Origin of the sequence: Solidesulfovibrio aerotolerans, from assembly GCF_009856865.1 — a bacterium.
GTDB classification, from domain to species: domain Bacteria; phylum Desulfobacterota; class Desulfovibrionia; order Desulfovibrionales; family Desulfovibrionaceae; genus Solidesulfovibrio; species Solidesulfovibrio aerotolerans.
Window position 1 is genome coordinate 114,761 of sequence record NZ_WVUD01000005.1, and the last position, 41,157, is coordinate 155,917.

General features: G+C 63.7%; 37 protein-coding genes (1 of these 37 running past the window's edge). 22 read left to right on the top strand and 15 right to left on the bottom strand.

The genetic code is table 11. From position 1 onward, the window contains the following. On the bottom strand, positions 1-2,020 hold the 5' portion of the coding sequence (locus GTA51_RS05030) for an ATP-binding protein (protein ID WP_160959220.1). The gene continues 713 nt to the left of window position 1, outside the view; the window shows 2,020 of its 2,733 coding nt (coding positions 1-2,020); it begins with the start codon at positions 2,018-2,020; its stop codon lies beyond the left edge, outside the window. 226 nt (positions 2,021-2,246) lie between these two features. Between GTA51_RS05030 and GTA51_RS20575 the strand changes: the two genes are divergently transcribed. Both GTA51_RS20575 and GTA51_RS05035 read left to right on the top strand, forming a co-directional pair. Continuing rightward, positions 2,247-2,411: a hypothetical protein gene (locus tag GTA51_RS20575; protein WP_170300323.1), complete on the top strand. Its 165-nt coding sequence runs from the start codon at positions 2,247-2,249 to the stop codon at positions 2,409-2,411. Between the two features lie 98 nt (positions 2,412-2,509). Continuing rightward, positions 2,510-2,878, top strand: a complete 369-nt coding sequence (locus GTA51_RS05035; RefSeq protein ID WP_211922438.1) for a hypothetical protein — start codon at positions 2,510-2,512, stop codon at positions 2,876-2,878. Here the strand turns inward: GTA51_RS05035 and GTA51_RS05040 are convergent. Beyond that, positions 2,826-4,574, bottom strand: coding sequence for a sensor histidine kinase (locus GTA51_RS05040; RefSeq protein WP_160959222.1), 1,749 nt, complete (start codon positions 4,572-4,574; stop codon positions 2,826-2,828). The genes GTA51_RS05035 and GTA51_RS05040 overlap by 53 nt on opposite strands. A gap of 137 nt (positions 4,575-4,711) precedes the next feature. On the opposite strand from GTA51_RS05040, the gene rlmD reads away from it, so the two are divergent. Beyond that, a complete protein-coding gene (gene rlmD, locus GTA51_RS05045) occupies positions 4,712-6,061 on the top strand; it encodes a 23S rRNA (uracil(1939)-C(5))-methyltransferase RlmD (RefSeq protein ID WP_160959224.1) in 1,350 nt (449 codons plus the stop codon). A gap of 3 nt (positions 6,062-6,064) precedes the next feature. Here rlmD and GTA51_RS05050 read toward each other — a convergent pair whose 3' ends face one another. Then, positions 6,065-7,378 carry an alginate O-acetyltransferase AlgX-related protein gene (locus tag GTA51_RS05050; protein ID WP_246197982.1) on the bottom strand — a complete coding sequence of 438 codons (1,314 nt, stop codon included), beginning with the start codon at positions 7,376-7,378 and terminating at the stop codon, positions 6,065-6,067. Positions 7,379-7,496: 118 nt separating this feature from the next. On the opposite strand from GTA51_RS05050, the gene GTA51_RS05055 reads away from it, so the two are divergent. Further along, positions 7,497-8,762, top strand: a complete 1,266-nt coding sequence (locus GTA51_RS05055) for a DUF362 domain-containing protein (RefSeq protein ID WP_160959225.1) — start codon at positions 7,497-7,499, stop codon at positions 8,760-8,762. 389 nt (positions 8,763-9,151) lie between these two features. Here GTA51_RS05055 and GTA51_RS05060 read toward each other — a convergent pair whose 3' ends face one another. From GTA51_RS05060 to GTA51_RS05070, 3 genes are all read right to left on the bottom strand, one after another. Beyond that, a complete protein-coding gene (locus GTA51_RS05060; RefSeq protein ID WP_160959227.1) occupies positions 9,152-11,182 on the bottom strand; it encodes a methyl-accepting chemotaxis protein in 2,031 nt (676 codons plus the stop codon). Between the two features lie 270 nt (positions 11,183-11,452). Next, positions 11,453-11,758 (bottom strand): SH3 domain-containing protein, encoded by a 306-nt coding sequence (locus tag GTA51_RS05065; protein WP_160959229.1) that lies wholly within the window; start codon positions 11,756-11,758, stop codon positions 11,453-11,455. A 380-nt stretch (positions 11,759-12,138) separates the two neighbouring features. After that, positions 12,139-12,486: a hypothetical protein gene (locus GTA51_RS05070; RefSeq protein ID WP_160959230.1), complete on the bottom strand. Its 348-nt coding sequence runs from the start codon at positions 12,484-12,486 to the stop codon at positions 12,139-12,141. 317 nt (positions 12,487-12,803) lie between these two features. Here GTA51_RS05070 and GTA51_RS05075 point away from each other — a divergent pair, with 317 nt between their 5' ends. Together GTA51_RS05075 and GTA51_RS05080 are read left to right on the top strand one after the other, a co-directional pair. Beyond that, positions 12,804-13,463 (top strand): peroxiredoxin, encoded by a 660-nt coding sequence (locus GTA51_RS05075; RefSeq protein ID WP_160959232.1) that lies wholly within the window; start codon positions 12,804-12,806, stop codon positions 13,461-13,463. Positions 13,464-13,607: 144 nt separating this feature from the next. After that, the gene (locus tag GTA51_RS05080; protein WP_160959234.1) at positions 13,608-15,734 is read left to right on the top strand and encodes a molybdopterin-containing oxidoreductase family protein; all 2,127 of its coding nucleotides are present in this window, start codon (positions 13,608-13,610) and stop codon (positions 15,732-15,734) included. Positions 15,735-15,871: 137 nt separating this feature from the next. Here GTA51_RS05080 and GTA51_RS05085 read toward each other — a convergent pair whose 3' ends face one another. Next, positions 15,872-16,768 carry a LysR family transcriptional regulator gene (locus GTA51_RS05085; protein ID WP_160959236.1) on the bottom strand — a complete coding sequence of 299 codons (897 nt, stop codon included), beginning with the start codon at positions 16,766-16,768 and terminating at the stop codon, positions 15,872-15,874. A gap of 94 nt (positions 16,769-16,862) precedes the next feature. On the opposite strand from GTA51_RS05085, the gene GTA51_RS05090 reads away from it, so the two are divergent. Both GTA51_RS05090 and GTA51_RS05095 read left to right on the top strand, forming a co-directional pair. Beyond that, positions 16,863-17,267, top strand: a complete 405-nt coding sequence (locus tag GTA51_RS05090; RefSeq protein WP_160959237.1) for a CidA/LrgA family protein — start codon at positions 16,863-16,865, stop codon at positions 17,265-17,267. Next, complete coding sequence (locus GTA51_RS05095) at positions 17,257-17,958, top strand: LrgB family protein (RefSeq protein WP_160959239.1); 702 nt, start codon at positions 17,257-17,259, stop codon at positions 17,956-17,958. Before GTA51_RS05090 ends, GTA51_RS05095 begins: the two co-directional genes overlap by 11 nt. 45 nt (positions 17,959-18,003) lie before the next feature. Here the strand turns inward: GTA51_RS05095 and GTA51_RS05100 are convergent, their stop codons facing one another. From GTA51_RS05100 to GTA51_RS05115, 4 genes are all read right to left on the bottom strand, one after another. After that, complete coding sequence (locus GTA51_RS05100; protein ID WP_160959241.1) at positions 18,004-20,145, bottom strand: MBL fold metallo-hydrolase; 2,142 nt, start codon at positions 20,143-20,145, stop codon at positions 18,004-18,006. Between the two features lie 63 nt (positions 20,146-20,208). After that, positions 20,209-20,799, bottom strand: a complete 591-nt coding sequence (locus GTA51_RS05105; RefSeq protein WP_160959242.1) for a GDSL-type esterase/lipase family protein — start codon at positions 20,797-20,799, stop codon at positions 20,209-20,211. A gap of 200 nt (positions 20,800-20,999) precedes the next feature. Continuing rightward, positions 21,000-21,473, bottom strand: a complete 474-nt coding sequence (locus GTA51_RS05110) for a pyridoxamine 5'-phosphate oxidase family protein (RefSeq protein ID WP_160959244.1) — start codon at positions 21,471-21,473, stop codon at positions 21,000-21,002. A 39-nt stretch (positions 21,474-21,512) separates the two neighbouring features. Further along, complete coding sequence (locus tag GTA51_RS05115; protein ID WP_160959245.1) at positions 21,513-22,208, bottom strand: type 1 glutamine amidotransferase; 696 nt, start codon at positions 22,206-22,208, stop codon at positions 21,513-21,515. Positions 22,209-22,414: 206 nt separating this feature from the next. On the opposite strand from GTA51_RS05115, the gene GTA51_RS05120 reads away from it, so the two are divergent. After that, a complete protein-coding gene (locus GTA51_RS05120; RefSeq protein ID WP_160959247.1) occupies positions 22,415-23,722 on the top strand; it encodes an O-acetylhomoserine aminocarboxypropyltransferase/cysteine synthase family protein in 1,308 nt (435 codons plus the stop codon). Between the two features lie 110 nt (positions 23,723-23,832). Here GTA51_RS05120 and GTA51_RS05125 read toward each other — a convergent pair whose 3' ends face one another. Both GTA51_RS05125 and GTA51_RS05130 read right to left on the bottom strand, forming a co-directional pair. Continuing rightward, entirely contained in the window at positions 23,833-25,941 is a 2,109-nt protein-coding gene (locus GTA51_RS05125; protein WP_160959248.1) for a molybdopterin-containing oxidoreductase family protein, read from the bottom strand. Between the two features lie 121 nt (positions 25,942-26,062). Continuing rightward, positions 26,063-26,491, bottom strand: a complete 429-nt coding sequence (locus GTA51_RS05130) for an anthrone oxygenase family protein (RefSeq protein ID WP_160959250.1) — start codon at positions 26,489-26,491, stop codon at positions 26,063-26,065. A 192-nt stretch (positions 26,492-26,683) separates the two neighbouring features. Here GTA51_RS05130 and GTA51_RS05135 point away from each other — a divergent pair, with 192 nt between their 5' ends. From GTA51_RS05135 to GTA51_RS21380, 12 genes are all read left to right on the top strand, one after another. After that, entirely contained in the window at positions 26,684-27,418 is a 735-nt protein-coding gene (locus GTA51_RS05135) for a TIGR04283 family arsenosugar biosynthesis glycosyltransferase (protein ID WP_160959252.1), read from the top strand. Continuing rightward, the gene (locus tag GTA51_RS05140) at positions 27,415-28,089 is read left to right on the top strand and encodes a TIGR04282 family arsenosugar biosynthesis glycosyltransferase (RefSeq protein ID WP_160959253.1); all 675 of its coding nucleotides are present in this window, start codon (positions 27,415-27,417) and stop codon (positions 28,087-28,089) included. Before GTA51_RS05135 ends, GTA51_RS05140 begins: the two co-directional genes overlap by 4 nt. 45 nt (positions 28,090-28,134) lie before the next feature. Continuing rightward, positions 28,135-28,923 (top strand): PTS system mannose/fructose/sorbose family transporter subunit IID, encoded by a 789-nt coding sequence (locus tag GTA51_RS05145; RefSeq protein WP_246197983.1) that lies wholly within the window; start codon positions 28,135-28,137, stop codon positions 28,921-28,923. A 70-nt stretch (positions 28,924-28,993) separates the two neighbouring features. Beyond that, positions 28,994-29,302 (top strand): HPr family phosphocarrier protein, encoded by a 309-nt coding sequence (locus GTA51_RS05150; protein ID WP_246197984.1) that lies wholly within the window; start codon positions 28,994-28,996, stop codon positions 29,300-29,302. A gap of 184 nt (positions 29,303-29,486) precedes the next feature. After that, on the top strand, positions 29,487-31,268 hold the full coding sequence (gene ptsP / locus GTA51_RS05155; RefSeq protein ID WP_160959277.1) for a phosphoenolpyruvate--protein phosphotransferase: 1,782 nt from the start codon (positions 29,487-29,489) through the stop codon (positions 31,266-31,268). A gap of 138 nt (positions 31,269-31,406) precedes the next feature. Beyond that, positions 31,407-31,871, top strand: coding sequence for an SsrA-binding protein SmpB (gene smpB / locus GTA51_RS05160; RefSeq protein WP_160959256.1), 465 nt, complete (start codon positions 31,407-31,409; stop codon positions 31,869-31,871). Between the two features lie 60 nt (positions 31,872-31,931). Then, a complete protein-coding gene (locus GTA51_RS05165; protein WP_160959258.1) occupies positions 31,932-32,447 on the top strand; it encodes a hypothetical protein in 516 nt (171 codons plus the stop codon). Positions 32,448-32,451: 4 nt separating this feature from the next. After that, positions 32,452-33,840: an FAD-binding oxidoreductase gene (locus GTA51_RS05170; RefSeq protein ID WP_160959260.1), complete on the top strand. Its 1,389-nt coding sequence runs from the start codon at positions 32,452-32,454 to the stop codon at positions 33,838-33,840. Positions 33,841-33,842: 2 nt separating this feature from the next. Then, on the top strand, positions 33,843-35,030 hold the full coding sequence (locus GTA51_RS05175) for a (Fe-S)-binding protein (protein ID WP_160959261.1): 1,188 nt from the start codon (positions 33,843-33,845) through the stop codon (positions 35,028-35,030). Positions 35,031-35,105: 75 nt separating this feature from the next. After that, entirely contained in the window at positions 35,106-37,622 is a 2,517-nt protein-coding gene (gene secA / locus GTA51_RS05180; RefSeq protein WP_160959263.1) for a preprotein translocase subunit SecA, read from the top strand. A 178-nt stretch (positions 37,623-37,800) separates the two neighbouring features. Beyond that, positions 37,801-38,655, top strand: coding sequence for a flagellar motor stator protein MotA (gene motA / locus GTA51_RS05185; RefSeq protein WP_160959265.1), 855 nt, complete (start codon positions 37,801-37,803; stop codon positions 38,653-38,655). Further along, positions 38,642-39,430 carry an OmpA family protein gene (locus GTA51_RS21380; RefSeq protein ID WP_160959266.1) on the top strand — a complete coding sequence of 263 codons (789 nt, stop codon included), beginning with the start codon at positions 38,642-38,644 and terminating at the stop codon, positions 39,428-39,430. Before motA ends, GTA51_RS21380 begins: the two co-directional genes overlap by 14 nt. A 181-nt stretch (positions 39,431-39,611) precedes the next feature. Here the strand turns inward: GTA51_RS21380 and GTA51_RS05195 are convergent, their stop codons facing one another. After that, positions 39,612-39,923 (bottom strand): hypothetical protein, encoded by a 312-nt coding sequence (locus GTA51_RS05195; protein ID WP_160959268.1) that lies wholly within the window; start codon positions 39,921-39,923, stop codon positions 39,612-39,614. 111 nt (positions 39,924-40,034) lie between these two features. Beyond that, positions 40,035-40,547: a hypothetical protein gene (locus GTA51_RS05200; protein WP_160959270.1), complete on the bottom strand. Its 513-nt coding sequence runs from the start codon at positions 40,545-40,547 to the stop codon at positions 40,035-40,037. Between the two features lie 278 nt (positions 40,548-40,825). Here GTA51_RS05200 and GTA51_RS05205 point away from each other — a divergent pair. After that, positions 40,826-41,157, top strand: a 332-nt coding sequence (locus GTA51_RS05205) for a lysozyme inhibitor LprI family protein (RefSeq protein WP_343039471.1), incomplete at its 3' end; no start/stop codon positions are given.

A 41,157-nucleotide genomic window follows, 5' to 3' on the forward strand; every position in this document is an offset into this window, starting at 1 on the left:
CGTCCAGGGGAACGCCCGGGACCACGGCCGCTGTGGGGGAGGCTGCTGCGACGGTGACCTGGATGGCCCCGGCCTCGGTGTATTTGACGGCGTTGCCGACCAGATTAAGCAGAATCTGGCGCAGCCGGGCGTCGTCGCCCCGGACGGAGGCGGGCAGACTGCACGACAGCTCGAAGGTCAGTCCCAGGTGCTTCTGGCGGGCCATGGGGGCAAAAATATCCAGGACGGCCTGTTTGATGTCTTCAAGCCCAAACGTGGTTTCGCGCACAACCAGGGAACCGGATTCGATCTTGCTCAGATCAAGGATATCGCTCAACAGGCGGTTCAGGCGGCTGGTGCCCCGGGTGGCCATGGCGACATATTCCTGCTGTTCCGTATTCAAAGCGGTGGTTTGCAGCAGTTGGAGCATGCCCATGACGCCGTTTATGGGGGTACGGATTTCGTGGCTCATGTTGGCCAGAAATTCGCTTTTGGCCCGGCTGCCAGCGTCGGCCAACTCCTTGGCCCGCAGCAGTTCCTGTTCGTAGCGGTATTGCTCGGTGATGTCGCGATTGGAGCCGCGCCGCCCCAGCTCTTCGCCGCCAGGACCGGTCAGGCGGCTGCACACATGGCCGATGTGGACGATGCGCCCGTCGCTGTGGACGACGCGAAACGGCATTTCCTCGTGCGCCGGCAGGCCATCGGGATGCTCCAGAAAATGCGCGTCCCAACGCTCCTGGTCATCGGGATGCAGGACGTCGCGGATGGTCAGGCCCGACGGACCGAGAAAGGCCTGGGGCGGGCGCCCGGCAATGCGGGCGCAGGCCGGGGAAACCCAGCGGCATTGCCCGTCCGGGTCGTTCCAGAATTCCCAGTTGTGGGAGTTGTCCGCCACGATGCGAAAGATATGTTCACGTTCGGCCAGGCGGACTTCGGCTGCATGGCGGGCCGCATCGGCGTCCTGGCGCTCCTTGGCGCGCCGTGTCAGGAGAGCGGCGGCGCTGGTCAGCGCCCGGGCCAGGGCCTCGGTTTCGGCCAGATCGGAGCGGCCGGGCATAATGGGCCGGCCGGAACCCAGTTCCTCGGCAGGTTTGACCAGGACGGTGATGGAATGGGCGATGCGTCGCGCCAGGGACGTGGCCAGGGCAATGCCGCCCAGGGACAAAACCAGCGCCCCCCCGCCAGTCCACCACAGCCACTGGCGCACTTCGGCCAGCAGGATGGCCTGGGGAACGCTGACCACTGCGGACCAGCCCGAGTCCTCGGCCTGGGAAAAGGCGGCCAGGACCGCGACGCCGTCCAGATTGGTGGTCTCAAAGGCAACGTCAGCGGGGGTATCCGGTCCACGGCCGGGCAGGAGGTGGACCGCGGACTGTCCGACCCAGCGGTCGTTATCCCGGGAGCGGGCCACCACCACGCCTTTGGTGTCGAGGATGACCGCCGCCCAGCCCTGGGACAGCCGCTCGGCCAAAAGCATGCCGGTGAAGCGGGCCGCGGGCACGGTGATGGCGAGGTCGTAGCGCACGGTGCCGTCCTTATAGACGGGCATGTCCAGGCTGATAAGGGCCCGGCCGGTCACGGCACCACGAAAAACATTGCCGATGGCCGGTTTGCCCGTGGCAAAAACGCGCTGCACGATCTCAGGGACATTGCGTCTGGGCAGGGCGCTGCCCGGGGGCAAAAACGAGTTAAAAACCTGCTGCCCGTCCGCGTTGGCCACGATGACATCGGAATCGGGGTAGCCGGCGAGGAGCATCCTGACCTGGCGCCGCAGGGCCTCGAAATCGTCGTTTTGCAAGGCCGGGGAGGTGGCAAGGCCTTCAGCCACGGCCAGGACGACAGAGAGCTCGCGGTCGGCATCCAAGGCGAGATTCCTGGCGATTTCAAGCAAATGGCCCTGAATGAGGGCTTTTTTGCCGGTATAGACGGAGTGGACAAAATACCCGGCGCAGACCCACACCGGCAGCACGCACGCAACGACCAGGCCGGTGAGCCAAAGTCGTATGGTGCGCGGACGGTGCGCGGCGGCAGCGTTATGCATAAATGGATGGCCTCGGCGGGCAAGCGCCGGACAGGAACCGGCTCGCCCTTATTATCTTAGCCACTCATAAAAGCACAGGTGCAGGCGGCTGTCCACGAGAGAATAGCGCAACGGCGGATTATGGAAATCTTCGGCCGACTATTGACAATGATTTTCATTATCGATAGAAGCCTCTTCAGACACGTCGGCGATCCCGCCGGCCGCAGGAGCTGCCAGGAGGCAAGACATGCTGTCGCACACCTCGATTTCGTCCAAGAGCCGCACGACAGGCTGGGCCAAAAGTTTTCTGGGCGCGTCCCGCCGGGAGCCGGCCGCCGGGACCAGGCGGGAGAGCGTTACGAACGCTGACGCCGGAGCCAGCGCCCCGGCTGACAACGCCAGGATCAAATAAAACCCGGAACGGGACGACGCCGCTCCCCGGGAGCGGCCGGGAACTGTCCCGAGGGCGCGCCCCGCCGTCCCGGCCCGAGGCAGGAGGCACGGACAGCCATGACCAACATGGATTTTCCCTTTGGCAACCAAGCGGCACTGATCGACAGGATTTTGGCGGATTACGGCTACCGGCCGGTGGTGAACCACCGGGGCCAGTGGTACTACCAAACGACGCTGCGCTGGCACAACCGGCTGGTCCATTGCCGGCTGGGCCGTGTGGGGCTGGACCGGTTGCCCGACGACCGCAGCAGTCCGACGTGGTGCGGCTACTACGACGTCCACGAACCGGACTCCATGCTCGACGACGCTGTCCACCCCACCCTCTTCGCCTGCCTCGCCCACAACCACAAGGCCGACGCGGCGCGGCGGCTCCTTAGCGCAGCGGCAACTCCACAAAAAACGTCGTCCCGGCTGGCGAGGTTGTAAAGCGGATGTCGCCGTGGTGGTCCTCCACGATGCGCTGACACACCGCCAGCCCCAGGCCCGTGCCGGATTCCTTGGTGGTGCAAAAGGGATCAAACACCCGCCCCCGGACATCTTCGGGGATGCCGCCGCCGGTGTCGGCCACGGTCAGGCAGGCTTTGCCCCGGGCCACAGCCGTGGTCAGGGTGATCGTGCCGCCGCCTTCCATGGCCTCGGCTGCATTTTTGAGCAGGTTTAACAGCACTTGCTTGATGCGCGCCGCGTCATGGGGCACGGCTTCAAGGCCCGGCCCCAAATCCGTTGCCACCGTAATCCCGCGCGAGGCCATGGCATCGGTCATAATCGCCAACGACTCGCGCACCGTGGCCCCCAGGTCGTGGGGTGCTATCTGGGGCGGGGCCGGCCGGGTGAAATCGCGCACTTCCGTTAAAAGCGTTTCCAGGCGTTTGGCCTCGGATTCAATGATGCCGAGCTTTTCGGCGTCGGCCCCGTCGGCCGGCAGATGCCGCCGGACCTGATTGGCAAAGCCGCCCATGAGCATGAGCGGATTTTTGATCTCATGGGACAGCCGCGCCGCCGCTTCGCCGATGGCCGCGAACCGGGCCGAACGGATAAGCTTTTCCTGGGTGCCAAGCAGCTCCCGGCCGGTCTTGTCGCACTCCTGCTTAAGGGCCCGCGACCAGCGCAGGGCCAGATGGACAGCGGCGACGAACATGCCAAAGACCACCAGCTCAAACAGCCCGACAATGGCCCACTCCCGCACCAGCAGCCGGCCGATAAGCCCCTGCACCTCGTCCTCGGGCGCGGCCAGGGCCACGGCCCAGCGGTTGGCGGGGTCTTCGCTGCCGGCCAGGGGCGCCGGGCAAAAGGCCACGAATTTTTTCACCAACCCGATGCTGCCCCGGTGCCAGCCCGAAAAATACCAGTCCATGCCCCGCTGGCCGGTCAAGACCCGCTTTTCGATGAGCCATTCCAGCCGGCTCCAGTCGATGTTGGGATCGCGCTGGCGGCGCACGGCAAGCGATTCCCGGCCGATAAATTCCGCTTCATGATGGTCGAGAAACACCCCGGCATCGTCAAGCACCCAGGCATAGCCTGTTTCGCCCGAGCGCACGTTGTGAGCATAGCGCCCGGCCACGGCCCGGGCGTCTATCACCAGGACCAGCCCGCCCACCCGGCCCATATCGTCGGCCAGGGGCATGGTCATGACGATGAGCTGGCGACCGGCAAAGGGTCCGGTGGCCGGCGAAAACACCCGGCCAAGCGAGCTGTGTCCCAGGCGCGCCGGCTTGCTAAAGGCCTCGCGGCAGGCCTGGGGGCACAGCCCCTGGGCCGCTACGGTCTGCCCCGAGGCATCGGAAAAGACCGGCTCCCCCCCGCCCGGGGGCACAACGCCCAGGGCAGCCACGTTCCATTCGGCAAAGATGCTGTAATAGGCCGGCATGGCCAGCCACGGCCGGCCGTCGGAGGCGACCTGTTCGCGCCACATAAGGGACAGGCTTTCCAGGCAGGTGCGCAAAAAAGCAAAATGATCGCCGATGTTCTCGGCGATCATTTGGGCGAGCAGGAGTTGCTGCTGATTAAACTGGTCAGTGACCACGGCCTCGACGTCGGTCTTGGCCCGATACCCCATGCCGGCAATGGCCAGGGTCAGAGCCACGAACAACAGGAATGCGGCGATGATGTGTTTGCGCGTCATAGGCCTTCTCCAGCTTCCTTTTGGATACCTGTTTTTCCCCGTCCCTGCAATTGGTTACGAAACGGCACCGAACACGGTGCCCTTTTTTGCAAAGTTGGCCCCTTGCGCCAATCGCCGGCCACGCGCATAACCCCGCCATGGACATAACCGAGAAAATGGAAGTGGAACTGGCCGTAACCCGGCTGGCTCTTGGCGGCAAAGGCGTGGCCCGCCTCGACGGGCTGGTATTTTTCGTGGACGGCGGGCTCCCCGGAGCCACGGTGCTGGCCCGGGTGGAGAAGGTGAAAAAAGGCTTTGCCGAGGCCCGGGTGATTGAAACCCTGACCCCCTCGCCCCAGGCCGTCACACCGCAATGCCCCCATTTCGGGGTCTGCGGCGGCTGCGTCTGGCAGGATCTCGACTACGAGGCCCAACTTTTCTGGAAGCGCGAGCAGGTGGTCGAAAGCCTGGGCCGCCTGGGCGGCCTGCCCGACGTGCCCGTGGCCGCGACCATCCCCTCGCCGGCCCTGTACGGCTACCGCAACAAAATGGAATTCGCCTTTGCCGGCAAGCTGTATCTGGGGCTGCACGAACGCGCCCGGCCAAACCGGGTGCTCGATATCCAAACCTGTCCGCTCATGGACCCCTGGGCCGCCGAAATGGTGGGCTACCTGCGCCAGGCCTGCCTGGACACCGGCCTTGGTGCGTTTGACTCCCGCACCAGCAAAGGCGTGTGGCGCCATCTGGTGCTGCGCCAGTCGGCAGCCACCGGGGCGCGGCTGGTCCATCTGATCACCGGCCCGGCGCGCGGGGCCGGCGACGCCGTCCACGCCCTGGGCGAGACGCTCATGAAAAAGTTTCCCGCCGTGACGGGCTTTGTCCATTCGGTGCGCCGGGCCTCTGCGGCCGTGGCCGTGGGCGAGCGGCAGGTCTTTTCCCTGGGCCGCCCGCTGCTGGAAGAGCACGTGGGCCGGGTGCGGCTGCGGGTGTTGCCCGACGCCTTTGTCCAGACCAACACCGCAGCCACCGCGGCCCTGTATGACGTGGTGGCCCAGGCCGCCGGCAGCGATCCGACCGGCACGGCCTGGGATCTCTACAGCGGTTGCGGCGGCATCGCCCTGACCCTGGCCCCGCACTTTCAGACGGTCTATGGTCTGGACATCGACATCCGGGCCGTGGAAAGCGCCAAGGCCTCGGCCGAACTGTCCGAGATCGACAATTGCGTCTTTGCTGCCGGCGACGTGGAAGCGGCCCTGGACAACCTGTCCCACACCAAGCCGGTGGTGGCTGTGCTTGATCCGCCCCGGGCCGGAGCCAGCGCCGCCGTGCTGGCAGCGCTTTTACGTGCTGCGCCCAAACGCATCGTCTACGTGTCCTGCAACCCGGCCACCCTGGCCCGGGACGTCAAGATCCTTGGCGAGCTGTACAACGTAGAAGCCGTCACCCCCGTGGACCTGTTCCCGCACACGGCCCATATCGAGGCCGTGGCCGCGCTGGTCCTGCGCTAAAAGTCACTGCCCAGGGCCAAACGGCCCTGCTGCTCCCAGGCAGGCCACCACGTCCGCCCCGCTGTCCTCCGGCAGCGGGGCGGCATCCAGACAGGGATCAAGCCCGACAAAGGCGTCCGCCGCCTGACCAAGCCAGGTCTGGCCCGCAAACCGGGCAATGGCTTGGCCGGCCAGCCGATTGCCGGCCGCATTCCAATGAATTTCCCGGGCAGGATAGAGGCTGTCCCCACGGGCCGCAGCACAGGCCATGACCGGCGTCAGATCAAGAACGGCCACGTCCGGGGCCGCAGCAGCCAGCACAGCCCGGGCCATGCGTCCAGGCAACGACGGATCGAAACGCTTGGGGTCAACGCCTACCCGCTCGGCGGTTTCGCGCCACAGGCCAGGATTGATCGCCGCCTCGGCCGGCTCCAGCACCACAGCCGTTTGCACCCCCCGCTCGCGCCCAAGACGGGATAAATCACGCCCCAGATCGGCCAACGCCTTCCATCCCCTGGACAACTCGCCGCAGCGCCCCCCTTCTCCGGCGGCAGCCTGAAACAGAATCTGCTCCTGATATTTTTTCTCCGGCATCGGGCTGTAGAGGCTGTTAAAGGGTTCCGGGATGGTGCTTATCACGTATTCCCCGGTTGTTTCAATGTCGACAGCGGCGGCGGCATAGTCGAGCAGTCGCGAGCCGTGTATGCGAGGGGCCGCGGCGAAGCGTTTGCGGTTGGTGGTGATTTCCACATACGTGTCGCGCAACAGACCGTTTACAGGCTGATCGTCCGGCACAGCATTCCAGGCCACCTCGGTGCAGTCGTTGCCCAAAAACATGCCCACCAGCACGGCATCGGCCTCGACACGCCCGGTCCAGTGGGCCAGGGCCTTGCGATACTGGAAAAACGAGGTTCCAGGTTCGCCGAAATTGACCAGCCTGGCTTTGACCCCGGCCTGCTCCAGCACCCCGGCGGCAATGCTTTGGAAGGTGGCGTCCGTTTTCACCGTGCCGTAAACGTAGGAATCGCCAAAGGTCAGCAGCCGAAACTCGCCGGGAGTCTTTACAAGGGGGACCGGCGTGTCATTGTAGTTCAGCGCCGTCAGATCGGCGCTGTCGCCCAGAGGATACAGTGCGACCTGATCCAGAAGCGCGACCACAAGCCGGCTGGCGACTTCGCCGAACCCAACAAGCAGCAGCGTCGTGGCCAGGGTGAGCAGACATGTTTTCCCCAGGCGGCCGATGCGCTGCTTTGGGCCGGCACCCATACGGCGGTTGGAACGGGGACGCGGCGATTGCTCGCTGAATCTGGTGTGGCAGGCGGCTTCAATAGTATTCATGCCGGCGTGGTCGCTCTTAACCGCCCCAAGGTTTCACTTCCCCCGGCCCGGCCGGCCCGTTACTGTCCGGTCAGGCCCTGCCTCGCCGCCAACGCCAAGCCTTTAAAAGGGAAAAATCATGCCCGACGCCCCTTTTTGCCTCCATATCCGCCAAGCCGCCGACGCCGCAGCCGTGCGCCGCGCCCTGGATGAAACGCTGCCGGCCTATGCCCACGTCTTTCCAGCCGATACGGCCGCGCCCATCCTGGTCAAGCCCAATCTCAACGCCAACATGAACGCGCTTACCGGCAACACCACCGATCTGCGCCTGCTTTTCGCCCTGCTCGGCCATCTGCGCGACGCCGGCTATACCAACGTCACCGTTGGCGAAGGCACCAATTCGGGCTTTTATCGCAACAAGATCGGCGTCATCGAGCGGCTGCGGGTGGACCGGGTCGCCGCCCGGTTCGGCTGCCCGGCCATCGATCTCAACAACGCGCCGGGCGCGCCCGTGGCCTTTGAAGACGGCGTTACGGCCCTTGTCGCCCGGCCGGTCCTGGAGGCGGCCCTGGTCATCAATCTGCCCAAATTAAAAACCCATTTTGAGGCGGGCATGTCGGTGTGCCTTAAAAATATCATGGGCTGTCTGGTGGGCCAGGAAAACAAGAAAAAAACCCACCTGAGCCTGGCCGCCAACATCGTCAACCTCAACCAGGCCGTGCGCCCGGCCCTGCATATCGTGGACGCGCTTATCGCCATGGAAGGCCTCGGCCCCACGCGTGGCACGCCGCTGCGCCTGGATACCCTCGTTTTCGGCGAAAACCCGTTTTTGATCGATCTGGCCTGCGCCCGGCTGGCCGGCTTTCCCCACGAGCAGGTGCGCCCCCTGGCCAAGGCCCGGGAGCGCGGGTTGGTCACGCCGGCCATGGACGCCTTTCTCGACAGCTTAAGCCTGCCGCTCCTGGCCGGGCGGCCCTTTGCCCCACCCGTGGCCGGTGCCCTGGCCACGTTTATCCACAGCCCCAAACGCCAGAAATATTTCCTGGCCGTGCGCAACACGCCCTTTTTCACCTGGCTGGCCGGCACGGACTGGTTCGGCAAACTGCTCTTTGCCACCGGCCTTCGCCAGGACGTCTTTTGCCGCGAGGACATGCGCCTGGACAGCCTGACCCTGGACGCGGCAGCCTGCAACGACTGCGGGGCCTGCCGCCGCGCCTGCCCGGCCAGCCTGGACCCCGCCCACGTCGCGACCACAGGCGACCGGACAGGCTGCCTGGAATGCCTCTACTGCTATCTGATCTGCCCCGGCAACGCCCTGGTCTTTCACGGCGAACCCGGCTCTCTGGGCGAACAACAGCGCCAATACGACGCCCTTGTCCGCAAATTGGACGCGGGGGGACGGTAGGAGAAGAAGGCAAGAGGAGGAGGATGAGGCAGAAGAGTGCCTCCGGCGGCCGGGGGGATGATCCCCCCGGACCCCCCAACGGGAAAAGTTGTTTAAGGGGTGCGCGAGGGAACGGCGTTGCCGCAAGGGAGGAGGCAGAAGAGGCCTCCGGCGGCCAAAGGGAGTGACAGCCCTTTGGAATCCCACCTGGAAGGCAAGGGGTTCATGGGGAACGGCGTTGCCGCGACGGTGGCTGGGAGCGGGGTCGGTTATCGAGCTGGCAGCCGAAGGAATTGCCACCCAACGCCCAATACCCCTTAAAATATTTCTTCTATCAAGGGGGTCCGGGGGGGATTATCCCCCCCGGCCGCCGGAGGCCTCTTCGCCTCTTCGCTTCTTCCTATTTTATACTAGGCAGTGCGCAGTTTGCCGATGATTTGTTCCATGTCGCCGGATAAGTCGGCCAGGGCGTGTACGGCCTGGGCCGACTCCTGCATGCCATTGCTGGTGGTTTCCACCACGCCGCTGACTTCGTTCATGGCCCGGTTGATTTCCTCGGCAGCGGCGGATTGCTGTTCGGCGGCGGCGGCGATGCCGGCCACTTCGCGGGCGCTTGCCTCGGCCAGTTGCAAAATCTCGCGCAGCACTTCGCCGGATTTCCCGGCCAGCTTTGTGGCTTCGGACACGGCCTCGGCCGCCTTGTCCACGTTTTGGATGTTGCCTGACACCGACTGCTGGATGCTGACCACGGCCTGCCCCACTTCCTTGGTGGCGGTCATGGTTTTTTCGGCCAGCTTGCGCACCTCGTCGGCCACGACGGCAAAGCCGCGTCCGGCTTCGCCGGCCCGGGCGGCCTCGATGGCGGCGTTTAGGGCCAGCAGGTTGGTCTGGTCGGCAATATCGGAGATGACGGACATGACCCGGCCAATGGCTTGGGTCTGTTCGCCCAGGGCGCTCATGGCTCCCTTGAGATCGGCGGAGACGGCGTTGACCCGGTCGATGGAGCGCATGGAGTCGGCCACCACGGCCGCGCCGGAGGACGCCTTGGACTTGGTGTCGTCGGCGGACTGGGCGGCGCGGGAAGCGTTTTTGGCGACGTCAAGGACTGTGGAGGTCATCTGGGCGATGGCTTCGACAACTTCGCGCAGGCGGTCGCGCTGGTGGGCGGCACCTTGGCCCACCTGCTCCACCTGGGTTTCCAGCTCGCCCGAGGCGGCGATGATGCTTTCGACCACAAAGCCAAGGCTTTCGGCGACTTCCAGCATGCCTTCGCGCTTGGCCACTTCGGCCATGGCGCGGGCCTTCTCGGCCTCTTCCCGGGCTTCCCCGGCGCATTTGGCCTCTTCATTGGCCTCGCAGCTCATGGCTTCGGCCTCGGCGATCTTGGCTTTAAGGCTGGTCACCATCCGCTCGATAACGTTTTTAAGCTCTTCTATTTCGCCGGAAAAGCGGCCCTCGGCCACGGCGTCGAAATCGCCTCGCGACACCTTGCGGGCCAGTTCCATGACCCGGCGCAGGGGCGAGGTCATGCCCCGGGCGGTGAAAAAGCCCACGAGCATCACGACCAGGGCCACGATGCTGGAGGCGGTCAGGGTCGAATAGAGGATGGTGCGCTCGGTGGCGGCGATGGAAGCCCGGTCGCGGCCGATAAACAACATGCCGGCGATCTTGCCGTCGGCCCCCATGATCGGCCAGTAGGCGGTGGTGTAGTCCTTGCCGAGGATCGCATTGATGTTGAGGAAGCGGCCGCCCTTGCGAAGCACTTCCTCCAGCACTTGCGGGTTGTCCATTTTGGTTCCGATGGCCCGCTTGCCCTCGCGCTCGATGGTGGTAGCCACCCGGGTGTCACCGTAAAAGATGGTGCATTCCGTGCCGAGCACCTTTTTGATCTCGTCCACAAAGGCGTTGCTGGAGGACAGGTTGATGCCGGCGGTCACCGTGCCCACGATCTTGCCATCCTGGTAGACGGGATAGCCGGCGCGCAAGGAAAATTTGACGGCCGAGCCTTCTTCCAGACCGACCGAGCCTTGGCCGGCCAGGGCCTTTTGCACGTTGATCTGATTTTTAACAGAATCGCCGATGGTATCGGAGTGGCTGCGGGCCACCACCACGCCCTGGGCGTCGGCGATGGTGACGAATTCGATCTTGAGTTCCTTGTCGGCCGCTTTGGCGATTTCCACCAGCTTGGGCGTGTCCCGGGCAACGATGGCCGCCGCGATGTCCGGTCGGCCGGCCAGCAGGTAGGTGATGCCCTTGACCTCCTGGGTGGCCTCTTTGAGGATCGCATCCACGGCGTCGGCCTTGGTGTCGATCTCGTTTTGACTGATCCGGTTGAGTCCTTCGGAGAGGTAGATATGGACGGTGAGCGAAGTGGCCAAGGTCAGCAGCGCGACGGTGAAAAGGAGCAGGGCAATGATTTTTCCGGTGAGAGTCAGCCGCATAGACGCCTCCGAAGCCGACCGGGGAAGGAAATTCCCGGGGTGAATCGTGAAATAACGCACAAGGCTGTCTGCATTTAGGAAGCTGGGTTAACCTATAATAAAACATACCCTCTGCAAAGTCGTTTTCCCAGGATTGCGGCGAATTTTACCATTCCAAAGACAAATAAATCCGAATTTTCACAAACCCCAGGGGTTTCAGACCGGTGCCGCTCCGAAGGCGGCCCAGAGGCATTCCCGCCGCAGTCCCATCGCCTGCGCGCGGCAAACGCGTCACGGCCGGGCCAGAAACCGGCGCAGCACAAAGCCTTCCCGGCCCGATGACACCGTACGCACCTCGGCCCAGCCTCCGGGATAAGCCGCTTGCAGCACCACCTGCTGCCCTTCACCCAGATCCTCCACCACGGCGCAGGTCACGCTTGGGCAGGCCAGCAGATTGACCAACGTTCCGGTCACCCGATAGACGCTGGCCGCATCCGCCGGTGCAGCCGGCTGCGGCCGGCCGGCGCAGCCCCAACCAGTCGCCACAACGGCAACAACCACCCCCAACACGGCCCAACGCAGCCGACGTCCGTACATAGCCCGCCTCCTTGCCTGCTCAAGCGTTGCGTTCGCGCATTGCCGCCATGGTTAACCGATTGTTAACACACTCAATTTAATATATTTGTTCACAAGTAAATGTAAATGCTTTTTGCGCATGCCGCACTAAGCTGAAAATAGGAATCATTTGGATTGATTTTTTTGCCTGACTGGGCCATGGTCCCTGGCAGGGGATGCCTGCGCTGCTGGCGCGGAGCCAGACCGCTTGCCCCTGTGCCGCCCCCCTGACGCGGAGCCGGCGGAGTTGCGGCGCAATGGCCCCAGAAGCGAACGCCGTGCCCCGGGGCCAAACAGCGCCACCGGGCCGGGGCGGTCTTGGAGCCAGTGCGCCGGGCACAACTGCCGGCCTGACGGGAATGTTAGTTGCCGTCGTAGGTGCGCATTTTTTTCTCCCAGGCCCGCTGGGCGTCCTGGGAGGGACATTGGCACACGGCTGCAGCGGCATCGTAACGGCTATCGGCTTTGATCCCGCCCGGGCCGACAAAGACAAGCTGCTGCGGGTCCGGCTGGGAAATGACGTACACGCCGGGATTGCTGGCGCAGGAACCGCAGGTGACGTTCCAGGTGGTGACCCCGGTCATGGTCACCTGGGCCACGCAGCACCCGCCGTAGGGATCGACCTGCTGGGCCGGTGCAGGCGTTGCGGCCAGAGCCAGCCCGACCAGGCACACAAGACAGGCGAGACGGATATGAAACGGCTTGAACATAGTTCCTCCCGGCAGCGCGGCTTCGGTCTCCACTGTCCGGGAACCTAGCTGGTCGGGCCAGCCTTGTCCAGACACGCCAGGGTGTTGGTCCCCGTGCGCCCGCCGGACTGTCCACCCGCACGCCTTGCCAGACGCGCCGGCGGGTGGGTCGCCGCACCCGGGAGGGCGGCTTGCAAACACGTCCGGTGCCGACACGCCCCCGGCGCGAAAGGGCCACCCGGCCGGCTTGCTTTTTGCCGGCGCTCGGTTCATAACCTGAAACGATGACCGCTACGGGCCTTGCCCGACAAACCTTAAAAACCGATGAGGACGCATCCATGCACGATCACGAACACGAGCTCGAATACGACGACGACGATTGCGGCTGCAACGAAGAGATCCCTGCCGCCGAAGTGGGCCAGCCGGTAGCCGATTTTTCGCTCAAAGTGTACGATCCGGTCGAAGGCTTTTTCGGCGAAATGGACATGGAAAAGATCCAGGAAGCCGGCAAATGGACCATCCTGTTCTTCTACCCGGCCGATTTCACCTTCGTGTGCCCCACGGAACTGGCCGATCTGGCCACCAAGCACGACGAGCTGGTCAAGCTGGGCTTTGAGGTCTTCTCCGTGTCCACCGACACCGAGTTCGCCCACCTGGCCTGGCGCACCACGGAAAAATTGCTGGAAAACGTCAAATTCAAGATGGCCGCCGACCCCACCGGCAAAGTGTCGCGCTACTTCGGCGTCTACGACGAAGAGTCGGGACTGGCCCTGCGCGGTACGTTTATCATCAATCCCGACGGCATCATGGTGTCGAAGGAAGTCAATTTCTACAACGTTGGCCGCAACGCCGACGAACTGCTGCGCAAATGCCAGGCCAACGTCCATCTGCGCGCCAACCCGGCCGAAGCCTGCCCGGCCAAGTGGGTTCCGGGCGGCCAGACCCTGACCCCCTCGGAAAAGCTCGTGGGCCACGTCTACGAGGCCATGAAGAAATAGCGGCCAACAGCCCCTGTCCCATCGCGGCCCGATGCCTCCTGCCGGTTTTCACGGCCCGGGAGGTATCGGGCCGCCTGCTTTTTTCCCACCGCATTGACGTGCCGAAGGCTTGTGGGCATAGCTCGCCTCAAACAGGGAGAAGCCATGGCCCCTTCCTCCATCGTGAAAACGTCCTGCCGCGGCTGCCACGGCGTGTGCCAGGTGCTCGTTCATTGCGACGCCAGCGGCCGGCCGGTCAAGGTGACCGGCGACCCGGACAGCCCCACCAGCCGGGGCTACATCTGTCCCAAGGGTGCCGCGGCTATCGAACAGGCCACCCACCCGGACCGGCTGCGCCGCCCGTTACAGCGGGTCGGTCCGCGCGGGTCCGGCCGCTACGAACCGATTTCCTGGGACGCGGCCCTGGAACGCATGGCCGCCGCCTTTGATGCGGTGCGCCGGGAGTCCGGCCCCGAATACGTAGCGCTTTGCCAGGGAACCGGACGGCCCTACACGGAGTTTACCGGCCGCTTCATCCACGCCCTGGGCTCGCCCAATTTCGTCTCGCCGGGCCACAACTGCTTCCTGCCCCGAAACATCGCCTCGGCCCTGACCGTGGGTTGGCTGCCTGTGGCCGACGTCTACGGGCGCGGCGGGGGCTGCCCGGCCTGTGTCTTTGTCTTTGGCTGCAATTCCATGGCGACCGGCGCGGCCGACGGCCTGTGCGGTTCTATGGCCGGCAAGGCCCTGCGGCAGGCGGATCAGGTCATCGTGGCCGACCCCCGGCGCACCCCAACTGCCGCCACAGCCGATCTCCATTTGCAACTGCGCCCCGGCACGGAATGCGCCCTGGCCCTGGCCCTGCTCCATGTCATTGTCGGCGAGGAGCTCTACGACCGCGACTTTGTGGCCCGGCATTGCCAGGGCTTTGCCGAGCTGGCCGCCCATGTGGCCGTTTTTTCACCGGACTGGGCCGCGCCCATCACCCGGGTGGCTGCCGAAGACATCCGCCGGGCGGCCCGGGTCTTTGCCACGGCCAAGCCCGCCTGTCTCCTCTGGGGCAACGGCATCGACACCAGCGTCAATGCCTTCCAAACCGGCCGGGCGCTGCTGCTGCTTATGGCCATCACCGGCAATCTCGACGTGCCGGGCGGCATGGTGCGCTGGGTGCCGCCGGCCGGGGTGCGCTGCAAATCGCCCCAGGAAGACAAAAACATCCTGGGGATGCAGTTTCTTACGCCCGAACAAAAGGCCCGGATGATCGGGGCCGGGAAGTTCCCCTTTGTACCGGGCTGCCACCAGCCAACCTTCTGGGACGCCTGCCTGACCGGCCAGCCGTATCGGCCCCGGGCCGTCTGGCTGGTCGGCACCAATCCCATGCTGACGGCCACGCGCGGCGACGTGGTTGAGGCGGCCCTGCGCGACCATCTGGAATTCACCGTGGTCTCGGATCTCTTCATGACCCCGGCCGCCGAGCTGGCCGATCTGGTGCTGCCGGCCGCCCACTGGCTGGAGCAGGACGATGTGGTCTATTTCCACAAGATCTGGTGCGTGCTGGCCCGGCAACGCGTGCTCGATCCGGGCGAAATCCGCGACGACCGGGAGGTGATCCTGGCGCTGGCCCACCGCCTGGGCCTTGACGACGCCTTCCCCTGGCCTGACTGGCCGTCGTATCTGGGCTGGCTCCTGGAACCGTCCGGCCTTGATTTTAAAGCCTTTGCCGCAAAGTGCATCCTTTTTGGCGAAATGCGCTACCGCAAGCACGAGGCCAACGGCTTCCCCACGCCAAGCGGCCGGGTGGAACTGGTCAGTTCGGTCATGGCCAGGCTGGGCCGGCCGAGCCTGCCGGTCTATGTGGAACCGCCGCACTCGCCGGTTTCCTCGCCGGAAATCGCCGCTGCCTATCCGCTGATTCTCATGACCGGCTGCAAGGTGCTGCCCTTTTTCCATTCCGAGGGACGGCAGATCGATTCCCTGCGCCGGCTGCGGCCGACCCCGCAGGTGGCGGTCCATCCCGATACCGCCGCCGCGCTGGGGCTCGCCCCGGGCGACCCGGTCTGGGTGGTCACGCCGGCCGGCCGGGCGAAACTGCACCTTCGGCCCGATGCCGGGCTGTCTCCGGATGTGGTCCAGGCCGACCACGGCTGGTGGTATCCCGAGCAGCCCGGACCGGAACACGGCTGGCGGGAGAGTTGCGTCAACCTGCTGTTTGGCCACGAGCATTTCGACCCGGACTGTGGGGCCGAACCCCTCAAATGCAGCCTTTGTCGGCTGGAGCCAGCCACAGCCTGAACACCCTGTGCGCTTTCCCCACCCGCACCCACCCTTTCCCCCATCGCGAGGGGCCGGGGGGATCATCCCCCCGGCGGGGCTCGGGGCAGCGCCCCGATTTACTTATTTCTTCTCTTCTATTCTCTTTTCTTCGCTCCCTATTCCTCCACAACTCCCTGCGGCAGCTTCTCGCGGGCGAGTCCCAGCCAGGCACGCGCCGCCGGGGACAGCCGCGCCCCTTTGCGCCACAACAGCGCCGCCCGCCAACGCAGATCCGTCTCATCTAATAGAACCACGCCCAGCGGCGCAAGGTTGCGCCCTTCGGTGAGGATGCGCGGCAAAAGCGCCACGCCAAGACCGGCGGCCACCAGGGCGATGATAAAATCCACCTGCCCGCTGCGGGCGGCGGCGCGCGGCGTAAACCCGCGCAACGCACAGGCATGCTCGATGCGCGGATTAAGGGCAAAGCCCTGCTCGAAAAGAATAAACGGATCATGGGCCAGTTCGGCCAGACGCAGGGACTGCCGGTCGCGCAGCGGATGATCGGCTGCCAGCACCGCAACCATGGGATCGTCGCGCACCGGCTGCCAGGAAAAAGCCTCGGCAATGGGCAGAAGCGACACGGCCAGCTCCACTTCGCCGGCCACCAGCGCCTCTTCCAGCCGGGCGCTGCCCTGTTCCATGAGTTCGATTTCAACGCCCGGATAGCGGCTGCGGTATTCGGCAAACAGCGGGGCAAACAGCCGGGCGCTGCCAAAAATGGGCAATCCCAGGCGCAGCCGGCCGGCCAGCAACCCGCGCAGATCGGACAACTCGGCCAGCAGATGGTCCCCCTCGGCCAGCATGGCCACCGCCCGGGTATAGACCAGCTCCCCGGCCACGGTCGGCCGCGCCCCGGTGCTCAGACGCTCCAGGAGCGCCTGGCCGAACTCCTCCTCCAATTGCGAAACGGCCTTGCTGACCGTGGACTGGGTGGAGAAAAGCGCCCGGGCCGCCTTGGAAAAACCGCCAAGCCGCACCACGGCCACAAAGGCCTTGAGATTGCGCAGTTCCATGCCCATTCCAATACGGAATAGTTTTCATTCCGACAATTCATTTCACAAATGGGCTGCCCGACCCTATCTCACAGACAGGCAAGGAGCCTGTCATATGCATGCAACAACCAACAACCACAGTGGCCGGGTCCGCACGTTCCTGGAAACGGCGGGACAGACGGTCTTTTTGATAGGCGTGTGGTGGATCTGCGACGCGGCAACCAAGGCTGTGGGCCTGCCCGTGCCCGGCGGCGTCATCGGCATGCTGGCGCTGCTGGCCGCCCTGGCCACCGGCCGGTTAAAGGCCTCGCGCCTGACGCTCGGGGCCAAGGGCTTGCTCAACCACATGCTGCTCTTTTTTGTCCCGGCCGTGATCACCTTGCGCGATCACGCGGAACTCCTCAGCCCGCTGGGGCTGAAACTTTTGGCCGTCATCGTGGCCGGCATCGTGTCGGTGATGATCGGAACAGCCCTTATCGTCGAACTTTCCATGCATCTGAGGTCGCGCCATGTTCGCTAGCTCCACCCCCCTGTTCTGGCTGGCGGCAACCCTTGCCGCCTATGTCCTGTCGCGCATCGCCCACCATTATCTGCGCGCCTGGTGGACCTCGCCGCTGCTGTTAACCTGCGTTCTGTGCCTTGGCCTGACCGTGGTCCTGCACACGGGCTACCGCGAATACATGCGCGGCGGGCAATGGCTGTTGCTGCTGCTCGGACCGGCCACGGTGGCCTTTGCCGTGCCCATTTACGAACACCGCGCGCTTATTCGCCGCCATTGGCCGACCCTGGCCGTGGGGGTGGGGTTTGGCTGTCTGCTGGCCTTTGGCGGTTCCTGGCTGCTTTCGGGGCTGCTCGGACTGCCGGCCGGCATGCGGCTGTCGGTGTTGCCCCGCTCGATCACCACACCCTTTGCCATGGACTTTGCCAGGCAAGTGGGCGGCGCGCCGGATCTGGCGGCCGTGTGCGTGATTGCCACGGGCGTGCTCGGGGCGTCGCTGGGCGGGATGCTGCTCAAAGTGCTGCCCCTGCGCTCGGCCCTGGCCCGGGGAGCCATGCTCGGCATGGGGGCGCACGGGGCCGGCGTGGCCCGGGCACTTGAGGAAGGCGAAGAGGAAGGAGCCATCGCCGGACTGGTCATGATCCTGGCCGGAGTCACCTGCGCCCTCCTCGGCCCGGCCATCTCGCTTTTTAATAGTATCGCTGCGGTATAATCAACTCGCCGTCTGACAAACAAAACCGCTTATCAATCTACAAATCTATGCCTTGCCTTTGAAGTACAAGTCCTCTCTACTCTGAAGCTTCAGACTAAACATCTGACACTTCAAACCAAACTGACTATCCGTACACTTTGATTCGCTTTTATAATAATAAAACGTGTCATTGACTTGCTTAAACCGAACCCCACTAGCACTTTGGAATGCTTGAGTAACCACACAATATATCTTGTCATCTATAATATCATATATAAGCGGAGTATCTGCTGGCAACACAACAGGACATTCACTACGTCCCTCAAAAAAATTACTAACAACTTCCTGCAACATCTTCATTAAATCACTGCGGAATCCTATTAATTCCTCGCCAAATTCTGAAATAAATACTATTTTTGGGTTAATTTCAGCGATCAAACGAATCACCCCCAACACCCCAAGATGATTTGGATAGAAGATCTCCTCCCATTCCGTGTCTATTTTAGAAGTAATTTCTTCTGGCTTTATTGACCCCAAATGCGGGATCAATAGATCAACATTTTTTCCCAAAGACCCGTACAAACGAAATATCTCATCCTTTGTAACGTCGGCAACCGTCGCTTCTTTTTTTGCACCAACTTTCTTTTTTATCTGGGGGAATAATCCAGTATCAGACGTAAATAAAATATTTTTTTTCTTTCCATTCAGAACAGGCACGGATATATGCAGCCCAAGCGCGTATTTCTTTGTAATCAACTCATCATGATATGCAGGTAACGGGCAAACAACAACGCCATTGGCAAGCGTATACTTCACAAAAGGTGTCATTACACAGACTTGATTGATATAATCACTTCCCCTCAAATCAATTAGACCAGAAAATTTCTTCATCGCGCCAACATTAAGGTATATATCAATCTTCTTATACTTTTCCATCCCCATCTTTAACTCATTTGCCTGATTATATTCATAAACAAGCGTTAACAGGGATTCAAAATCATTTGTATGATCACTGTGTGCATGGGTCATCACAATCGCATCAATATCACACAGCATTCCGCCGGCCTGACTAAAATTCTCAATAAAATTGTGACCAGGATCTATGACCACCGCCCGCCCTTGGTGATAAATGACATACCCCCCCCCCACATATCTTTCTTCATTTATTGACGGAATTGTTGGCGTATATGAGTTCCATCTTCTCAACGTCAATAGCAAGGAACGGTCACACTGAACATTAGATGACAAGCCCAAAAAATCCTTAAGTCTATCTTCGGAAGCAACCATTTTCTTACCAAACTCACATATCTCTTTAGCAAAACGCTCCTGGGTCTTCCGCACAAGGCCCCGCAAAGCTTCAATACTTGTTTCACCCGCCACAATCGTTGGATCAATATCTCGAAGAATATCTTCGAATTTCAAACCGAGATTAGATGAAATATATTCTAAAATCTGTTGAAAATCTTTATTCCGCGAATCTAACACCAGTGCCTTCTTGATTAATCCAAGAGCTTTCTGCATATCACCCAAATTAACACAAGAAACTGCATAGCACCTATAAGTATAAGCATCGCCTTCATTCACATGTAAGGATTTTTCAAACCACTTAACTGCCTTATCTTCTTTTCCTTTGCGCGAAAAAAATACACCTATTTCTCGCATTGCATTAAATTCCTTGTCATTTATGCTCAATGCCTTAACAAACCACTTCAGTGACTCTAAATCTTTTCCGTTTTCGCCCAAGGACACTCCCAATTGAGTCATTGCATGGCTATCTGTATTGTTCAAAGCAATCGCCTTCAAGAAAAATTCTCGCGCCTGATCGATATGACCCTGGATCGACAATATAACGGCGACACCAACCATCGCCTTACTGTAGCTATGGTCTTCGGCGAGAACTTTATTAAACAAATCCATTGCATTTTCATTTTCGCCTTGGTCAAAAAAAGCAATTGCGCGATTACATACTATAAAGATATCATGCGGCAATGCCTCGTATGCCTTCTGCAATAATTCAATGCTTTTGCATTCATTTCTGTTTATATAGTTCTCATACTCACTTTGAAAATAAAGGCTATACCCCACAACATCTACTGATTCTTTCAACGCTGTTTTCAACAGCTGCAATCCTTCTTCATTCTTGCCATAGTAAAATGCTGAATCGATTTTTTGACCCAACTCCCGCAAAGTATCAATAGGATTGATCATATAACCTCTATATTTTTCGCCAAAATAAAAAAAATGGAAAATTGTCAAGCCAATAAATATAGATCATACAAACCAAGCCAGCCAGGCGTCCCAGGCCGCCACCCGGGCAGCGAAGGCGGCGTAGCCCTCGGCCCCGGGATGGTAGCCGTCGCCGGAGGCCACCAGACTGTCCAGATAGGCCCGCTCCCGGCACAGCGGCCGGCACATTTCCAGATAGCCCACGCCCATCTCGGCGCAGACGCCGGCAAAGACGTCGGAAAGTTCCTCAATGCGGCAGCGGTAGGCGTCGTCCAACACCGGCGGCGGCCCGACCACCAGCGTCGGACACAGGGCCGTCGCGCGGCTGGCGATGTCGAAGAGATTGTCCACAGACTCGGCCAGCTCGACCTTGCGCCGGCCGTTCTCGATTTTGGCGTCGTTGACGCCAAAGGACAGCACGATCCGGGCCTCGTCGCGGGGCAGCAGACGCGGCGGCAGTTCGCGCCCGAGGCGGGCCTTGAGGTGACGGCTGGTTTCCGAGCGCACGCCAAGGTTATAGAGTGTCAGCCCCAGCCCGGCAGCCGGCGAAGCGGCGCACAGCCGTCCGGGCCAACCGAGATACTGCGGATCGCCAACGCCCACCGTCAGGGAATCGCCGACGAAAACGATGCGCATGTCGTCCTCCTCCAGCCGGCCCGTGTGCCAGCCAACGTCCATAACCCCTTAAAATACTTCTCCCGCCAAGGGGGTCCGGCCAGTGTGCCAGCCAACGCCCAGAACCCCTTGAAAACTTTTCCCGTCGGGGGGTCCGGGGGGATCATCCCCCCGGCCGCCGGAGGCCTCTTCTGCCTTCTCTTCTCACACTTCCTCGAAATCTATCCCCATTCGCCGTGGGGCGGGTTGGCTTTGCCGGACATGGATACGATGTCGATGCGCACCACCACCGTTGCGGCCAGGGACTCGGGCTTGAATCCCTCGGTCGGGCCGCCGTGGCGGCGCATGATGACGCGCATGCCGATCAGCTTCTCTGCCTCGTCCTCGAGGATGACCGCCGTGCCGAAACCGATGACCGACTTGTAGTTGGTGGTCCAATCGCAGGGGCGTTCGCCGGTGACGATCTCCACATCGCTGTCCACTTCAAAGCAGACGTTGGGACACTGGCGCAGGATTTCCATTTTCTTGCCCTTTTTGGACGAGTGGAAATAGATGTGCCCGGCTTCATACCCCATGTTGACCGGCACAACATACGGCCATTTGCCGTCGTACAGGCCCAGACGGCAGATCTGCGTCTGCATGAGCAACTGTTCCAGCACCGATTTGTCGGTGATTTCCCGTTCTCTTCTCCGCATGGCCCACTCCTTTGCCCGCTCGGGCAACTTGTCGCCGCGTCAGGCCCCGGCCAGGGCGTCGAGGAATTGATAGGTCAGCGCCTTGATATCTTTAAAGACCTCCCGCCCGGCATGCATCTGTTTGGGATGATGCACGGTGGGACCGGGCTGGGCCACGTCTTCGGCGCAGTATTTGATCAGCCGCTGCATGCCAACAGGCGTGGTCTCCAGATGGTATTGCAGCCCGACAACCTTGCCCTTGTAGACAAAGGCCTGATTGGGGCAGGCGGCTGACGAGGCGGCCTGGACTGCTCCGGGCGGAATCGTGAACGTGTCGCCGTGCCAGTGGAAGGCGTAATAGGACTCCGGGAAGCCGGCAAAAACCGGCTCGGCCAGACCCTCCGGGGTCATGGTCACCTTGAACCAGCCGACCTCCGGCACGGGATTGCGCGATACCGACCCGCCAAGGACCACCGCCAGCAACTGCGCGCCCAGGCACACGCCAAGGACGGCCTTATCGGCTGCAATGGCTGCGGCAATGGCCTTTTTCTCGTCGGCCAGCCAGGGATATTCCTTCTCGTCATACGCGCCCATGGGGCCGCCCATGACCACGAGCAGATCATAGTCAGCCGGCGGCGGCGGCGTCTCGTCGGCAAAAAAGCTGGTGGTCGTGACTGCATGACCGCGCTCGGCGGCCCACAGGCCGATGGAGCCGACATCTTCAAAGGGAACATGATAGAATGCGTGCAAGCGCATGGGGCAACCTCCGGTCAGACAAAGGACAAATCCGGCCCGCACGGCCGAACGTCGCATGGTGGATTTCGGACCCGGCCTTGTCAAGAACCAAGGTGCACCAGGGCCGGGACACGTCACTTTGCTCTTTCCTACCGGGGCGGTCCGGTATATACGAGCATCATGCCCGATCCCCTCGGGCCGGACCGTCAAACAGCGAGGCGACGCCTATGCCCAAGAGCCCTTGGCAGGCCCAGACCCTGGCCCTGCATGCCGGCCACACCCCGGATTCCGACACCCTCTCCCGGGCTGTGCCCATCCACCAGACCACCAGCTATCTTTTTCGCGACCCCGAACACGCCGCCGACCTCTTTGCCCTCAAGCAGGCCGGCTATATTTACACGCGCCTGGGCAACCCTACCACCGATGTGCTGGAACGCCGGCTGGCCGCCCTGCACGGGGCCTCGGCCTGCGTGTGCACGGCCTCGGGCATGTCGGCCATCTTTTACGCCGTGGCCGCCATCACTAGGACCGGGCAAAACATCGTTTCGGGGCTGAATCTCTACGGCGGCACCCATACGCTGTTTGAACACACCCTCAAACGCTTCGGCATCGAGGTGCGCTTCGTCGATTCTTCCGATCCGGCCAACTTCGCCGCCGCAATCGACGACAATACGCGCCTCGTCTACACCGAATCCATTGGCAATCCGCGCTGCAACGTCGATGATCTGCCGGCCATCGCCAAGGTGGCCCACGACGCCGGACTGCCCTTTATCATCGACAACACCGTGGCCGCGCCGCCGATTTTAAATCCCTTCGACGTCGGGGCCGATATCGCGGTCTATTCCCTGACCAAGATCATCGGCGGCCACGGCACGGCCATCGGCGGGGCCATCGTCGAGGCTGGCGGCTTCGACTGGTCGGCCGGGGGCAAATTCCCGGAAATCACCGCCCCGGACCCCACCTACCACGGAGCCAATTTCTGGGAGATGCTGTGCACCCTGGAAGGCACGCCCTGCTCGGCCTTTTGCACCAAGGTGCGCACCGGGCTTATGCGCGATATCGGGGCCACGCCTTCGCCCTTTAACAGCTTTTTGGTCATCCAGGGCGTGGAGACGCTGCCGCTGCGGGCCAAGGCCCATTGCGCCAACGCCCAGAAAGTGGCCGAGTTCTTGGAAGCCCACCCGGCCGTCACCTGGGTCAACTACGCCGGCCTGCCGAGCCATACGGACCACGCCCGGGCCAAGGCGCTCTTCCCCATCGGCCCCGGCGCGGTGTTCGGTTTCGGCGTCAAAGGCGGCATCCCCGCCGGCAAGAAGTTTATTAGCTCGGTCAAACTCTGCTCGCATCTGGCCAACATCTTAGACGCCAAGACGCTGGTCATCCACCCGGCCAGCACCACCCATTCCCAGCTCACCCCGGCCGAACAGCTCGAAGCGGGCGTCACACCCGACATGGTGCGCATTTCAGTAGGTATCGAGGACGTGGAAGATATCATTGCCGACCTGGATCAGGCCTTGCGGGCGGCGGGCGAGTAAGCGAGGAGAGGAGGAGGCAGAAGAGGCCTCCGGCGGCCGGGGGGGATAATCCCCCCCGGACCCCCTTTATTGAAGAAATTTTTCAAATTCATCTTTACGCATATGGCACCTCACTCCTTCTCCACCGCACACAAAAGCCCCCGCAACTGATACGAGCCAAAGGCCGGATCGTAGGGCGGGCCGGCGTTGGTCAGGACATTGGCATTGGATTCCAGCGCCCCGAAATCGCCCGCGCCGCGCTCCGGGAACCACCAGCCATGGTCGATGCTCGCCACCCCTTCCATGATGTCGGGCGTGACGCGCACCCGCATCCGAATGCTGCCGCGCGGACTCGATACCCGCGCCCAATCGCCGTCGGCCACACCGCACTGCGCCGCCGTCGCCGGCCCAAGCTCCACCAGCGGCTCGGGCCGCCGGGCGCGCAAAAATGCAATTTGCCGGCCCTCGCTGTGGAAAAATTCCCGCCGCCGCGCCCCGGTGGTGAGGATAAGCGGAAACGCCCGCGCCACCTCCGGCGTCGCCACCGGACTTTCCGGCGGCTCGCGGTAGCTGGGCAGCGGATCATAGCCCAGCCGCGCCAGCGGCTTGGAAAAAAGCTCCACCTTGCGCGACGGCGTGCGAAAGCCCTTTTCCAGATAGCGCCGGTAAGCCGGCGCTGCCAGCACCATGCCCTGCTCGGCCAGCTCGGCAAAGGTAACCCCGGCCGGACGCAATCGGGCATCGAAAATCGACTCCAGCGGTTCGTCGGCCCCGGCCAGCCCCAGCCGGGCCGCCAGATCATTTAAAATATGCTCGATCTGGCGGCACTGGCCGGTCTGCACCAGCTTGCGATGGGCGCAGACCCCGCGCGGGGCAACCAGCGGCAGCTCAATCACACCGTCGATCTCCGGCCACATGGCCCCGGGCAGCACGTAATCGGCCAGGGCGGCCGTGGGCGTCAGGAAATGGTCCGTAACCACCAGCAGATCCAGGGCGTTAAGCGACTCCAGCACGGCCCGGGAATCGGCCACCGTGGCCAGCGGATTGTTGCCAAAGAGCAGCAGCGCCCGCACCCGGTAGGGGTCGCCCGTGCGCATGGCCGCAAAAAGTCCCGGGATGTGGGCCGAAGGCATAAAGGCCCGAAAGCCGCCCAAAAGCTTAAATTGCTGCGCCCCGATGCGCCGGATCAGGGCCTCGGCCGGCAACTCCTGGCGCAGGACCGGATACGCGCCGAGAAGGTCATGGCCGAACACGTCGCCGCCCGGCACGTCGAGGTTGCCGGTCAGGCCGCGCAAAATCGCCACCGCCCGCACCGTCTGCAGGCTGTTGGGATTCTGCTCCAGCGACACGCCCCAATCGAGGATGGACGGCCGATCCAGGGCGTAGCGCCGGGCCGCTTCCAACATCGCCGCCGCCGGAACGCCGGTTACGGCCTCGGCCCAGGCCGGGGTGTACGGGTCAACGGCCGCGCGCAATTCTTCAAAGCCCGTGGTCTGCTGCTCCACGAAGTCCCGGTCGTACCAGCCCTCTTCAATAATCGCCCGGATCATGGCCAGAGCCAGCCCCGCGTCGGTTCCCGGGCGGATCGGCAGCCACAGGCCGCAGCGTTTGGCCGTCTCGCTGCGCCTGGGGTCCACGGCAATGCCAAAGGCCCCGGCGGCCAACGCGCGTTTGACCGGGAACGAGAGTTCGCCGTCCGGCCCGGATACCAGCGGATTGTGGCCCCAAAAAAGAATGGTGCGCGGCGGCGTGTCGCCGTAGTAATCCCCGGCCACAAAGCCGCCGTAGGTCAGATTGGAAACGGTTATGCGCGGGATAAAGCAATTGGCCAGCCCCGGCTCGTACCAGTTGGGCGTGCCGAAAGTGTTGGCAAAGCGGATGACGTGGAAATAATGCGGCCGGCCGGTGCCCTGGCCCAGGGCCACGGACTCCGGGCCGGTCTCGCGGCGAAAGCCGTCCAACCGGGCCGCGATGTCGCCCAACGCCTCGTCCCAGGAAACCGGCGCAAAACGCCCGCTGCCCCGCTCGCCCACCCGCTTAAGCGGCACGGTCAACCGATCCGGGTGAGAGAGCATGGCCGGAATCGACAAGCCCTTGACGCACATCTGCCCCAGATTAAACGGCGAGCCCAAACCCGGCCGCACCCGCATCACCCGCCCATCTGCCACCGTCACCCGGGCGGCGCAGCCGCCATGGCAGCCGCGACAAACGCTGGCGTGCTCGCCGTCGCAGATGGTCATAAAAGAATGCCTCCGGCGGCCGGGGGGATGATCCCCCCGGACCCCCCGACGGGAAAAGTTATTTGGGGGGGTGGGGTTATGGCAGGGGGCGGGGGCATGGCTTGCTGTGGGGGTATTGCTATCAGGAGATGGCTAGAAAGAAGCAGACCACGGCCAGAAATCCCAGGCCGGTGCGCGCGGTATGGAGCAGATTCCATTTCTCCAGCAGCGCCCGGATGCCTGCGTCGGCCGTGTCCGGGTCGGCGGCCAGGAGTTTGTGGTTGAGCGGCATGATAAACCGGTAGGTCACCACCCAATTGGCGATGGAGAACAAAGCGCCGGTGATGTAGAGCGCCTTGCCGGCCCAGTAGGCGGCCATAAGGCCAAAGAAAAAGCCGCCCATGGCCAGACCCGCCTGCATCCAACGCGCCCGGGGATAGCTCGCCTGCCACTGGGCCAACATCTCGCCGTCCAGAAGGACTCGCCGGGCCGGATGCTCGACAAGATTGATATACAGGGCCGCGCCGGTAAAGGCGGCCATGATCGCCAGGGCAATGGCTCCGAATTCCATAACAATGACCTCCACTGGCCTTCTTTAACCCCGAACATGGCCGCATATTCGGATTCAAGCACGAAGACCATATCCTCTGCGAGCTGTTCGCGGCCGTTGTCGGCAGGCCAGGCCGCAAGAGCCTCCACCCTAGCGGTTTGCCGAAAAAAAATCTATGCACGGCCCAAGCAACCGCCCCACCAAGAGGCCGCCATGTCGCCGTCGCGCTCCCTGCAACCATTCTTCTCCGTCGTCGTCCCGGTGCTGGGCGAAGCCGGGCGCATAAACGCCCTGGTGGACAACGTGCGGACCGCCGGCTACGGGCTGCCGCTCGAAATCATCGTCGTGGACGGCGACCCGGCCGGCACTACCATCCGGGCCATCGACCGTCCGGGCGTCACCGGCCTCACCGCCCCGCCGGGCCGGGGCCGGCAGCAAAACGCCGGGGCAGCGGCGGCCTCGGGCGAAGCCCTGCTGTTCCTGCACGCCGACACCCGTCTGCCGGCCGGAGCCTTCCAGGCCGCCGCCGCGCTGCTGGAGGACCGGGCCGAGCTCGGGGCCTTTTCCCTGGCCATCCGCGCAAGCCAGCCGCTGCTGCGGCTCATTGCCGCCGGGGCCACCTGGCGCTCGCGGTTTTTTTCCCTGCCCTATGGCGATCAGGCCCTGTTTATGCGCCGGGATCTGTTCGAGGCCCTGGGCGGTTTCGCCGACATCCCGGTCATGGAGGACGTGGAACTGGTGCGCGCCCTGCGCCGGGCCGGCGGCCGGGTGGCTATCCTGCCCTCCTGCGTCGTCACCTCGGCCAGACGCTGGCAGGCCGGGGGCATCCTGCGCACCACCCTGCGCAATCTGCTTCTGCTGCTCCTTTTTTCCCTGGGCGTTTCGCCGGCGCGGCTGGCCCGCCACTATCCGCCGCTGCCCGGATCATCCCCCGGGGAGCCGTCATGACGCTGCCCGCCCTGCTGCTCCTGGTCAAGGCCCCGCTGCCCGGGCTGGTCAAGACCCGCCTGGCCGCAACCCTTGGCGACGCCGTTGCCCTGGCCGCCTACCGGGCCATGGTGGCCAATGTCCTGGCCGCTGCCGACGCTTCGGGCTTGCCCACGACCCTTTTCTATGCCCCGGCCAACGCACTGGAGCAGGTCACCGCACTGTGCGGCCGCCAGCGTCGCTACCTGCCCCAATCCGGCGACGATCTCGGCGCGCGCATGGACGCAGCCCTGGCCCGGGCCTTTGCCGACGGGGCCGAGGCGGCGCTGCTCATCGGGTCCGATCTGCCGCTGCTGACTGGCCGCCTGCTGTGTCAGGCAGCGGCGCTGCTGGCCGAAAACCAGGCCGTTCTTGGGCCGGCCGACGATGGCGGCTATTATCTGATCGGTTTTACCCGGGCCGGCTATCTGCCCGACGTTTTTCGCGCTATGCCCTGGAGCACGCCGGCCGTGGCCGCTTTGACCCTGGCCCGACTGGCCGACGCCGGCCGGGCCACGGCCCTGTTGCCGCCCCTGCCCGATTGCGACGTGGCCGCTGATCTCACCCGTCTGGCCGGTGCGCCGTTGCGGGAACGGCTGGCCGGCACGCCGTTTGGCCGGTTTCTGGCTTTGGGGCCGCCCCGGGACGTTTGACCAAAAGCCCGGCTGCGGGTAAGACTTGCGGGAAAATCTGACGCGATGCCGCAGCAACGCGGCGGCAAGGCGAGGGGAGCGTTGGGGACGCCAAGCGGTGAATTGCGGGTCAGGACGCTTGTGTCCTGTTTTCTGCGCTGCTATCTCGTGGGGGCCGCCTACAACACCCGTGGACTCCAGCACGTGGGGCTGGCCTTTGCCATGGAGCCGGGGCTTATCGCCCTGTATCCCGACGCGACCGAGCGCGACGAGGTCTTTGCCCGCTATTTAAAGCTCTACAACACCCATTTTTTCTGGACGCCGCTGCTCGTTGGCCTGTTCCTCTCACTGGAGGAAAAAATCGCCCAGGGACTGGCACCGGCGGAAATGCTTGACAACGTCAAGACCACAACGGCATTCACCCTCTCCGCCATCGGTGATACGTTTTTTTCGGCCAGCATCATGGGCCTGTGGGGCCTCTCGGCCGCCTGTCTGGCCGCCAGCGGCCGGTACGGCCTGCTGCTGGGCACAGCCGCCGGGCTTTTTCTGGCGGTCCAGATTTTTAAGGCCGTCACCTTTCACAAGGGCTATCGTGAAGGGTTTGCGGTGCTGCGCCGGCTCAAGCGCTGGGATCTGGTCAATCTGGGCCGGCGGGTCAAGTTGCTCAACGCCGTGCTGCTGCCCCTGTTCTGGATTCTGGCCCGCCCCCGGGGCGGTCCGGGAGCTTTGGCCGACGCCGCGCTGATCGGCATTCTGGCCGCCTGGGCCGCCACGCGACCGTCGGTGGCCCGGGAAATCGCCTTGCTGGCCCTGGCCGGCAGCTGGATTTTTGTCCGTTCCATGTGGCCGGCCTGACGGCCGGCAAAACCGCCCGGCAACCACGCCGGGACAACCGCCGATACGGTGGACGATGACCGAGCCATCCATGCAAGCCCCGACCACGGGCGTCGATGATATCCTGGCCGCAAACGACGGCTACCGCCTGCGCGTGCGCGTGCTCAACGAACAGGGTCTGCACGCCCGGCCGGCCGCCAGACTGTCCCAGGAAGCCCAGAAATTTGGCTGTTCCATCCATCTGCGCCATGACGGCGAGGCCGTGGACGCCAAGAGCATTCTGGACATCCTGACCATGGCCGCCGGCCACGGCAGCGAACTGGAACTCCATGCCGACGGTCCCGACGCCCTGGAAGCCCTGCGCCATCTGCGCGCCCTGTTTCACAACCGCTTCCGCTAGGCAGTGTCGCCGTCGTGAAATCCGTGTAAAGGCAGGTGCAGCCAAGCGCTCAGAAAAGGGCCGCGCCCGCGCAAAAGGCCCCGGCCCTTTTAAAAAGCACCTCCAGGGCCGCCCGCCAACCTCAACCCCCACGCGTCCCGGACCGCCCAGACAGCCCGTGCGCGACGCCAAGGACCAGCCCGACATGGCAACCCTCAAAGGCATTCCCGTCTCGGCCGGCATCTCCATCGGACGGGCCTTTTTCCTCAACCGTTCCGGGGCCGGTCCCCTGCCCCGCCAGACCCTGCCCGAAGCCCTGGTCGGGCCGGAACTGGCCCGGCTGGACCGGGCCTTTGAGCAGTTCGGCCTGGAAATCGAGCAGGCCAGGGAGCGCATCCCGGCGGAATTGCGCGAACACGCCCTGATCCTCGATTCCCATATGATGATCCTCAAAGACCCCAAGCTTTCCGGGGTCGCCAAGCGCTATGTGCAAAGCCTTGGCATCAACGCCGAATGGGCCTTGGACAAGGCCGTGGCCGATCTGGAAAAGGCCTTTGAGGCTCTGGACGACCCCTATTTCCGCGACCGCATCCAGGATGTGCGCACGGTGGCCGGCCGGGTCCAGGCCCGTCTGGCCGGCCAGACCGCCGAGACCCGGGCCATCGAAAGCCGGGTGGTGCTCATGGCCCACGACGTCTCCCCGGCCGACACCGCGAGTTTGCAAACCGATAAGATCATGGCCCTGGTCACGGTCCAGGGCGGCAAGACCTCCCATACCGGCATCCTGGCCCGCACCCTTGGCATCCCGGCCGTGGTCGGGGTGACCCAGCTTGAGCGCGAGGTGCGCGACGGTGATCTGGTGGTGGTGGACGGGCTGCGCGGCGTGGTGGTGCTCTCCCCGTCCGAAGACGAACTGGCCCGGCTCTCCGATCTCAAATACCAGTTTGAGGCCTATCAGGCCGGCATCATGCGCGGCTGCCATCTGCCCGGGGAAACCATCGACGGCTATCGCCTGAAGGTCAAAGCCAACATCGAGATGCTCGACGAGGTGCCCACAGTCGTTACGAACGGCGGCGAGGGCATTGGCCTGTATCGCACCGAATATTCCTACATGAACCGGGCCAAGCTCCCCACAGAGGACGAATTATACCAGGAATACCTGGATCTTGCCACCATCATGTCGCCCCGGCGCGTGACGCTGCGCACCCTCGACGCCGGAGCCGACAAGTTCGTCAGCACCCTGGGGGCGCTGGATGAGCGCAATCCGGCCCTGGGCCTTCGGGCCATCCGGTTGTGCATGCACCACCCCGATATCTTTAAGACCCAGTTGCGGGCCATCCTGCGGGCCTCGGTCGCCGGCAACATCTCGGTGATGTTTCCCATGATCTCCGGGCTGCGCGAAATCCGCCAGGCCAAGGCCATGCTGGCCGAGGCCCGGGCCGAACTGCGCCAGGAAGGCCAGCGCTTTGACACCGAACTGCCCGTCGGCATCATGATGGAGCTGCCCTCGGCCGTCATGATCGCCGAAGTACTGGCCCGGGAAGTCGATTTCTTCAGCATCGGCACCAACGACCTCATCCAGTATTCCCTGGGCATCGACCGCACCAACCGCTACGTGTCGCACATGTACCAGCCCCTGCACCCGGCCGTGGTGCGCAGCATCAAGCACGTGGTGGACGCGGCCCATCAGGCCGGCATCGAAGTGAGCCTGTGCGGCGAGATGGCCTCCGATCCTTTTTGCGTGCCCATCCTCATGGGCATGCAGATCGATTGCATAAGCTTGACTCCCCAGGCCATCCCCGGCATCAAGCGCATCATTCGCCAGGCCACCATGGACGATTGCAAAATCCTGCTTAAATTGGTCCTGGAAAGCCCGTCCGTGACCAGGACCAACGCCCTGGTCCAGGAAACCATCTTCCGGCAGTTTCCGGACGAGTTGATGTTTTATTCCTCCCTGCTCGACCGGGAGGAGACCCCGACCCATTGACCGCCCCGGCCGCCGGGCCGTATCAACGGCCCAAGGGCTGCGCCACAAGGCGGCAGTGACGCCGCCGCCCGCCCGGGGCAAGCCCTTCTGGCGCGCATTTGACGCGAAACGGGCGCGGTTTGACCACTAAAGGATGTCATGGCAGCGAAAGAATCGGGCGAAAAACTCATCGCCCTCAATAAAAAAGCCCGCCACCTCTACGAATTTCTCGAAAAATTCGAAGCAGGCATGGTGCTGGTCGGCTCCGAGCTGAAATCGCTTCGGGCCGGGCATGTCAGCTACAAGGACGGCTACGTCAAGTTCCAGGACGGCGAGGCGTTTTTGATCGGCGTGCATATCGCGCCCTATGCCAACGCCGGGGATCTCGGCCACGAGCCGGAACGGCCGCGCAAGCTGCTGCTGCACGCCGGGGAAATCCACAACCTGCGCACCAAGGTGGAGCAAAAGGGGCTGACCGTGGTCCCGTTGCGGATGTATTTTAAAAACGGTCGGGCCAAGGTGGAAATCGCCCTGGTCCGGGGCAAAAAGACGTATGACCGCCGCGACGACCTCAAATCCCGGGATCTCGATCGCGACGCGGCCCGGGAATTGGCCCGGCATTAGGGACGCGGTCCCGGGCGCGCCTGCGCGCCGCTCACGGCAAACCGCTGGAAGGAACCACTCATGGCCCGCAAATACCACGCCCTTCTCCTCATTCTCGTCCTCGCCATCGTCTTTGCCGGCGCGGCGACGGCCCGGGCCGCCGAGGCCGACGAACGCGTGGAGGCTTTTCTCGATGAAACGGCTGCCCTCTTCGGACCCTCGGAAGCCGAAGTCGTGCGCCGCCTCGGCCCGCCCAGGGACCGTCAGGCCGTGCCCTTTACCAGCCCCCACGATGACAAACCCTACGAGATCATCACGCTCACCTACGAAGGCCTGACCGTGTCGCTGTACAGCATGGAAGAAGGCCAGCGCCAGTTCTACCACCAGATCCGTATTTACGGCGCGCCGGCCTGCTTTGCCCGCAAAATCTGCCGGGGCACCCCCAAGGAACGCCTGACCAACGCCATCGGCACCCCCGAGGAAGTGGAAGACAACATCTGGCGCTATTCCGACATGAGCGGCTACAACGAACTGGCGTTTACCTTTGACGCGGCCGGAGCCGTGGACACCCTGACCTGGACCGCCGAGGCCGATTGACCCCATGAGCCAAGCCCACGTTCTTTCCGGCGCGGCCCGCCGTTTTCTGGAAAAGCACTTCCCCGGCGACGCCGCCGCCTTTACCCCCGAGGAAATGTTCGTCTACGGAACCGACGCCTCCCGTCGCCACGCCATGCCAACGGCGGTGGTGCGCCCATCAACCGTTGGGCAGATCCAGGAACTGCTGGCCTTTGCCCAGGCCAATCGCCTGCCCATCGTGGCCCGCGGGCGCGGCACCAACACCGTGGGCGACTGCGTGCCGGCATCCGGCGGCATTGTCGTGTCCATGGCCAGAATGAACCGCATCCTGGAAATCGATCCCGACGACTTTGTGGCCGTGGTCGAACCCGGTCTGGTCACCGGCGATCTGCAGGCCGCCCTGGCCAAGCAGCGCCTTTTTTACGCCCCTGATCCGGCCAGCGTGAAATTTTCAAGCCTGGGCGGCAACGCCAACACCTGCGCCGGCGGCATGCGGGCCGTCAAATACGGCGTCACCCGCGACCATATCCTGGGCCTTGAGGCCGTTATCCCGGGCGGCGAACTGGTGCATTGCGGCGGGCGCACCCACAAAAACGTGGTGGGCCTCGACCTGACGCGGCTCTTCGTCGGCTCCGAGGGCACCCTAGGCGTTATGACCAAACTAACGCTCAAGCTCCTGCCCCTGCCCGCCGCCACCGCCACCCTGGCCCTGGCCTTTGCCGACGTGGATACGGCGCTGACGGCCGCCGCCAGCGTGTTTGCGGCCGGCATCCTGCCCCAGGCCCTGGAATTTATGGCCCGGGAAGCCCTGGCCGCCGTGGCCGGAATCAGCACCGTGCCCTGGCCCGCCGGGGCCGGGGCGGTCCTTCTTATCCGGGTGGACGGCTCCGCCGAGGCCGTGGCCGCCGATATCCGGCTGGTGGAAACGGCTGTCCAATCGGCCGCCCCCCTGTGGCGTCAGGCCGCTGTCAGCCACGACGACGAGGAGGCGCTCTGGGAACCGAGACGCCTTTTAAACCCGGCTTCCTTCAAGGTCGCCCCGGACAAGATCAGTGACGACGTCACCGTGCCGCGCGGCCGCCTGCGCCAGGCCGCTGCCGGCATTGCCGCCACGGCCGGGGAACTGGGCCTTAAAATCCTGTTGTTCGGGCATATCGGCGACGGCAACCTCCACGTCAACATCATGCATGATGCCGCCGACAGCCACGAACGCGCCCGGGCGCAAACCGCCCGGGAACGCATCCTGGCCCTGTGCCTGTCCTTGCGCGGAACGCTGTCCGGCGAACACGGCGTGGGGCTGGCCAAGCTGCCCTTTCTCGACCAGCAGCTTTCGCCGGTCGAACGCGCCCTTATGGCCCGGGTCAAGGCCGCCTTCGATCCCCACGGCATCATGAATCCCGGGAAGGCCTACTAGCCATGGCCACGCCGCTGACCCCCATCCACTGTCTGCACGGCCAGGGCCGCCGCCCGGAATGCATTCTGTGCGGCCGTTGCCTGTCCGTGTGCCCGCTGTTTGCCGCCACCGGCCGCGAGGAGCTCTCCCCGCGCGCCAAATTTTTCCTGGCCCGGGCCGTGGCCGAAGGCCGGGCCGAGCTCTCGGCCACGGCCGCCGAGCTCTTGGCCACCATGTGCCTGTCTTGCGGGCGCTGCGAAAACGCCTGTCCCTTGGGCCTTTGCGGGCCGGATCTGGTGGCCGAGCTGCGGGCGGCCCATCCTGGCTTTGCCGGTTTTCTCTGGAAGCTGTGGATCGAACGGGCCGGGCTTATGTGGCCGCTGGCCCGCACCCTGACGCGCTTATTGCCGGGCAGCGTGCCCATCGAGGCCGTGGGCCGGGCCAAGGGCGCCCTGGCCGCCATGGGCTCGGGCGACGCCCCCGCCCCCTGGCTCGCCCCCCGCACCTTTGACACCCGCCGGCGCGGCCAAAAGGCCGTGCTCTTTGCCGGCTGCGTGGCTGAACACGCCAATCCGGCCTGGAAGGTCTCGGCTGTGCGCCTGCTGGCCGGTCTGGGCCTTGAGATCCTGCCCGACCCGGGGTTTACCTGCTGCGGCTGCACCCTGGGCCATTCCGGCGCGCCCGAAGCCCAGGCCGCCATGCAGCAGCAAAATATCGAAGCCTGGCGCACGGCCGGCCGGCCGCTGCTGGTGACCTTTTGCGCCACCTGCCGCTGCGGCCTGCGCGCCTATGCCCGCAAAGACCTGGGCCTGACCATGGACGAAATCGGCCTGTGGCGGGATCAGCTCGTGTCCCTGGCCGATTTGCTGGGTGACACCAGCTTTGACATCGGTCCTGGCGCCCCCCCGGCCGTGCGCTACCACCGCCCCTGCCACGGGGCCGGCGGCAACCAGGATCTGGCTTTTTTGCGCCGGGCCATGGGCGAGCGCCTCATTTTTAACGAAAACGAAACCCCCTGCTGCGGCTTCGGGGGCCTGACCAAACTGACCTCGCCGGACCTCTCCGACGCCGTGGCCGCCATGGCCCTGGCCATCTACGCCCCCAAACCCGGGGAGCAGATTGTCACCGGCTGTTCGGGCTGCGTCACCCAGTTGCGCGCCGCCGCCCCGGCTGGCGTTGTCGTCGGCCATTGGCTGGAGTTGATCGGCTAACGGCCGCCCCGCCGCAATCCAAGACAGATTTCGAGGCAGCCATACGCCGCCTCGCACCCATAAGGAGTCCCGCTTATGCTCAAAGCCATTGCCCGAAAGGTGTTCGGGTCGCGAAACGAACGCTATTTGAAAGGCCTTCGCCCCATTGTCGAGGCGATCAACGCCTTCGAGCCCCAGGTCAAGGCCCTTGACGACGAGGCCATGCGCGCCCGCGTCGCCGAATTGCGCCAGGAAGTGGCCGCCGGCAAAACCCTGGACGAGATCCTGCCCGAAGTCTTCGCCATCGTGCGCGAAGCCTCGGTGCGCTCGCTGGGCATGCGCCACTACGACGTCCAGCTCATCGGCGGAGCCACCCTGCACCAGGGGAAAATCGCCGAGATGAAGACTGGTGAAGGCAAAACCCTGGTCGCCACCCTGCCGGTGGTCTTAAACGCCCTGTCCGGCAAGGGCGTGCATCTGATTACCGTCAACGACTATCTGGCCCGGCGCGACGCGGCCTGGATGGGCAAGCTCTACAGCTTTTTGGGCCTGTCCGTTGGCGTCATTCTCCACGGCCTCACCGACGAGGAACGGCAAGTCGCCTACGGCGCGGACATCACCTACGGCACCAACAACGAGTTCGGTTTTGACTATCTGCGCGATAACATGAAGTTCTACCAGGAACAGCTCGTGCAGCGGCCGCTCAATTTTGCCATCGTCGATGAAGTGGACTCCATCCTCATCGACGAAGCCCGCACGCCGCTGATCATTTCCGGCCACGCCGAGGATTCCTCGGTGCTCTACGCCCGGGTCAATGCGCTCATTCCCATGCTGCACCGCGAAACCCACTTCACCGTGGACGAAAAAGCCCGCACCGTCCTTTTGACCGACGAAGGCGTGGCCCGCATGGAAGATGTGCTCAAGGTCGAAAACCTCTTCGACGCCGCCAACATCACCCTGCAGCACCACGTGCTCCAGGCCCTTAAAGCCCATCACATCTTCCAGCGCGACGTGGATTACGTGGTGAAAGACGGCCAGGTCGTCATCGTCGATGAGTTCACCGGCCGGCTCATGCCCGGACGGCGCTACTCCGACGGCCTGCACCAGGCCCTGGAGGCCAAGGAACTGGTCCAGGTCGAGGCCGAAAACCAGACACTGGCCACCATCACCTTCCAGAACTATTTTCGCATGTACAAAAAACTCTCCGGCATGACCGGCACGGCCGACACCGAAGCCGTGGAGTTCCGCGAAATCTACGATCTGGAAGTCCTCTCCATCCCGACCAACCAGCCCATGGTGCGCAAGGATTTCCCGGATCTGGTCTATAAGACCCAGCGCGAGAAATTTGAGGCCATTGCAGCCGACGTCAAAGAACTGCACAAGCTCGGCCAGCCGGTGCTGGTCGGCACGGTGTCCATTGAAAAATCCGAACTGCTCTCGGAGATGCTCAAAAAGACCGGCGTGCCCCATGACGTCTTAAACGCCAAGAACCACGAGAAAGAAGCCGAGATCGTGGCCCAGGCCGGCCATGCCGCCAAGGTCACCATCGCCACCAACATGGCCGGGCGCGGCACCGACATCGTGCTCGGACCCGGCGTCGTCGAGCTTGGCGGCCTGCATATTCTGGGCACCGAGCGCCACGAATCCCGGCGCATCGACAACCAGTTGCGCGGCCGCTCCGGCCGCCAGGGCGATCCCGGTTCCTCGCGCTTTTATCTGGCCCTTGATGACGACCTCATGCGCCTTTTCGGCTCCGACCGCTTAAAGGGCCTCATGGACAAGCTGGGCATGGAAGACGGCGAGCCCATCGAGAACCGCATGGTCTCGCGCGCCATCGAAAACGCCCAGAAACGGGTGGAAGCCCACAACTTCGACATCCGCAAACAGCTCCTGGAATACGACAACGTCATGAACCAGCAGCGCGAGGTCATCTACTCCCGCCGCCGCGAACTCATGGCCACCACCGATCCCGAAGTCTTTGTCATGGAACACATCGAAGACATCGTGGACGAGATCTTTGCCCCCCTGGAAGCGGCCAAGGGCACGCCCGACCCGGAACTGATGGAAGTGGCCGCCGCTCAGATCGAGGACATCCTCGACCACAAGGTCATCCTGACCACCGGCGACGCGACCGAAAAAGAAGCCGTGCTCGCCGCCGTCAAGGGCCGCCAGCGCGAACTGGCCGACACGGCCGGGGCGCATTACAAGGAAGTGGCCCGCTATTTCCTCCTCGACACCCTGGACCGCCACTGGAAAGAGCATCTGCTCTCCATGGACCATCTGCGCGACGGCATCGGCCTTCGCGGCTACGGCCAGAAAGATCCCAAGCAGGAATACAAGCGCGAAGGCTTTGAGCTGTTCCAGCAACTCATCTACAGCATGCGCGACGCCGCCATCCGGGCCATGTCCCGGGTGCGCATCCGGGCCGAGGTCCAGGAGCAGGAGTTCCAGCACAAGGACGAAACGGCCAATGTGCAGTATTCCGGGCCGGCCGAAAGCCCGGACGAGGCCAAAAAGGAACCCAAGCGGCGTGAGGCGCCCAAAGTCGGGCGCAACGACCCCTGCCCTTGCGGCTCGGGCAAAAAGTATAAAAAGTGCCACGGCGCGAAGTAGCCTGAAGAGTCACGGGGCGGGAGCGAAAACGTTGCCGCCCCTTGCCCGGAGGCCTGGATTTTTCTACACCAGGAAATCAGGCGCACAAGGCGCGTTCCTTTGACACGATCCGGCGGGTGGACAATCCCCCTGCCAACGATTCCCGGGCAGCCGCCATGGCGCGCCCGTACGGTGGGCCATGTTCGCGATAATCGGCATTGTGGTGGTTCTTGGCTGCGTCTTCGGCGGCTTCATGCTGGAAGGCGGCCATATGGGCGTGCTGTTCCAGCCCATCGAACTGCTCATCATCGGCGGAGCGGCCCTTGGCTCCTTTTTCATCTCCGCGCCCAAGTCCATTGCCCTGGGCACCTTTAAACACATCATGCACGTCTTTACCGGCAAGGAACCCTCGGCCGGCGACTATCTTGATCTGCTCACACTCCTGTTTGAATTGATCAACATCGCCCGCCGCGACGGCATCGTGGCCCTTGAGCCCCACGTCTCCAAACCGGCCCAGTCCGCCACCCTCAACAAATATCCGGCCATCGCCAAAAACAAGCAGCTCGCCTATTTCATCTGCGACAACATCAAGTGCCTGCTGTCCGAGGGCATCGACGCCCACCGCTACGACGACCTCATGCGCACCGACATCGCCACCATGCACCACCACGCCATGATCGCCCCCGGGGCCGTGACCAAGATCGCCGACGCTTTGCCTGGCCTTGGCATCGTGGCTGCCGTACTGGGCATCGTTTTGACCATGGGCAAGATCAACGAGCCGCCGGAAGTGCTTGGCCACAGTATCGGCGCGGCGCTGGTCGGCACGTTTCTCGGCATTCTCTTAAGCTACGGCTTTGTCGGCCCCATGGCCGTAAACCTGGAATACCAGGCCAAGGCCCAGCAGCACATGCTGCATGTGGTCAAGGAAGTCCTGGCCGCCTTCAACTCCGGCTTTTCGCCGCTTTTGTCCGTGGAAATGGGCCGTCGGGCCATCCCCGACGACGTGCGGCCGAGCATGGAAGATATGGAAGGAGGGCTGCGTGGGAAAAAATGACGGCAAGACCGTTGTTATCTATCGCGAATCCGACGAAGGCCACGGCGGCCATCACGGCGGCTCGTGGAAGGTGGCCTACGCCGACTTCGTGACGGCCATGATGGCTTTTTTTCTGCTCTTGTGGCTGGTGGTGTCGCTCAAACCCTCGCGCAAGCAGGAGCTGTCCCTGGTCTTTCAGGACAAGAACGTGGCCTCCAAGGAAAAAGTCCAGAACCTGGAAAAAGTCCCCACCTTCATCAGTCCCGACGCCATCAAAGGCAGCCCGGAATTCAAGCTGAACCAGGAAAACAAGCTCAAATACGAAGTCGCCATCCTGATCAAGGAGCTCATCACCTCGGATCTGGACGTCAAAAAGAACTCCGGGGTCAGCAACGACTCCTCGGGTGTTTTGATGCAGATCAACAACTCGGTGATGTTTAAGCCCGGCGTAGCGGAACTGACCCCGGCCGCCCAGAAGATGCTCGACGGAGTGGCCAAGATCCTGCGCGATTTCAAGATCAATCTCACCGTGCGCGGCCACGCCGACGATGATGAAAAAGGCAGTGCCTACCCGTCCAAATGGGAGCTTTCAGCCGCCCGGGCCGCTGCCGCCGTGCGCTATCTGGCCGAAAAGACAGGCATCCCCACCACCCGCCTGCGGGCCGTGGGGCTGGCCGACAGCCAGCCGCTGGTGCCGCCGACCTCGGCCGAAAACAAGGCCCGCAACCGGCGCATCGAATTTTTCTACACCAGCCCGGACATGCGGCCGGCCGAACGCTCCCAGGACGGTCCGTAAGGCCGTCCGGTAGCCTGACGGCCCAGAAGGCGTCCGTTTGCTTGTTGCTGGCAGAGGTCGTCCGGCAGTCTGGTGGCGGCCCATAAGCCGGCCGTCAGCCTCGCGACGGGCCGTTGCCGATCGCAAATGCACAAACCGCCGCTCCTGCCCAGGCAGGAACGGCGGTTTGTTTTTGTCTCGGCTACGGTCCGATGTAGATCGGCGGCAGATTGAGCTGGATGCCCGGGGCCGGGCGGGGAACCCGGCGGCAGGCTCCGGCCTCCCAGAAGGTACCCGGCGGACAGACCGGCGGCGCGTAGGGATAATAGCCCGGTGCATACGGATAATACCCCGGCGGCGGCGGTGGCGGCAGATAGGGAATCGGCATGCAGCCGCGCGGGCCATCCCAGAAATAGCCCGGCGGGCACGGCCCGCGCGCTTCGGCCTCGCCCGCAACGACCACGGCGGCCAGCAGGAAGCCGGCCAGCAAGCCCAGACAGAGCAGTTTTTTCATGATCCTTCTCCTGGCTTGAGGGAGGCCGGACACTGCGGCGCAACCCCTCATCTGCCCTTGTGGCACACCTGCGCGGCCCTTGGCAAGAAGGCCCGATAAGGACTCGCCCGATCAGGCCGGGCCTTTGCCGAGGCTAATCTGGCGGATGATGGCGGCCAGCCGCTCCAGGGCGGCGTCAAAGGCGTCACGGCTTTTCGTCTCGCCCCGCACATAGGCGGCCAGGGCAGCCACGGCCTCGCCCTCGACCTGGTAAAATCCGATCAAAAGCCCCAGATCGCGCCGCTCCTCCGGCCCCAGCCGGTTCATGAGCCGATCCTTGAAGGCAGTCTGGACCAACTCGGCATACCGGCCCATGTCGGCCAGGGTCTGCCCGACCGCTTCCCGGGTCGCCAACCGCTTGTCGTAGCGCGCGGCCAACCCGGCCAGGGCCTCATGGCCCAGCAGCAGCCCCTGCCCGGCCAGCATGCCAATGGTGTGGAGCATCGCCTCGCGCGAGGCATCCTTGGCCGGCGGCGGCTGGGCCAGAGCCGCTGTTGCAGACCACAGCAGGCTCAGGGCCAGCACACCGCCGCACATCCGCCGCGTCAACCGCATCGGGGCCTCCTGGGAAATCGTTCGCCGCATGCCCCTATCCTGCCGCAACCCAAAGGCAACGACAAGCCCTACAGCCAAAGACCTGTCTGCTGTGCCCCGAAACCCGTTGACGGCGCTGCCGCCGCCCGCCACAAAAGCAGGAGGCACCGCGCTGCCGGCCCTCCCGCCCGCGCCCGGCCCACAGCTTCTCCTGTGCCTGACACTGGCGCCCAGCTTGGCCGTTTTGCCTGCGCCCGGCCCACCGCCCCCCTGTGCCTGCTGTTGGCACACAACGCGCCCGGCCCCACCCTGCCCCCAAGGAGCCTTCCATGACCATGCGCCACCTTCTCCTGCTGCTCGCCTGCGGCCTGCTCCTGGCCTCCCCGGCTCGCGCCGCCGGCATCGATTGCGCCAAGGCCAAGACCCCGGTCGAACTGCGTATTTGCGCTGATCCCGACCTTGTGGCGGCGGATGCGGCCGTGGCCGAGGCCTTTGCCGCTGCCGTGGCCGCAGCCCAAGATCCGGCCGCCGTGCGCGCCTCCCAACGCCAATGGCTGGCGGCGCGAAACGCCTGTCCTGACGCCGCCTGCCTGCGGAGCAGCCAGGCCGAGCGGCGCGCGGCCCTGGTCGCCCTGGCGGCCGCGCCCGCCCCCTCCGCGCC

Bases quoted from the DNA above. Each gene is read 5' to 3' on its own strand.
- GTA51_RS05150 (WP_246197984.1), top strand. From the start codon at position 28,994: ATGCAAGCCCCGACCACGGGCGTCGATGATATCCTGGCCGCAAACGAC.
- GTA51_RS05130 (WP_160959250.1), bottom strand. From the start codon at position 26,491: ATGGAATTCGGAGCCATTGCCCTGGCGATCATGGCCGCCTTTACCGGC.
- GTA51_RS05170 (WP_160959260.1), top strand. From the start codon at position 32,452: ATGAGCCAAGCCCACGTTCTTTCCGGCGCGGCCCGCCGTTTTCTGGAA.
- GTA51_RS05050 (WP_246197982.1), bottom strand. From the start codon at position 7,378: ATGAATACTATTGAAGCCGCCTGCCACACCAGATTCAGCGAGCAATCG.
- GTA51_RS05040 (WP_160959222.1), bottom strand. From the start codon at position 4,574: ATGACGCGCAAACACATCATCGCCGCATTCCTGTTGTTCGTGGCTCTG.
- secA (WP_160959263.1), top strand. From the start codon at position 35,106: ATGCTCAAAGCCATTGCCCGAAAGGTGTTCGGGTCGCGAAACGAACGC.
- motA (WP_160959265.1), top strand. From the start codon at position 37,801: ATGTTCGCGATAATCGGCATTGTGGTGGTTCTTGGCTGCGTCTTCGGC.
- GTA51_RS05055 (WP_160959225.1), top strand. From the start codon at position 7,497: ATGCCCGACGCCCCTTTTTGCCTCCATATCCGCCAAGCCGCCGACGCC.
- GTA51_RS05085 (WP_160959236.1), bottom strand. From the start codon at position 16,768: ATGGAACTGCGCAATCTCAAGGCCTTTGTGGCCGTGGTGCGGCTTGGC.
- GTA51_RS05125 (WP_160959248.1), bottom strand. From the start codon at position 25,941: ATGACCATCTGCGACGGCGAGCACGCCAGCGTTTGTCGCGGCTGCCAT.
- GTA51_RS05165 (WP_160959258.1), top strand. From the start codon at position 31,932: ATGGCCCGCAAATACCACGCCCTTCTCCTCATTCTCGTCCTCGCCATC.
- GTA51_RS05175 (WP_160959261.1), top strand. From the start codon at position 33,843: ATGGCCACGCCGCTGACCCCCATCCACTGTCTGCACGGCCAGGGCCGC.
- GTA51_RS05035 (WP_211922438.1), top strand. From the start codon at position 2,510: ATGACCAACATGGATTTTCCCTTTGGCAACCAAGCGGCACTGATCGAC.
- GTA51_RS05145 (WP_246197983.1), top strand. From the start codon at position 28,135: ATGCCGCAGCAACGCGGCGGCAAGGCGAGGGGAGCGTTGGGGACGCCA.
- GTA51_RS05115 (WP_160959245.1), bottom strand. From the start codon at position 22,208: ATGCGCTTGCACGCATTCTATCATGTTCCCTTTGAAGATGTCGGCTCC.
- GTA51_RS05110 (WP_160959244.1), bottom strand. From the start codon at position 21,473: ATGCGGAGAAGAGAACGGGAAATCACCGACAAATCGGTGCTGGAACAG.
- rlmD (WP_160959224.1), top strand. From the start codon at position 4,712: ATGGACATAACCGAGAAAATGGAAGTGGAACTGGCCGTAACCCGGCTG.
- smpB (WP_160959256.1), top strand. From the start codon at position 31,407: ATGGCAGCGAAAGAATCGGGCGAAAAACTCATCGCCCTCAATAAAAAA.
- GTA51_RS05195 (WP_160959268.1), bottom strand. From the start codon at position 39,923: ATGAAAAAACTGCTCTGTCTGGGCTTGCTGGCCGGCTTCCTGCTGGCC.
- GTA51_RS05060 (WP_160959227.1), bottom strand. From the start codon at position 11,182: ATGCGGCTGACTCTCACCGGAAAAATCATTGCCCTGCTCCTTTTCACC.
- GTA51_RS05140 (WP_160959253.1), top strand. From the start codon at position 27,415: ATGACGCTGCCCGCCCTGCTGCTCCTGGTCAAGGCCCCGCTGCCCGGG.
- GTA51_RS05080 (WP_160959234.1), top strand. From the start codon at position 13,608: ATGGCCCCTTCCTCCATCGTGAAAACGTCCTGCCGCGGCTGCCACGGC.
- GTA51_RS05100 (WP_160959241.1), bottom strand. From the start codon at position 20,145: ATGATCAATCCTATTGATACTTTGCGGGAGTTGGGTCAAAAAATCGAT.
- GTA51_RS05065 (WP_160959229.1), bottom strand. From the start codon at position 11,758: ATGTACGGACGTCGGCTGCGTTGGGCCGTGTTGGGGGTGGTTGTTGCC.
- GTA51_RS05135 (WP_160959252.1), top strand. From the start codon at position 26,684: ATGTCGCCGTCGCGCTCCCTGCAACCATTCTTCTCCGTCGTCGTCCCG.
- GTA51_RS05070 (WP_160959230.1), bottom strand. From the start codon at position 12,486: ATGTTCAAGCCGTTTCATATCCGTCTCGCCTGTCTTGTGTGCCTGGTC.
- ptsP (WP_160959277.1), top strand. From the start codon at position 29,487: ATGGCAACCCTCAAAGGCATTCCCGTCTCGGCCGGCATCTCCATCGGA.
- GTA51_RS05090 (WP_160959237.1), top strand. From the start codon at position 16,863: ATGCATGCAACAACCAACAACCACAGTGGCCGGGTCCGCACGTTCCTG.
- GTA51_RS05120 (WP_160959247.1), top strand. From the start codon at position 22,415: ATGCCCAAGAGCCCTTGGCAGGCCCAGACCCTGGCCCTGCATGCCGGC.
- GTA51_RS20575 (WP_170300323.1), top strand. From the start codon at position 2,247: ATGCTGTCGCACACCTCGATTTCGTCCAAGAGCCGCACGACAGGCTGG.
- GTA51_RS05095 (WP_160959239.1), top strand. From the start codon at position 17,257: ATGTTCGCTAGCTCCACCCCCCTGTTCTGGCTGGCGGCAACCCTTGCC.
- GTA51_RS05200 (WP_160959270.1), bottom strand. From the start codon at position 40,547: ATGCGGCGAACGATTTCCCAGGAGGCCCCGATGCGGTTGACGCGGCGG.
- GTA51_RS05105 (WP_160959242.1), bottom strand. From the start codon at position 20,799: ATGCGCATCGTTTTCGTCGGCGATTCCCTGACGGTGGGCGTTGGCGAT.
- GTA51_RS05075 (WP_160959232.1), top strand. From the start codon at position 12,804: ATGCACGATCACGAACACGAGCTCGAATACGACGACGACGATTGCGGC.